The organism is Brevundimonas sp. GW822-FHT03E11 (assembly GCF_058801445.1).
Genome location: NZ_JBXANG010000014.1, coordinates 1 through 52,958 on the forward strand (window position 1 = coordinate 1; position 52,958 = coordinate 52,958).

54 protein-coding genes and 1 other RNA gene are annotated in these 52,958 nt (G+C 68.8%); 28 read left to right on the forward strand and 27 right to left on the reverse strand.

Going from position 1 to position 52,958, the window contains the following annotated elements:
• The 3 genes from AC1RKE_RS15550 to AC1RKE_RS15560 all read right to left on the reverse strand — a co-directional run.
• A partial coding sequence (locus tag AC1RKE_RS15550; RefSeq protein WP_492897421.1) for a nitrilase-related carbon-nitrogen hydrolase occupies positions 1-999 on the reverse strand: 999 nt, incomplete at its 3' end.
• A gap of 223 nt (positions 1,000-1,222) precedes the next feature.
• Complete coding sequence (gene map / locus AC1RKE_RS15555; protein WP_152948962.1) at positions 1,223-1,984, reverse strand: type I methionyl aminopeptidase; 762 nt, start codon at positions 1,982-1,984, stop codon at positions 1,223-1,225.
• Complete coding sequence (locus AC1RKE_RS15560) at positions 1,981-2,193, reverse strand: ParD-like family protein (protein WP_007443174.1); 213 nt, start codon at positions 2,191-2,193, stop codon at positions 1,981-1,983. Before AC1RKE_RS15560 ends, map begins: the two co-directional genes overlap by 4 nt.
• Before the next feature lie 475 nt (positions 2,194-2,668).
• Here AC1RKE_RS15560 and ftsY point away from each other — a divergent pair, with 475 nt between their 5' ends.
• The 3 genes from ftsY to AC1RKE_RS15575 all read left to right on the forward strand — a co-directional run bounded on the left by ftsY (position 2,669) and on the right by AC1RKE_RS15575 (position 4,994).
• A complete protein-coding gene (ftsY, locus tag AC1RKE_RS15565; RefSeq protein ID WP_333896336.1) occupies positions 2,669-3,604 on the forward strand; it encodes a signal recognition particle-docking protein FtsY in 936 nt (311 codons plus the stop codon).
• A 1-nt stretch (position 3,605) separates the two neighbouring features.
• Positions 3,606-4,262: an inner membrane-spanning protein YciB gene (locus AC1RKE_RS15570; RefSeq protein ID WP_333896337.1), complete on the forward strand. Its 657-nt coding sequence runs from the start codon at positions 3,606-3,608 to the stop codon at positions 4,260-4,262.
• A gap of 117 nt (positions 4,263-4,379) precedes the next feature.
• Positions 4,380-4,994 (forward strand): MarR family winged helix-turn-helix transcriptional regulator, encoded by a 615-nt coding sequence (locus AC1RKE_RS15575; protein ID WP_201463217.1) that lies wholly within the window; start codon positions 4,380-4,382, stop codon positions 4,992-4,994.
• 284 nt (positions 4,995-5,278) lie between these two features.
• Here the strand turns inward: AC1RKE_RS15575 and AC1RKE_RS15580 are convergent, their stop codons facing one another.
• The 5 genes from AC1RKE_RS15580 to AC1RKE_RS15600 are packed head-to-tail and all read right to left on the reverse strand — an operon-like array spanning position 5,279 to position 9,860.
• A complete protein-coding gene (locus AC1RKE_RS15580; RefSeq protein WP_224764409.1) occupies positions 5,279-5,710 on the reverse strand; it encodes a phasin in 432 nt (143 codons plus the stop codon).
• 38 nt (positions 5,711-5,748) lie between these two features.
• The gene (locus AC1RKE_RS15585; RefSeq protein ID WP_348684958.1) at positions 5,749-6,534 is read right to left on the reverse strand and encodes a creatininase family protein; all 786 of its coding nucleotides are present in this window, start codon (positions 6,532-6,534) and stop codon (positions 5,749-5,751) included.
• A gap of 25 nt (positions 6,535-6,559) precedes the next feature.
• Positions 6,560-7,174: a TetR/AcrR family transcriptional regulator gene (locus tag AC1RKE_RS15590; protein ID WP_054764025.1), complete on the reverse strand. Its 615-nt coding sequence runs from the start codon at positions 7,172-7,174 to the stop codon at positions 6,560-6,562.
• Positions 7,174-8,784: a DHA2 family efflux MFS transporter permease subunit gene (locus tag AC1RKE_RS15595; protein WP_054764024.1), complete on the reverse strand. Its 1,611-nt coding sequence runs from the start codon at positions 8,782-8,784 to the stop codon at positions 7,174-7,176. Before AC1RKE_RS15595 ends, AC1RKE_RS15590 begins: the two co-directional genes overlap by 1 nt.
• A complete protein-coding gene (locus AC1RKE_RS15600; RefSeq protein ID WP_182714687.1) occupies positions 8,781-9,860 on the reverse strand; it encodes an HlyD family secretion protein in 1,080 nt (359 codons plus the stop codon). The genes AC1RKE_RS15595 and AC1RKE_RS15600 overlap by 4 nt, the downstream gene beginning before the upstream one ends.
• A gap of 123 nt (positions 9,861-9,983) precedes the next feature.
• Here AC1RKE_RS15600 and AC1RKE_RS15605 point away from each other — a divergent pair, with 123 nt between their 5' ends.
• A complete protein-coding gene (locus AC1RKE_RS15605) occupies positions 9,984-11,285 on the forward strand; it encodes a flavin monoamine oxidase family protein (RefSeq protein WP_333896875.1) in 1,302 nt (433 codons plus the stop codon).
• The gene (gene nth / locus AC1RKE_RS15610) at positions 11,282-12,040 is read left to right on the forward strand and encodes an endonuclease III (protein ID WP_333896876.1); all 759 of its coding nucleotides are present in this window, start codon (positions 11,282-11,284) and stop codon (positions 12,038-12,040) included. Before AC1RKE_RS15605 ends, nth begins: the two co-directional genes overlap by 4 nt.
• Positions 12,041-12,046: 6 nt before the next feature.
• On the opposite strand, the gene AC1RKE_RS15615 is transcribed toward nth, so the two are convergent.
• The gene (locus tag AC1RKE_RS15615) at positions 12,047-12,526 is read right to left on the reverse strand and encodes a MarR family winged helix-turn-helix transcriptional regulator (protein ID WP_054764020.1); all 480 of its coding nucleotides are present in this window, start codon (positions 12,524-12,526) and stop codon (positions 12,047-12,049) included.
• A 154-nt stretch (positions 12,527-12,680) separates the two neighbouring features.
• On the opposite strand from AC1RKE_RS15615, the gene AC1RKE_RS15620 reads away from it, so the two are divergent.
• Entirely contained in the window at positions 12,681-14,159 is a 1,479-nt protein-coding gene (locus tag AC1RKE_RS15620) for a methyl-accepting chemotaxis protein (protein ID WP_333896878.1), read from the forward strand.
• On the opposite strand, the gene AC1RKE_RS15625 is transcribed toward AC1RKE_RS15620, so the two are convergent.
• Positions 14,156-15,022, reverse strand: coding sequence for an ATP-grasp domain-containing protein (locus tag AC1RKE_RS15625; RefSeq protein WP_333896879.1), 867 nt, complete (start codon positions 15,020-15,022; stop codon positions 14,156-14,158). The genes AC1RKE_RS15620 and AC1RKE_RS15625 overlap by 4 nt on opposite strands.
• 92 nt (positions 15,023-15,114) lie before the next feature.
• On the opposite strand from AC1RKE_RS15625, the gene AC1RKE_RS15630 reads away from it, so the two are divergent.
• On the forward strand, positions 15,115-16,131 hold the full coding sequence (locus AC1RKE_RS15630; RefSeq protein WP_348684781.1) for an adenosine kinase: 1,017 nt from the start codon (positions 15,115-15,117) through the stop codon (positions 16,129-16,131).
• A 168-nt stretch (positions 16,132-16,299) separates the two neighbouring features.
• Here the strand turns inward: AC1RKE_RS15630 and AC1RKE_RS15635 are convergent, their stop codons facing one another.
• Positions 16,300-17,430, reverse strand: coding sequence for a Rieske 2Fe-2S domain-containing protein (locus tag AC1RKE_RS15635; RefSeq protein ID WP_348684780.1), 1,131 nt, complete (start codon positions 17,428-17,430; stop codon positions 16,300-16,302).
• Positions 17,431-17,539: 109 nt separating this feature from the next.
• Between AC1RKE_RS15635 and AC1RKE_RS15640 the strand changes: the two genes are divergently transcribed.
• The 3 genes from AC1RKE_RS15640 (at position 17,540) to AC1RKE_RS15650 (ending at position 21,331) form a co-directional block, all read left to right on the forward strand.
• Positions 17,540-18,511 carry an alpha/beta fold hydrolase gene (locus tag AC1RKE_RS15640; protein WP_395942063.1) on the forward strand — a complete coding sequence of 324 codons (972 nt, stop codon included), beginning with the start codon at positions 17,540-17,542 and terminating at the stop codon, positions 18,509-18,511.
• Positions 18,508-19,131: a methyltransferase domain-containing protein gene (locus AC1RKE_RS15645; protein ID WP_348684523.1), complete on the forward strand. Its 624-nt coding sequence runs from the start codon at positions 18,508-18,510 to the stop codon at positions 19,129-19,131. The genes AC1RKE_RS15640 and AC1RKE_RS15645 overlap by 4 nt, the downstream gene beginning before the upstream one ends.
• A gap of 106 nt (positions 19,132-19,237) precedes the next feature.
• Positions 19,238-21,331, forward strand: coding sequence for a transglycosylase domain-containing protein (locus tag AC1RKE_RS15650; protein WP_348684524.1), 2,094 nt, complete (start codon positions 19,238-19,240; stop codon positions 21,329-21,331).
• A gap of 180 nt (positions 21,332-21,511) precedes the next feature.
• Here the strand turns inward: AC1RKE_RS15650 and AC1RKE_RS15655 are convergent, their stop codons facing one another.
• Positions 21,512-22,240 (reverse strand): M48 family metallopeptidase, encoded by a 729-nt coding sequence (locus AC1RKE_RS15655; protein WP_054764013.1) that lies wholly within the window; start codon positions 22,238-22,240, stop codon positions 21,512-21,514.
• Complete coding sequence (locus AC1RKE_RS15660; RefSeq protein WP_348684525.1) at positions 22,206-23,486, reverse strand: polyhydroxyalkanoate depolymerase; 1,281 nt, start codon at positions 23,484-23,486, stop codon at positions 22,206-22,208. The genes AC1RKE_RS15655 and AC1RKE_RS15660 overlap by 35 nt, the downstream gene beginning before the upstream one ends.
• Before the next feature lie 214 nt (positions 23,487-23,700).
• Here AC1RKE_RS15660 and AC1RKE_RS15665 point away from each other — a divergent pair, with 214 nt between their 5' ends.
• On the forward strand, positions 23,701-24,039 hold the full coding sequence (locus AC1RKE_RS15665; protein WP_054764012.1) for a hypothetical protein: 339 nt from the start codon (positions 23,701-23,703) through the stop codon (positions 24,037-24,039).
• A 116-nt stretch (positions 24,040-24,155) separates the two neighbouring features.
• Positions 24,156-25,379 (forward strand): hypothetical protein, encoded by a 1,224-nt coding sequence (locus AC1RKE_RS15670; protein ID WP_395942062.1) that lies wholly within the window; start codon positions 24,156-24,158, stop codon positions 25,377-25,379.
• Positions 25,380-25,383: 4 nt separating this feature from the next.
• Here the strand turns inward: AC1RKE_RS15670 and cysQ are convergent, their stop codons facing one another.
• Positions 25,384-26,226, reverse strand: coding sequence for a 3'(2'),5'-bisphosphate nucleotidase CysQ (gene cysQ, locus AC1RKE_RS15675; protein WP_287106384.1), 843 nt, complete (start codon positions 26,224-26,226; stop codon positions 25,384-25,386).
• A gap of 108 nt (positions 26,227-26,334) precedes the next feature.
• Here cysQ and chpT point away from each other — a divergent pair, with 108 nt between their 5' ends.
• From chpT to AC1RKE_RS15690, 3 genes are all read left to right on the forward strand, one after another.
• On the forward strand, positions 26,335-27,012 hold the full coding sequence (gene chpT / locus AC1RKE_RS15680) for a histidine phosphotransferase ChpT (protein ID WP_182714675.1): 678 nt from the start codon (positions 26,335-26,337) through the stop codon (positions 27,010-27,012).
• Positions 27,013-27,107: 95 nt separating this feature from the next.
• Positions 27,108-27,485 (forward strand): response regulator, encoded by a 378-nt coding sequence (locus AC1RKE_RS15685; protein WP_182714674.1) that lies wholly within the window; start codon positions 27,108-27,110, stop codon positions 27,483-27,485.
• Positions 27,482-28,297 carry a CheR family methyltransferase gene (locus AC1RKE_RS15690; RefSeq protein ID WP_305488156.1) on the forward strand — a complete coding sequence of 272 codons (816 nt, stop codon included), beginning with the start codon at positions 27,482-27,484 and terminating at the stop codon, positions 28,295-28,297. Before AC1RKE_RS15685 ends, AC1RKE_RS15690 begins: the two co-directional genes overlap by 4 nt.
• A gap of 33 nt (positions 28,298-28,330) precedes the next feature.
• On the opposite strand, the gene cckA is transcribed toward AC1RKE_RS15690, so the two are convergent.
• The 4 genes from cckA to fliQ form a co-directional block, all read right to left on the reverse strand.
• Positions 28,331-30,376, reverse strand: a complete 2,046-nt coding sequence (cckA, locus tag AC1RKE_RS15695) for a cell cycle histidine kinase CckA (RefSeq protein ID WP_287106387.1) — start codon at positions 30,374-30,376, stop codon at positions 28,331-28,333.
• Between the two features lie 63 nt (positions 30,377-30,439).
• Positions 30,440-31,516 carry a flagellar biosynthesis protein FlhB gene (gene flhB, locus AC1RKE_RS15700; protein ID WP_054764005.1) on the reverse strand — a complete coding sequence of 359 codons (1,077 nt, stop codon included), beginning with the start codon at positions 31,514-31,516 and terminating at the stop codon, positions 30,440-30,442.
• A complete protein-coding gene (fliR, locus tag AC1RKE_RS15705; RefSeq protein ID WP_054764004.1) occupies positions 31,509-32,291 on the reverse strand; it encodes a flagellar biosynthetic protein FliR in 783 nt (260 codons plus the stop codon). The genes flhB and fliR overlap by 8 nt, the downstream gene beginning before the upstream one ends.
• Before the next feature lie 30 nt (positions 32,292-32,321).
• On the reverse strand, positions 32,322-32,585 hold the full coding sequence (fliQ, locus tag AC1RKE_RS15710; protein WP_054764003.1) for a flagellar biosynthesis protein FliQ: 264 nt from the start codon (positions 32,583-32,585) through the stop codon (positions 32,322-32,324).
• A 152-nt stretch (positions 32,586-32,737) separates the two neighbouring features.
• Here fliQ and dinD point away from each other — a divergent pair, with 152 nt between their 5' ends.
• The 3 genes from dinD to AC1RKE_RS15725 all read left to right on the forward strand — a co-directional run bounded on the left by dinD (position 32,738) and on the right by AC1RKE_RS15725 (position 35,613).
• Positions 32,738-33,580 carry a DNA damage-inducible protein D gene (gene dinD, locus AC1RKE_RS15715; RefSeq protein WP_152948940.1) on the forward strand — a complete coding sequence of 281 codons (843 nt, stop codon included), beginning with the start codon at positions 32,738-32,740 and terminating at the stop codon, positions 33,578-33,580.
• A 229-nt stretch (positions 33,581-33,809) separates the two neighbouring features.
• The gene (folE, locus tag AC1RKE_RS15720; protein WP_152948939.1) at positions 33,810-34,409 is read left to right on the forward strand and encodes a GTP cyclohydrolase I FolE; all 600 of its coding nucleotides are present in this window, start codon (positions 33,810-33,812) and stop codon (positions 34,407-34,409) included.
• 46 nt (positions 34,410-34,455) lie between these two features.
• The gene (locus AC1RKE_RS15725) at positions 34,456-35,613 is read left to right on the forward strand and encodes an acyltransferase family protein (protein ID WP_348683768.1); all 1,158 of its coding nucleotides are present in this window, start codon (positions 34,456-34,458) and stop codon (positions 35,611-35,613) included.
• A gap of 8 nt (positions 35,614-35,621) precedes the next feature.
• Here AC1RKE_RS15725 and AC1RKE_RS15730 read toward each other — a convergent pair whose 3' ends face one another.
• Together AC1RKE_RS15730 and ffs are read right to left on the reverse strand one after the other, a co-directional pair.
• Positions 35,622-37,466 (reverse strand): DNA polymerase III subunit gamma/tau, encoded by a 1,845-nt coding sequence (locus tag AC1RKE_RS15730; protein WP_348683767.1) that lies wholly within the window; start codon positions 37,464-37,466, stop codon positions 35,622-35,624.
• 309 nt (positions 37,467-37,775) lie between these two features.
• Positions 37,776-37,871, reverse strand: an RNA gene (gene ffs / locus AC1RKE_RS15735) — signal recognition particle sRNA small type.
• Positions 37,872-37,918: 47 nt separating this feature from the next.
• On the opposite strand from ffs, the gene nudC reads away from it, so the two are divergent.
• Positions 37,919-38,839: an NAD(+) diphosphatase gene (nudC, locus tag AC1RKE_RS15740; protein ID WP_305488675.1), complete on the forward strand. Its 921-nt coding sequence runs from the start codon at positions 37,919-37,921 to the stop codon at positions 38,837-38,839.
• A gap of 20 nt (positions 38,840-38,859) precedes the next feature.
• Here the strand turns inward: nudC and AC1RKE_RS15745 are convergent, their stop codons facing one another.
• Positions 38,860-39,597: a 3-deoxy-manno-octulosonate cytidylyltransferase gene (locus AC1RKE_RS15745; RefSeq protein ID WP_194166988.1), complete on the reverse strand. Its 738-nt coding sequence runs from the start codon at positions 39,595-39,597 to the stop codon at positions 38,860-38,862.
• A 156-nt stretch (positions 39,598-39,753) separates the two neighbouring features.
• Here AC1RKE_RS15745 and AC1RKE_RS15750 point away from each other — a divergent pair, with 156 nt between their 5' ends.
• From AC1RKE_RS15750 to AC1RKE_RS15790, 9 genes are all read left to right on the forward strand, one after another.
• Entirely contained in the window at positions 39,754-40,473 is a 720-nt protein-coding gene (locus AC1RKE_RS15750) for a c-type cytochrome (RefSeq protein ID WP_395942076.1), read from the forward strand.
• A gap of 214 nt (positions 40,474-40,687) precedes the next feature.
• The gene (locus AC1RKE_RS15755) at positions 40,688-41,908 is read left to right on the forward strand and encodes an acyltransferase family protein (RefSeq protein ID WP_348684497.1); all 1,221 of its coding nucleotides are present in this window, start codon (positions 40,688-40,690) and stop codon (positions 41,906-41,908) included.
• A 60-nt stretch (positions 41,909-41,968) separates the two neighbouring features.
• Complete coding sequence (locus AC1RKE_RS15760) at positions 41,969-42,619, forward strand: hypothetical protein (RefSeq protein WP_228185234.1); 651 nt, start codon at positions 41,969-41,971, stop codon at positions 42,617-42,619.
• Positions 42,620-42,622: 3 nt separating this feature from the next.
• Positions 42,623-42,925, forward strand: a complete 303-nt coding sequence (locus tag AC1RKE_RS15765) for a winged helix-turn-helix domain-containing protein (protein WP_054763993.1) — start codon at positions 42,623-42,625, stop codon at positions 42,923-42,925.
• 11 nt (positions 42,926-42,936) lie between these two features.
• Positions 42,937-43,725, forward strand: coding sequence for a dihydropteroate synthase (gene folP / locus AC1RKE_RS15770; protein ID WP_348684499.1), 789 nt, complete (start codon positions 42,937-42,939; stop codon positions 43,723-43,725).
• A gap of 40 nt (positions 43,726-43,765) precedes the next feature.
• Positions 43,766-44,107: a DMT family transporter gene (locus AC1RKE_RS15775; protein ID WP_152948932.1), complete on the forward strand. Its 342-nt coding sequence runs from the start codon at positions 43,766-43,768 to the stop codon at positions 44,105-44,107.
• A gap of 53 nt (positions 44,108-44,160) precedes the next feature.
• On the forward strand, positions 44,161-44,946 hold the full coding sequence (gene thiD / locus AC1RKE_RS15780; RefSeq protein WP_348684496.1) for a bifunctional hydroxymethylpyrimidine kinase/phosphomethylpyrimidine kinase: 786 nt from the start codon (positions 44,161-44,163) through the stop codon (positions 44,944-44,946).
• 325 nt (positions 44,947-45,271) lie between these two features.
• Positions 45,272-45,853, forward strand: a complete 582-nt coding sequence (locus AC1RKE_RS15785) for a nucleotidyltransferase family protein (RefSeq protein WP_348684495.1) — start codon at positions 45,272-45,274, stop codon at positions 45,851-45,853.
• 39 nt (positions 45,854-45,892) lie between these two features.
• The gene (locus AC1RKE_RS15790) at positions 45,893-46,696 is read left to right on the forward strand and encodes a DUF1295 domain-containing protein (protein WP_395942074.1); all 804 of its coding nucleotides are present in this window, start codon (positions 45,893-45,895) and stop codon (positions 46,694-46,696) included.
• Positions 46,697-46,832: 136 nt separating this feature from the next.
• Here AC1RKE_RS15790 and AC1RKE_RS15795 read toward each other — a convergent pair whose 3' ends face one another.
• From AC1RKE_RS15795 to hisIE, 6 genes are all read right to left on the reverse strand, one after another.
• Complete coding sequence (locus AC1RKE_RS15795) at positions 46,833-47,138, reverse strand: hypothetical protein (RefSeq protein ID WP_191558977.1); 306 nt, start codon at positions 47,136-47,138, stop codon at positions 46,833-46,835.
• 77 nt (positions 47,139-47,215) lie between these two features.
• A complete protein-coding gene (gene glk, locus AC1RKE_RS15800; protein ID WP_395942073.1) occupies positions 47,216-48,187 on the reverse strand; it encodes a glucokinase in 972 nt (323 codons plus the stop codon).
• Between the two features lie 30 nt (positions 48,188-48,217).
• A complete protein-coding gene (gene edd / locus AC1RKE_RS15805) occupies positions 48,218-50,107 on the reverse strand; it encodes a phosphogluconate dehydratase (RefSeq protein WP_348684819.1) in 1,890 nt (629 codons plus the stop codon).
• 1 nt (position 50,108) lies between these two features.
• Entirely contained in the window at positions 50,109-50,825 is a 717-nt protein-coding gene (pgl, locus tag AC1RKE_RS15810) for a 6-phosphogluconolactonase (RefSeq protein WP_348684817.1), read from the reverse strand.
• Positions 50,818-52,275 (reverse strand): glucose-6-phosphate dehydrogenase, encoded by a 1,458-nt coding sequence (gene zwf / locus AC1RKE_RS15815; RefSeq protein ID WP_348684815.1) that lies wholly within the window; start codon positions 52,273-52,275, stop codon positions 50,818-50,820. The genes pgl and zwf overlap by 8 nt, the downstream gene beginning before the upstream one ends.
• A 41-nt stretch (positions 52,276-52,316) precedes the next feature.
• A complete protein-coding gene (gene hisIE, locus AC1RKE_RS15820) occupies positions 52,317-52,949 on the reverse strand; it encodes a bifunctional phosphoribosyl-AMP cyclohydrolase/phosphoribosyl-ATP diphosphatase HisIE (protein WP_395942072.1) in 633 nt (210 codons plus the stop codon).
• Positions 52,950-52,958: the final 9 nt, after the last annotated feature.

The following is a 52,958-nucleotide window of genomic DNA, read 5'->3' on the forward strand; positions in this document are numbered from 1 at the left end:
CCCCTCCACCGCTTCGCGGTCCCCCTCCCCCAAGGGGGGAGGAACGTCGCGCGCCATGAAGGGCACGACCGTCGCGGCCTCCCCCTCGTTGCGGGCGCAGTCGGCGAAGGTGCCGTTTCTCAGCCGGTCCAGACCGATCCGGTCCACGTCCACGTCGGCGATCGTCAGATGGTTCTCCAGGGCGAACCGTTCGCCCTCGGCCAGTTTGGACCCCAGCTCGTGGATGGTCGCCTGACCGTCCCAGGCCAGGTCGGTGGTCGATTCGCCCCAGCCCGAGGCGGCGAAGACATAGGCCGACAGGGTCCGGGCCGAATGGCTGGCGCTCAGCATGGCCCGCTCGTCCGCCTTGCCGATGACGATGTTGGAGGCTGACAGGTTCAGCAGGATGCGCGCCCCCGCCAGGGCCGCCCGGGTCGAGGGGGGCAGGGGCGCCCAATAGTCCTCGCAGATCTCGACCGCAAAGACGAAGCCCGGCCGGTTCGTCGCCTCGAAGATCAGGCCCGGCGCGAAATCCACCGTCTCGCCGTTCAGCCGGATCACATCCTCGGTCCGCGCCGTCGCCGGGGCGAACCAGCGCTTCTCATAATATTCGCGATAGTTGGGCAGATAGGTCTTGGGGACCACGGCCAGCACCTCGCCCCCGCCCATCACCACGGCGCAGTTGAACAGGGCGTCCCCGTGGCGCAGCGGCGCCCCGACCACGGCGATCAGCTCATGCTCGGCCGTCGCCCCCCCGGTCGCCTGGGCCAGGACCGCGACCTGCCGCTCCACCTCGTCCAGCAGGGCCGCCTGCATATGCAGATCGTCGTTCGCATAGGCCGACAGCGACAGCTCCGGAAACACCATCAGGTCCACACCCTGGTCCGCCGCCTGCCGGATCAGCGCCAGATGCTCCTGAGCGTTCGCGACCGGATCGCCCACATGGCTGACCGGCGTCGCCGCCGCCACCCGCACGAAGCCGTGGGTCTTGGGCGAGAAAAAGGGGTGGCTATCGGTCATCGCATCGTCCGCATCACCCGGCCCGCGCCGGCCGAACCTCTATAGCGGGTAATGAGCCGGGGCGGGAATGGTTTGGGGGCTCCATTCCTCCCCCTTGGGGGAGGGGGACCGCCGCAGGCGGTGGAGGGGGGGCGACGCCGCACCGCTGCCAGACGCTTCACGCCCCCTCCGTCTCGCCGCTTCGTCGATCCACCTGCCCCAGAGGGGAGGATTTCAGACGGCTTCACCGCGCCTCGTCCGGCCTCAGGGTCAGCACCCGCACCCCGTCCGCCGTCACCGCCACCGTATGTTCGAACTGGGCCGACAGCTTGCCGTCGGCCGTCGTCACCGTCCAGCCGTCGTCCTCGGTCCGAACGGTGCGCACGCCCTGGTTCAGCATCGGCTCTATGGTGAAGACCATGCCTTCCTTCAGGGTCAGGCCGGTCCCGGCCCGGCCGAAATGCAGCACCTGTGGCTCTTCATGCATCTCGCGCCCGATGCCGTGGCCGCAATAGTCGCGCACGACCGAATAGCCGGCCGCCTTGGCGTGGCGTTCGATGGCGAAGCCGATGTCGCCCAGCCGGGCGCCGGGCCGCACGGCCCTGATCCCCTTCCACAGGGCCTCATAGGTGGTGCGCACCAGCCTGCGCGCCTGGGGCCCGACCGAGCCGATCAGATAGGTCTTGGACGAATCGGCGATGAAGCCGTCCTTCTCAAGCGTTATGTCCAGATTGACGATGTCCCCGTCCTTCAGCACCTCGTCCGCCGAGGGCACGCCATGGCAGACCACGGCGTTTCGCGAACTGTTCAGCACGAAGCCGTAGCCGTACTGACCCTTGCTGGCCGGCCGCGCCTTCAGCTCATCGACGATGAAGGCCTCGACCCGGTCGTTGATCTCCAGGGTGCTCATCCCCTCCAGGGGCAGGCCGTCCAGATGGGTGAAGACCTGGGCCAGCCGCCGCCCCGCCTCGGCCATCAGGGCGATCTCGGCCGGGGTCTTGGTCATGCCGCCGCGCCCGACAGGTTCGGCGTCTCCACCCCTGCCGCCCGCAGCTCGCGCGCCATCAGTTCCTGAAAGCTCATCCCCGGATGGGTTTCGCACAACATGCCCAGCCTGATCCAGAAGGCGGCCTGGGCGTTGATCGACCGATAGGAGGCCTTGCTGGCCCGCCGCAGCTGTTCGTGCAGCTCATCCTCGATATTGACGATGCCCATGGGGTGGTCCTGATATGATTCGAATACGTTTCGTATATCTACTCCTCGCGGCGCGGCGCAAGCCGGCTGCGGGAGGTCCCCAGGTCCGAAGCGACGTCGCCTCTGCAATATCAATCGGTTGCAGCTGCTGGAGCCAATCGACCCTTCGCCCCGCCACACCGGCGCATAATGGGATTAGCGACGGAGGGGAGATGCAATCGGACACATCGGACACATCGGACACATCGGACACTGTTTTTCGCGCGCCGAGGCCGCGTCGCCGACCTTCCCGCGCCTGCCCTCTCCGACCCCGGTTCGGCTGCGCCGAACGCCGGCCTGCCTCTCCCGCCGACGGAAGAGGGGCGATCCGCCCGACCGGACACATCGGACAGTTCGGACACTGCTTTTCCGACGCCCGCCCCTGCCGCAAGGCGGCGGATCGTCCGACGTCGCGAATGCGGGTGACGCCGGGGCTTGCGGGAGCTAAAGCCCTGTCATGACCGATACGCCGAAAAAGGGCTGGTTCCAGCGCCTGTCGCAAGGGCTCTCCCGCTCCTCCAAACAGATGACCGACCAGGTCGTCTCCGCCTTCGTCAAGGAGCCCCTGTCCGAGGCTTCGCTGGAGCAGCTGGAAGAGCATCTGCTGGAAAGCGACCTTGGCCCAGCCGCCACCGCCCGCATCGTCGAGCGGTTCCGTTCCCTAAAGTTCGGCAAGGACGCCCCCGAACGCGAGGTCAAGGAGGCCCTGGCCGAGGCGGTCGCCGCCGAACTGGCGCCGCGTCAGGCGACCTTCGATCCCCTGTCCGGCCCCAAACCCTATGTGGTCCTGTTCGTCGGGGTGAACGGCTCGGGCAAGACGACGACCCTGGGCAAGATCGCCGCCGATCTGACGGCCAAGGGCGCCAAGGTGATGATCGTCGCCGGCGACACCTTCCGCGCCGCGGCCCGCGAACAGCTGAAGGTCTGGGCAGAACGGGCCGGCGCCCATTTCGAGAGCCGCCGCGACGGGGCCGATGCGGCGGGCCTGGCCTTTGACGCCTATACCCGGGCGCGGGCCGAGGGGTTCGACGTGGTCCTGATCGACACGGCCGGGCGGCTGCAGAACAAGTCGGCCCTGATGGACGAACTGCTGAAGATCGTGCGGGTGCTGAAGAAGGTCGATCCGGACGCCCCGCATGACACCCTTCTGGTGCTGGACGCCACCGTGGGCCGTAACGCCCTGGCCCAGGAACAGATCTTCGGCCGCACCGCCTTCGTCACCGGGGTGGTGATGACCAAGCTGGACGGAACGGCGCGGGGCGGGGTGCTGGTGCCCGTGGCCCAGGCGTCCGACGCCCCCCTGATGCTGATCGGCGTGGGGGAGGGGGTGGAGGATCTGCAACCCTTCGACGCCCGCGCCTTCGCCCGCTCCCTGGTGGGGCTGGAGGACTGAAATGACCGACGCCCCCGCCCCCGCCCCCGAGACGAAGAACCGCCAGTGGATTCGCCAGCTGGTCGATTTCGGGGCGCTCGCCGCCTTCATGATCAGCTATTTCGCCACGCGGGACATGATCTTCGCGACCTGGGTGCTGGTCGGCGCCTCGGCCCTGGCCCTGGGGGTCGGCTATGCGGTCGAGCGGCGCTTCGCGCCCCTGCCGCTGATCACCGGCCTGTTCGCCCTGGTGTTCGGCATGCTGACCCTGTTCACCCACGACGACCTCTATGTGAAGCTGAAGCTGACGGTTCAGAACGGGCTTCTGGCCGTGGTGCTGCTGGGCTCCATCCCGCTGAAGAAATATCCGTTCAAGGCCCTGCTGGGCTCGGCCCTCCGGGTCAATGACGCCGCCTGGCGCACCCTGACCCTGCGCTACGGCCTCTATTTCCTGGCCGTCGCCCTGTTGAACGAGGTGTTCCGCAGCCCTGAGGCCGTCACGGCCGTCTGGCATGCTCTGGGGCGTGAGACGCCCAATCCCAACGACGTCTGGACCAGTTTCCGGGGCGTTCTGTGGATCGCCGCCTCCCTGTTCGGCCTGTCCCAGGTGCCGCTGATCATGAAGAATATGATCAAGGACGAAGAGCCGGGTCCGATCTCGCCGGACACGGGCCTCTGATGGCGGAATGACGGGAGCTTACAGACAAAATGTCGTGCAACCGACATACTTCTCGCGTCAAATCGTAAAGCGGGGCTGATACGCATGCGGACGAAAGCGGTCCGGGGGAAGCTCGAAATGGTCAAGTCTGGCAAAGCCGTTCGGAAGGTCGGACCGCTGGGAACCTCGCCCAGCCATCTGATGCACCGGGCCTTGCAGTTGGCGCTGGACATCTATTCCGAGGAAATGGGCCCCGACGGCCTGACCCAGCGCCAGTTCGCCGTGCTTGAGGCCGCCTCGCTGAAGGCCGGCCTGACCCAGACCGAACTGGTGCGGATGACCGGCATCGACCGCTCCACCCTGGCGGATCTGGTCACGCGGATGACCGCCAAGGGCCTGCTGGAGCGCGAACGCTCGACCCTGGACGCCCGCGCCAAGGCGGTTCGCCTGTCGCCGGAGGGCGCCGCCCGACTGGAGGCCGCCCGTCCCCTGGTCGAGACCGCCGACAAACGGATCATGGCCCTGCTGCCCAAGGGCCAGCGCGACGCCTTCCTGACCCAGTTGGCCGAACTGGCCGCCGCCGCCGACGCCGCCCCCGACGCCGCCAAGGCTGAGGCCAAGGCCGCCAAGAAGGCCGCGAAACTGGCCGAGAAGGAAGCGAAGAAGGCCGAAAAGGCCGCCAAGAAGGCGGTCCGCCCGGCCAAGCCCGGCAAGGCCAAGAAGCCCAGGCTGAAGGTGGTCGAGGTCGCCTGATCGGCGGCCGCTCGTCATTCCTCTCGTCATCCGTCCGACCGACGCCCGGTCCTCGGGTCAGGCCGAGGGTGACGGGGGTGGGAGGTGGTCTTGGCGTCAGTGGGGCGGAGGGAGGTGGAGGCCGCCTCTGTCTCCTCCCCCTCTGGGGGAGGTGGCGCGGCGCGTCTTCCGCGCCGTGACGGAGGGGGCGTGTCCGCAGGGCCGGCGCCTCTGCGAGGTCAAGACCCCCTCCACCGCTTCGCGGTCCCCCTCCCCACGGCGTGGGGAGGAGACAGTCGCACCCCTCAGCGCTTCCTCAGCCGTTTGGCGTTGGCGACGGCGGTCTTGTGGATGGGGGTCAGGGCGGCGGTCTGGGCCTGGGTCAGTTCGGCGCTCAGGGTCAGGGTCTGGCCGGCGGCGCGGCTCCACCAGCCCAGGGCGTAGCGGAACTGGGCCTGGGCGGCCGCGGCGGGGGTCAGGGCGCAGGCGATCTCGGTCGCGGCCTGCATCGCCCGCGCCCCCTCGTCCAGGGCCGCCTGGCCCAGGCGTTCGCCGACGGCGCCCGCGCGAACCGACAGGGCGGCGGCGGCGGCGGCCAGGGCCTCGGTCTTCTCGGTCGTCATCAGCGACAGCTCGGCCAGATCCTGTCCGGCCGGATCGGTCAGCCCCTGAACCATTCGCCCGGTGCGGGCGGCGATCACCTGGGCCGAGGCGTTCAGCAGTTCGGCGCCCAGCACCGCCGGCGCGACGGCGGCGGGGACGCGGGCCCTGCGGCTCAGAACCCGGCTCCCGACACGGCTTGGGGCCGCGTCTCGGCGGCGAAGGCCGCGACGTCGGACAGCAGGGCGGGGACCGCCAGATCGATGATGCGGCGGCCCTTTTCGGGGCTGGCCTGGGCCGGGTCGGAGCCGATGCGGCCGTCGGGGAAGCGGGCGCGGTAATCCAGGGCGTCGCGGATCGGGCCGCTGGGCGCGATCTGAGGGCTGTAGTCGGCCGTCTTGATCCGATCGGGATAGGCGGCCTGGGTCACGGCGATCTCGGACGGGGTGGCGTGCATGCCGTGGCCGGTCGGGAAGATCTGGTTGCACAGGGCCGGGACGCCCGGCAGGTCCCACCAGTTCTTCAGCTTCAGAACAAACGGGGGTTCGTCCTCGACGAAGCTCCATTCGGCGTAGATTTCCGAGAAGGTCGCCTCGATGGTGGCGACGTTCCCGCCGTGGCCGTTCAGGAAATAGATCCGCTCGAACCCGTGCCGGCTCAGCGACGAGACCCAGTCGGTGATGGCGGCCATGAAGGTGGAAGGCCGCAGGGAGATGGTCCCGGCGAAGGCCAGGTGATGCTGGGCCATGCCGATGTTGAAGGTCGGAGCCACCGTCAGGGCGGCGTCGGCGCGCTCGGCCTCATGGGCGATGATCTCGGGACACAGCCAGTCGGTGCCGAGCAGACCCGTCGGGCCGTGTTGCTCATTGGAGCCGATGGGAACCACGATCGTCTTGGACAGGGGCTGGTCAGAGGCGATGCGGGCGTCGATCTCGGGCCAGGACGACAGGTGGATCAGCATGGGCGAACTCCTTTACGCGACCGTCTCACCTAGCTTGATCCAGCGTCGGCGCATAGGCCGTGACGAAGATCCTCGCGGCTTCTCGGGCGCGATGGGCGCGGCGCTCATCGTCGATCTGGGGCACGTTCAGCATAGACCGCAGATGGGCGTGACCCAGGACCAGGCCGGTGAACATCTCGGCCGCCTCGTCGGGGTTAGGCGTGTTCAGCCGACCGGCGCGGGTCTGTTCGGCCAGCCAGGCCGACAGCAGGCTCAGGCTGCGGCGCGGCCCGGCCTCATAGACCGTCTGGGCCAGTTCTGGCGCATCGGCCGACAGCAGCACCACGCCGCGCATCGAACTGACCTTGTCCGGGTGGCAGACCAGGGTCAGCAGGCCTTGGGCGAAGGCTTCGAGCACGACCAGGGGCGATCCGCTGGATCGCAGCGGGGCCACGATCGCCTCGGCCTTCTGGTTCGCCATGGCCCGGGCGATCTCCAGCTTGGAGGCGAAGCGGTTGTAGACCGTCTGTTTCGACACCCCGGCGAGACGGGCGATCTCCTCCATCGAAGCCGACAGGCCCTTCTCGGCGAACAGGGCGGCGGCCGCCTCCAGTATGGCCTCGCTCTTCTTCTCGTCGACCTGGCCCCGGCGGCGCGCCATCAGTGGGCGTCCGACGGGGGCGCGCCCGGCTGGGCCTTGACCGGCTGGGCCAGCAGGGTGACGAAGGCGGCGCCGGCGCACATGATGCCCAGCAAGGCGAAGGCGTCGCCGAAGGCCATGGTGGTGGCCTGTTTCTGCAGGATGCCATAGACGGCCTTCATCGCCGAGGCGGCCGGGTCGATGGTGCCGGCGAAGCGCTGGGCCATGCCGGCCATCATGTTGCGCATGGCCTGGTCGCCCTGGGTGATGCCGCTGGTCAGTTCGCCCATGTGGATGGCGGTATTTGTGGTCAGGCCGGTGTTCAGGATCGCCAGGCCGAAGGCGCCGCCGACATTGCGCGACAGGTTGACCAGGCCCGAGGCGTTCTTGACCATGTGCGGCGGCAGGGTGGCCATGGTCACCTGCTGCGAGGCGATCATGGCCAGCATGACGCCGACCCCGCGGAAGGCCTGGACCGAGGCGAATTCCCAAAAGCCCCAGTCGTCGGTGACGATCCGCGCCTCCCACATGCCCCAGGCGCACAGCATGAAGCCGCCGAACATCAGGATCCGCGCGTCCATCCGGCGCACCAGGCGCCCGGCGAAGGGGGCGGTGGCGAACATCGCAAGACCCGAGACGACCATGGTCGTGCCCACTTCCGACGACGAATACTCCCGCACCCGCCCCAGGAAGAGGGGCAACAGGAAGGTGCCGCCGAACAGGGCGAAGCCGACCGTGAAGGTCATGACGAAGCCGACCAGGAAGTTGCGGTTGCCGAAGGCGCGCAGCTCGACGATCGGCTGGCGATAGGTCAGGGAGCGCCAGACGAAGATCGGCCCGGCCACGGCGGCGACGACCGTCAGCATCAGGATATGGGTGTCGTCGAACCAGTCGTTCTTGGCCCCCTCCTCGAGCACATATTGCATCGACATCAGGAAGGCGGCCATCAGGCCCAGGCCCCACCAGTCGAACCCCTTGGCCAGGGACGGGTCGCCCTTGTCGAAGTTCCCGTACCGTCCGACCAGGAAGAGGACCAGCAGGCCCGGCCCCACATTGATGAAGAACAGCCAGCGCCAGCTGAGCCACTCGGTCAGGTGGCCGCCGAGCGTCGGGCCGACGGTGGGGGCCAGGGTGACGATCAGGCCCATGACCACGCTGGCCGTGACCCGCTTGTCCGGCGGAAAGGCGGTGAAGGCCACGGCGAAAACGGTCGGGATCATGGCCCCGCCGACGAAGCCCTGGATGGCCCGGAACAGGATCATCATGTCGATGGACGTCGACAGGCCGGTGGCCACGCTCATCAGGACGAAGCCGGCGCAGGAGGCGAGGAACAGCCGCTGGGTGCCCCACAGCCGCGACAGGAAGCCGGACAGGGGGATCATGACGACCTCGGGGATCAGATAGGCGGTCTGGATCCAGCTGATCTCGTCGGCCGAGGCGCCGACGCCCGCCTGGATCTGGGGCAGGGAGGCGGCGACGATCTGGATGTCGAGGATGGCCATGAACTGGCCCACCACCATGCCGGCGAAGCCCAGCAGCAGCATGGTCCAGTTGATCTCGGGATGGCCGGCGACGGGGGCCCTGGCGTCGGACGGGGCCCCGCCGGCGGCGGCGGGGGCGGCGGCGGTCACGGGCGGGGGGCCGTCAGAGAGGCCTCGGCGAAGCTCGCGCCGCCCTGGCTCTTCAGATCCACCTTGACGTCCACCGACAGACCGGGGCGCAGGGCCAGGTTCCGGTCGGCGCCGCTGACGACGATCCGAACAGGTACGCGCTGGGTGATCTTGGTGAAGTTGCCGGTGGCGTTCTCGACCGGGATCAGGGCGAATTCGGAACCGGTGGCGGGGGCGAAGCTGTCGATCCGGCCTTCGATCTTGCGGCCGGGGAAGGCGTCGGCGGAAATCTCGACGGTTTGGCCCAGCCGCATCCGGTCCAGCTGGGTCTCCTTGAAGTTGGCGACGATATAGGTCCGGGTCAGGGGCACGATCGACAGCAGCTGGGTTCCGGCGTTGACGAACTGGCCGGGGCGGACGCTGCGGGCCCCGACGACGCCGGCGATGGGGGCGCGGATCACCGTGCGGTCCAGGGCGATGCGGGCCTTTTCGACCTGGGCGCGGGCCTGTTCGACGGCGGCGACGCTCTGTTCGCGGGTTGAGCCCAGCACCCCGGCGGTGCGCTGTTCGGCGACCAGGGCGGCCTGGGCCTGGGCCACGGCGGCGTCAGCGGTGACGGCGGTGGCGCGTTCGGTCTGGATCCGCTGCTGCGAGACCCAGCCCTGCTGGGCCAGCTTGCCGTAGCGGTCGACCTCGGCGCGGGCCAGGCCGGCCTGGGCGCGGGCCTGGGCCACGGCGGCGGCGCGGGCGGCGACGGTCGCCTTCTCCTGCTCGGCCTGGGCGTCGACATTGCCGACGGCGGCGATGGCCGCCTGAAGGTTGGCTTCGGCGCGGATCAGTTCGGCGCGCTGGTCGCTGTCGTCCAGCTTGACCAGGACCTGACCGGCCTCGACCCGCTGGTTGTCGCCGACCAGGACCTCGGTCACCCGGCCGGCCAGCTGGGGGCTGACCAGGGTGGTGTCGGCCTGGACGAAGGCGTTGTCGGTGCTCTCCCACCTCTGGCCGTTCAGCCACCAGACGATCCCGCCCGCGATCAGGGCGAGACCGACGAGGATCGCGGCGAACAGCGGCAGGCGTTTCTTCAGTTCAGGGGACATGGGGACATCCGGGGGAGGGTGCGGCGTTTTGAAGCGGCGCTAAAATGGACGTCGCCGTCCAAAAATCAATCTCCAATCGCCAGAAGCCCGATCACGCCTGGTTTTCGTGTATGTCCTCGCCTCATGACCGACCGCGCCCGAGCTTCGAATCCCCTGCCGTCCGAAGTCGATGTGGCGGTCGTCGGGGCAGGGGCGGCGGGGATCGCCGCCGCGCGGCGGCTGGTGCGGCCCGGCCTGTCGGTTCTGGTGCTGGAGGCGCGCGACCGGATCGGCGGGCGCGCCTGGACGGCCCAGGTCGAAGGCGAGGGCCTGGACATGGGCTGCGGCTGGCTGCACTCGGCCGACGACAATGTCCTGGCCCGGCGGGTGGAGGCCGAGGGCCTGACCCTGGACCGGACCCCGCCGCCGTGGCGGACCCAGGCCTTCGATCACGAGATTACGCGCGCCGACCTGGCCGAGTTCGGCGAGGCCTTCGCGGCCTTCGATCAGCGCGTAAGCGAAGCGGCGGCGCGGGGTGAAGACCGGCCCGCCTCCGACTTCTTCGACCCCGACTGCCGTTGGAACGCCCGGATGGACGCCATCTCGGGCGCCCTGAACGGGGCGCGGTTCGCCGAGGTGTCCAGCCTGGACTACGACGCCTATGGCGACACCGGGGTGAACTGGCGAGTGCGCGAGGGCTATGGCCGGCTGGTCGCCCGGCTGGGCGAGGCGGTGTCGGACGCCGTGGTGCGCGACTGCGCCGTGCGGCGCATCGACCGCTCCGGCCCCCTTTTGCGGCTGGAGACCAGCCGGGGCGAGCTGACGGCGCGGGCCGTGATCCTGACGGTCCCCAACAGCCTGATCGCCAGCGAGGCTGTGCGGATCGATCCGCCGGTTCCCGCCTGGCTGGAGGCGACGGCGGGCGTGCCCCTGGGCCTGGCGTCCAAGGTGCATATGACGGTGCGGGGTGCGGGCGACTTCCAGCCCGACACCCAGCTGTGGACGCGGACCGACACGGCCGAGACCGGCGGCTATCATCTGCGACCGTTCGGACGGCCGATGATAGAAGCCTATTTCGGCGCCGACCTGGCCTGGGGGCTGGAGGCGCAGGGGCCCGCCGCCCTGGTCGACTTCGCCGTGTCCGAACTGGTCGCGGCCCTGGGGTCCAACATGAGGCGGCGGCTGGAGGCTGCGGCGGTGTCGAACTGGGGCGTCGATCCTTGGTCGCGCGGCGCCTATTCCCATGCCCTGCCGGGCCATGCGGGGGACCGGGCGAAGCTGCGGATCGCGGTCGAGGACCGGATCTTCCTGGCGGGCGAGGCGACGGCGCCGGTCTATTACGGCACGGCCCACGGCGCCTGGATGGAGGGTGAGCGGGCGGCGGACGCCGCCCTGACGATCCTGGGTCTTGACCCGCGCCGCGACGACGGCGACAGCGAGGCATGAAGCCGACCAAGGCCCGAAAACCCGCCGCCAAGGCCAAGACGCCCGGTCCCAAACGCCCGGCGGTTATGACCGGCGCCTCGGTTCCCGTGCTGCGCTGGCCGCCTGACGAGGACCGGGTCGAGACCATTTTCGAGCGGCTGTCCGGCGTCATGCCCGAGCCGAAGACCGAGCTGAACTTCTCCAACCCCTTCACCCTGGTCGTCGCCGTCGCCCTGTCGGCCCAGACCACGGACGTCGCGGTCAACAAGGCCACCGACCGGCTGTTCCAGGTCGCGGACACGCCGGAAAAGATGCTGGCTCTCGGGGAGGAGGGACTGGTTCCCTACATCGCCTCCATCGGCCTCTATCGCGGCAAGGCGCGGAACGTCATCGCCCTAAGCCGGATCGTGCTGGAGAAACATGGCGGCGAGGTTCCGCTGAACCGAACCGATCTCCAGGCCCTGCCGGGCGTGGGGCGAAAGACCGCCTCGGTGGTGCTGAACGAACTGGGGATCGAGGCCGCCATCGCCGTGGACACCCATGTCTTCCGCGTCTCGCACCGGCTGGGGCTGGCCAACGCCAATACGCCGGACAAGGTGGAGGCCCAGCTGTTCCAGGTCGTGCCGGAGCCGTGGCTGCCCAAGGCCCACCACTGGCTGATCCTGCACGGCCGCTACACCTGCACGGCGCGCAAGCCCAAATGCCTGGCCTGCGTCATCGCCGACCTGTGTCCGTCGCGGGCGGGGCTGGCGGCTCTGGGCGAGGCGGCGCCCTGAGGGGCTTCAGGCGGCGTTCGCCGCCTCTGCGGCTTCCATATCCGCATTCATCGTCTGCAGGATGGCGCGCAGTTCGGCGATCTGGGCGCCGGACAAGGGGAGGCGCTCCACCACCTGGCAACGCACGCCCAGCACCTTCTCACGCAGGGACCAGCCCGCTTCGGTGGGCTCGACCCAGACCCGACGCTCGTCCTCGGCGTCGCGTCGCCGGGTCAGAAGGCCGGACGCCTCCATCCGCTTGACCTGAGGCGTCAGGGCGCCTGTCTCCATGTGCGTGCGCCGACCAATCTCGCCCATGGTCAGGGGACGCCCGCTCTCCCACAGGGCCAGCAGGATCAGATATTGGGGGTGGGTCAGACCCAGGGGGTCGAGCAGACGTCGATAGATGCGCGTCACCAGACTGGCTCCGGTCTGAAGCGCCAGGCACAGCTGGGCGTCGATCTCCAGATCGCGGAACCCGTCGGAACCAATCTGCGCCTTCGCCATTTCGCCCTCCTCGAGCCGCCAGGGGGCGCGAGTTTGCACCCAAACACAGGTTGTTAAGCACAAAACCTGAAAAAATCAAAAATATCAAACGTGATATAATCAATCATTAGGCAATCTCGCCGATAACCCTCCGACGAAGACACAGGAGTGTGGAATGTTCGGCACAGCGCAGAAGCGTCGCCAGCAACAAGAGCTTCAGGAACTGACCGGCATGGTCGCGGCGCTGAAGCGGTCGCAGGCGGTCATCGAATTCGCCCTGGACGGGACGATCCTGGAGGCGAACGAGAACTTCTTATCCGTGATGGGCTACCGCCTGGATGAGGTGCAGGGCGCCCACCACCGCATCTTCGTCGATCCGCAAGACGCCAATACGCCCGCCTATGCCGACCTGTGGCGCCGGCTGAATGCGGGCGAATTCATCGCCGACAAGTTCGTCCGCTACGCCAAGAACGGCGCGCGCGTGGTCATCGAGGCCAGCTACAATCCGATCTTCGACATCGACGGAAAGCCGTGCAAGGTGGTCAAGTTCGCCACCGACATCACCGCCGTCGAGGCCGAGCGCGAGCGGCGTCTGGAGGCGGACCGTCTCGCCGCCCAGGTTCAGGCCTCGGTGGTCCAATCGACCGGGCGCGCCCTGTCCGCCCTGGCGGCCGGCGATCTGTCCTACAGGATCACCGACGCCTTCCCCGGCGACTATGCGGTTCTGCGCGAAGACTTCAATCGAGCGATCGCCGCCCTGGATCAGGCGGTGGCGGTCATTCGCGTCAATGCGGCCTCCATGCAGTCCGGCGCCAATGAGATCAGCAGCGCCGCCGAAGACCTGTCGCGCCGCACCGAGCGTCAGGCCGCCGGACTGGAAGAGACCGCCGCCGCCCTGGACCAGATCACCGCCACCGTGCGCCGGACAGCCGAGAACGCCCAGTCCGCCGATGCGGTCGTGGGCCAGACCCGCACCCAGGCCGAGACCGGCGGCGCGGTGGTTCAGCGCGCCGTCTCCGCCATGGAGCAGATCGAGTCCTCCTCCACCCAGATCGGCCAGATCATCGGGGTGATCGACGAAATCGCCTTCCAGACCAACCTCCTGGCCCTGAACGCCGGGGTTGAGGCCGCTCGAGCGGGCGAGGCCGGTCGCGGCTTTGCGGTCGTGGCCTCCGAGGTCCGCGCCCTGGCCCAGCGGTCCGCCGACTCGGCCCGCGAGATCAAGGCCTTGATCTCCACCTCCAGCGCTCAGGTCGAGTCCGGCGTCAAACTGGTGCGGGAATCGGGCGCGGCGCTTTCGGGCATCGCCACGCGCATCCACGACGTCACGCACCTGATGGCCGAAATCCGCGCCTCGACCCAGGAACAGGCCGTTGCCCTGGCCGAGGTCAACAACGCCGTCAACGACATGGACCAGGTCACTCAGCAAAATGCTGCGATGGTCGAGGAATCGACGGCCGCCAGCCTGAGCCTCAATCGCGAGGCGACCGACCTGGCCGAACTGGTCGGCCGGTTCCGACTGTCCGAGGGGCAAGGCGAGGCGGCTCCCGCGCCGATCCGCCAAGCCCAGGCCCGGATCGAAGCCTTCGCCGCCGAGACCCTGCGCCCTCGCCCGCGTCTGGTCGCTGCGGCAGGCGAGTGGCAAGCCTTCTAAAGGCGGTTTCGAACCGCTTCGGCGAATCCGGCGCCGTTCGCCGAGTCATGGTCCAGATAGAAGTCGGGCTCGATCAGCTCGGCCTCCATCAGCACCCAGGCGCCGGCGTCGTCGCGCGCCAGGTCGATGCGGGCGTAGAGCAGGGGCTCCTCGACCGCCGCCAGCACCTGTTCGGCCAGGGCGAATGCAGCCGCGTCGGGCGTCACGGTCGTGTAGAGGCCGCCGAACTGGATCTGGATGCGGAAGTCGCCGGGGACCGGCCGCTTGTTGACTGCATGGCTGAACCGGCCGCCGAAGAAGAGCAGGGAGGTCTCTCCCTCGGTCTCGATCGACTTCAGATAGGGCTGGATCATGGCCGGACCTTCCGGCGCCTCGGTCAGGGGCTGTCCCGGCGTCAGGCGCAGGGTGCGGAAGGCGCCAGCGGACACCGTCGGCTTTATGATGAGGGTCGGGGCGCCGGTTTCGGCGAAGGCGGCGTCCACCTGGTCCTGGGTGATCGCCTCGCTCCAGCGGGTCGGGGGAATGGGCACGCCCTTGTCCGCCAACCGGGCCAGATAGGTCTTGTCCGAATTCCAACCCAGGACCGAGGCCGCATTGGCGATCGGCAGGCCGGCCGTCGCCCAGGTCGCGCAGGCCTTCAGCCAGCGGGCGTGGTCGCGGTGATAGCCCCAGGCGATGACCGGCAGGATCAGGTCATGGCCCTCCAGCCCCGAGGCGTCCTCGACATGGTCGGTCCAGGGCGTGGGCGTGATCTCTGCGCCGGTCGTCTCCAGCGTGGCCTTCAGACGCGCCAACACCTCGGGCCAGCGGCCGATGTAGGATTTGTCGGCGGGGTCGGGGGTCAGGACGGCGATCCGGGTCATGCGCCCTGCCTATCGCAACCGGCCGATACATATAAGGGCTTCCTTATAGGTTTTCGGGTGACGTGCCGGTCTTCAACCGCTAAGGCGCGCCCATGACCCAGAACACCGCCCAATATGACGTCTGCGCCGTCGGCAACGCCATCGTCGACGTGCTCAGCCCCTGCGACGCCGCCTTTCTGACGGCCCAGGACCTGGCCCCCAACTCCATGCAGCTGGTCGACGCCGAACGCAGCGCCGCCCTGTATGACGCCATGGCGCCCGGCGTCGAGGCTTCGGGCGGATCGGCCGGCAACACGGTCGCCGGCGTCGGCTCCTTCGGCGGCCGCGCGGCCTATATAGGCAAGGTGGCCGACGACGTCCTGGGTCAGGTCTTCACCCACGACATCCGCGCCGCCGGCGTCCATTTCGACACCCCGGTCCTGACCGGCGGGGCCGACCAGGGTTTCGGCACCGGCCGCTGCCTGATCAACGTCCTGCCCGACGGGGCGCGCACCATGGCGACCTTCCTGGGCGCCGCCAATCAGCTGTTCGCCGACGACATCGACGAGGCCCTGATCGGCGCCAGCCGGATCGTCTATCTGGAAGGCTATCTGTTCGACCCGGCCCCGGCGCGCGCCGCCTTCGAACGCGCCGCCGCCGCCGCGCACAAGGCCGGCCGCAAGGTGGCCATCACCCTGTCGGACACCTTCGTCGTCGCCCGCTGGCGCGCCGAACTGCTGAGCTTCATCGAACAGTCGGCCGACATCGTCCTGGCCAATGAGGCCGAACTGGGCGCCCTGTTCGAAACCGATGATTTCGACGCCGCTGCGGCGAAACTGGCCGCCATTGTCGAGATCGCCGCCGTGACGCGCGGGGAGCAGGGCTCGGTGGTGATCAAGGGTGCTGAGCGCGTCGCGGTCGCCGCCTATCCGGTCGCCAAGGTGATCGACACCACGGGCGCCGGCGACCAGTACGCCGCCGGCTTTCTCTTGGGTCTGGCGCGCGGTCTGTCGCTGGAGGAGGCCGGGAAACTGGGCTCCCTGGCCGCGTCCGAAGTCATCGCCCACTGGGGCCCGCGCCCGATGGTGAAACTGGCCGACCTGGCCGGGGAGCATGGGCTGAGGGTGTAATCCGGACCTTCCCCCGCTCGCGGGGGAAGTGTCAGCTCGTCGAGCAGAGCGAGACGGCTGACGATGGGGGAAGTCTTCTTGCTTTAAGCAAGACTTCCCTCTCCGACCCTGGTCCGCTGCGCGGACGCCGGGCCACCTCTCCCGCAAGCGGGAGAGGGTCGTTTTGTGTCAGCTCTTCCACCTCAGGGTCGTGGACTGGATCGGGTTGGCGAAAGGCCGCCCTTCGGCGCGGCTCCTGGCCCATTCGCGCTTGAGCTGCTGGTACCATTTGGCCTGTTTGTCGGCGTCGTCGATCCAGATCAGGGCGGGGTCGTAGCGCAGCCCCTCGTTCTGCAGGTTCACCATGCCGCCGTCCTGTTTCAGGAAGGCGACCACCCCCAGGCGCAGGAAGGGTTTGGCGATGTCGAAGACCCAGTGGTCGGACCAGAAGATCTGGGTGATGCGGGTCTTGGTGTCGCTGATCGGGGTCAGGCAGGTCAGGGCCAGGACCTGTTTTTCGCCGACCTGGATATGTTCCCAGCGATAGCCGGGCAGGCGGAAGGTGATCTCGGTCGCCGGGGCGCCGCCCAGGATCTTGTAGAGGCGGCTGTTCGACGAGGGGGCGTGGCGCACCATGGCCCAGCCGAAATCGACGGGTGCGAAGGCCTTGGCCTTTTCGTGCATCGAATGTTCGGACCGCCACCACCATTGCTGGTGGACATAGGGGCCGTGGGCCGGGTCCATCAGGCCGACGACGGCGTGGTCGATATGGCTGTCGAACTCCATCCCTTCGACCAGTTTCGGGCCGGATCCGACGACGCCGGGGAAGACGGGGGGCTCATGGTCCGGTTCTGACGGATTGCGGGCGTCCGAGGCCATCCAGACGAAGACCATGCCTTGGCTCTCGCGCACCGGATAGGACCGCACCTTGATGCGGTTCGCCTCGAACGCCTGATCCTCGACCAGGGACGGAATGGCGGCGCAGACCCCGTCGGGCCGGAAGCGCCAGCCGTGATAGGGGCATTCGATCGTCTCGCCCTCGCCGGGCTTCTCCACCAGCTTCCCGGCCGACAGGGGGGCGGCGCGGTGGGGGCAGATGTCGCGCATCCCATAGACGGCCCCCGCGCGGGTGCGGCCGATCAGGACGGGTTCGCCCATGATCTCATAGCGTTTCAGCCCGGCCGGGGCGACGTCGCGCGACAGGGCGACGAAATACCAGGCGTCGGCGACGAATCCCTTGCCGAACGGCTGGGCGCCGCTCTTGGACGGGGCGGTTTCGGCTTGAGGGGGCTGGACGGGAGCGGCGTCTGCGGGCTTCATGCGCGCCTCATAACAGAGGGACGCGGGGTCTGTCCTCACGAAGTCCTCAGAGAACTTTACAATGCAAAGTGAAGACGTCATAAGGATGGCTTCACAGGGGAGTTTCGCCATGTTTCGCGCCTTGAGTTTCGCTGCGGCCCTTTTCGCCGCCACCACGGTTCAGGCCCAGGCCGAAGCCCAGAACAGCCACGGGACCCATTCCGAGCACGGCTCGGCGCACGGCCACCACCATGCGGACTTCGCCTCCGACCGCATCCACGTCCGCATCGACGGCGACATGGACGGGCGCGACATCATCCTGATCCCCGGCCTCAGCTCTTCGCCGGAAATCTGGCAGGGGACGGTGGATCATCTGACGGCCCAGGACGGGGTCGGCTGGCGCGTTCACCGCATCCATGTCCAGGGCTTCGCCGGCGCCCCGGCCGAAGGCAACGCCCAGACCGGGGACGCCCCGACCCCCGTCGCCTCACCGGTCGCCGACGAAATCGCCCGCTATATCCGCGAGAACAATCTGCCCAAGCCCGCCGTCGTCGGCCATTCGATGGGCGGAACCATCGGCCTGATGCTGGCCGCGCGCCATCCCGACAGCGTCGGCCGTCTTATGGTGGTGGACATGATCCCCTTCATGGGCGCCATGTTCGGCCCGCCCGGAACCACGGCCGACAGCGTCAAACCGGTCGCGGACCAGATCTGGGCCGCCCAGGCCAACAGCCCGCGCGAGGCCTATGTCACCCAGGCGACCGCCTCCATCAACGGCATGATCAATACCGAAAGCCGCCGCGAAGAGGCGCTGGAAGACATGCGGACCAGCGATCAGAAGGTCTCGGCCGCCGCCTTCCGCGAACTGGTGGCGACCGATCTGCGGCCCGAACTGGCGAAGATCACCGCCCCGACCGAGGTGCTGTACGTCAAGTTCAACGACCCGCGCATGACGCCCCAGATCACCGACGCCGTCTACCAGATGTCCTACGCCGGCCTGCCGGGCGTGACCCTGAAGCGGATCGACGACAGCGCCCACTTCATCATGTTCGACCAGCCCCAGGCCTTCTACGGCGAACTGGACGCCTTCCTGGCGCGATGAGCCATCCGGCGGCGGACCGAGTGGTCGGTCTCTATCAGGATGGGGCCGAGGGCTGGATCGCCGACCGCGGCCCGTCCCTCTATGCGGGACCGAACGGTCCGAACGAGCCCGAATGGCTGGACCGGTTCGTCGCCGGCCTGCCGCCCGGCGCCTCCATTCTCGACGTCGGATGCGGCTCGGGCTGGCCGATGGGCGCGGCCCTGCTGGAGCGGGGGTTCAGGGTCGTGGGGCGGGATTCCTCGCCGGCTCTGATCGCCCATGCGCGCGAGACCCTGCCGGCCGGCGTCTGGGAGACCGCCGACATGCGGAATCCGCCGCCTGTCGGGATGTTCGACGGCGTCCTGGCCTGGCACAGCCTGTTTCACCTGACGCCCGAGGCTCAGATGCGCGTCCTGCCCGGCCTGGCGGACCAGGTTGGGCCTGGCGGGCGGCTGATGTTCACCAGCGGTCCCGCCCATGGCGAGACCATCGGCGAATGGCGCGGCGAACCCCTGTATCACGGCAGTCTGGACCCCGCCGCCTATCGCGCCCTGCTGGCGGAGGCCGGTCTCTCAATGGAAGCCGACGGGGCCGAGACCGGCGTCTGGCTGGCCCGCCGCGCCATTCTTTCGGCGAAATAGCCGCTCACGCTGGCGTGAAGTGAGCGGGGCCGTTTCGGCGGCGGTTCATACGCGGTACACGTCGGTATGAGCTAATCCGCCTCAGCGCGGCATCTGAAGGAAAGTCATGGCGGGTCCAGGGTTCGGGGGCGGACAACAGGGCGGCGACAGGCCGGCCCGAACGCCGTTGCAGAAGGCGCTCTACTGGGGCGCGGTGCTGGCCGTCTGGGGGCTGATCTTCCTGGTGGTCTTCTTCGCGGTGTTTGCGCGCGGCCTGCCCGACACCTCGACCCTGTACAATGTCGATCGCCAGCCCTCGATTACCTATCTGGACCGCAACGGCGCTCTGATCGCGACGCGCGGCACCCAGATGGCGCCGCCTGCGGATCTGGACGCCCTGCCCGACTATGTGCCGGCCGCCTTCATCGCCATCGAGGACCGGCGCTTCTATCACCACCCCGGCTTCGACCCCATCGGCATGATGCGGGCCATGGCCACCAATATGCGCGCCGGCCGGGTGGTCCAGGGCGGCTCCACCCTGACCCAGCAGCTGGCCAAGAACCTGTTCCTGACGCCGGACCAGAACCTGCGCCGCAAGGTGCAGGAACTGATGCTGGCGGTCTGGCTGGAGATGAAATTCTCCAAGAAGGAGATCCTGGCCCTCTATCTGAACCGGGTCTATTTCGGCGCCGGCGCCTATGGGATCGAGGCGGCGTCGCAACGCTATTTCGACAAGTCGGCCAAGGATCTGACGGTCGGCGAGGCCGCGCTTCTGGCCGGCCTGCTGAAGGCGCCCTCGCGCTATTCGCCGGTGTCAGAGAGCGAGCGGGCCGCCAACCGCGCCACCGTCGTGCTGAACGAGATGGAGGAGGCCGGGGTCATCACCGCCGCCCAGCGCGAACAGGCCGTGACCCAGCCCATCATCGTGTCGCGCACCCTGGCCACCCAGCACGCCCAGTATTTCATCGACTGGCTGGACCAGTCGATCCGGGGTCTGGTCGGCGAACCGACCGAGGATCTGGTGGTCGAAACCACCCTGGACCTGACCCTGCAGACGGCGGCCGAACGCTCTGTGCGCCGCATTCTGGACCGCGACGAGGGCAAGGGGGTGCAGCAGGCGGCCCTGGTGGCCCTGGACGGCGACGGCCGGGTGCGGGCCATGATCGGCGGCGGCTCCTATGCCGACAGCCAGTTCAACCGCGCCGTCGAGGCGCGTCGTCAGGCGGGGTCGGCCTTCAAGCCCTTCGTCTATCTGGCGGCGGTCGAGGCCGGCTATACGCCCCAGACTCCGGTGGTCGATCAGCCGGTCACCATCGGCAACTGGTCGCCGAAGAACTATTCCAACACCTTCGCCGGCCCCATGCCCCTGTCCCAGGCGGTGGCCCAATCGATCAATACGGTGGCGGCCTCCGTCGCCGACCAGATCGGCCGCGACAGCGTCGCCCGGGCCGCGCGGCGCCTGGGCATCGAAAGCCGGATCGGTCTGGAGCCGGCCATGGCTCTGGGCGCCGTCGAGGTCTCGCCGCTGGAGATGGCCACCGCCTATGACGCCTTCGCCAACGGCGGCCGCCGGGTCGAGGCCTATGGCATCAGCCGCATCCGCACGCCCCAGGGCCGCGTCATCTATCAGCGCGCAAGCGGCCAGAGCGGTCAGGCCATCAACAATCCGCCCCTCTATTACATGAACCAGATGCTGCGCGGGGTCATGACCTCGGGCACCGGGCGCAGCGCGGCCATCGCCGGGCGCGACCTGGCGGGCAAGACCGGCACCACCTCCGACTATAAGGACGCTTGGTTCGTCGGCTACACCGGCGGCTTCGTCACCGCCGTCTGGGTGGGCAAGGACGACAACACCGCCATGCGCGGCGTGACCGGCGGCTCCTCGCCCGCCGCCATCTGGAAGGGCTTCATGGAGGCGGCCCTGCCGCGCCTGAATGCGCCCCGCATCCCCGACGGCCCCGCCATGCCCGAGGGCTGGGTCGCGCCGGACCCGATCGGCGACCTGATGTCGGGCATCGGCGAGGACGGTCTGCCGATCCAGCCGACCGACCCGGCGGCCGAGGGCGACCCCTATGCCGAACCGCCGGAGGCCGCCGCGCCGTCGGACCCGAAACAGCCGCTGGACCGGCCCAAGGCCCAGCCGACGCCGCGCGATCCGCCGGACCAGCAGCCGGAAGGCCGCCAACCGGCCGAAAAACGCAGCGACCCGCTGTTCTTCTGATTGGAGCAGGATGATGTTTCCTCCCCGCTTCGCGGGGAGGTGGCTCGAAGCGTAGCGGAGAGACGGAGGGGCTCTTGAAAGCGCTCTGACGTCGCCGCTGCGGAAAGAACCCCTCCGTCACGGCGCTGAAGGAGCGCCGCGCCACCTCCCCATTTCATGGGGAGGAGACGAGCAGCGGGGTCATCGCCCCACCGCATGAAGCGCCGCGCCATGGTCCTTCAGCCATTTGCGCCAGGGCCGGTGGTCTCCCACCAGCCGCTCGACCACCGACCAATAGGCCGGGCTGTGGTCGGCGTGGACCAGGTGGGCGACCTCGTGGGCGGCGAGATAGTCGATGACCGGGGGCGGGGCCATGATGACCCGCCAGGAATAGCGGATGGTGCGGTTGTGCGGGCTGCATGAGCCCCAGCGCGAGCGGGTGTCGGCGATCGACACCTGGACCGGCTTCTGACCCAGGGTCCGCAGATGGTGTTCGGTGCGTTCGACCAGGGTGGCGCGCGCCTCGCGCTTCAGCAGATTCTCGACCCGGCGGGCATAGGCCTCGCCCTCGCCGCCCGAGCGGATGACGGTTCCCTCCTCGACCAGCCGCGCCGCGCCGGCGCCGGGCGTCGCCTCCAGCCGCACGGGCCGGCCGCGCAGGGCGATGACCTGGCCCGGCTGCAACGGCCGGCTCCGGGGGCGCACGGCCAGGCGTTCGGCGATCCAGACGCTTTTCGAACGGGCGAAGGCCACGGCCTGGACCAGGCCGCGCTCGGTCGGGGCGATCACCACCGCCTCGCCGGCCCGGGCGTCGATCCGTACCGACAGGCGCCGCGCGCGCGGATTGACCGACAGTCTCAGCGTCGGACCCGAACCGGGTTCGGGCCGGTCTTCGTCAAGCGGCAGCCGCTGACCGTTGCGATACGCCAAGTCGGGCCTCGTTCCGGGCGATGAAGTCGCGGACGCGGGGATAGATCTCCTCGCGGAAACGACGACCGTTGAAGACCCCGTAATGGCCCACGCCGGGCTGGACGTACAGCACCCTCTGATCCTCGGGGATGTTCGGGCACAGGCCGTGCGCCGCCTGGGTCTGGCCGACGCCGGAAATGTCGTCCTTCTCCCCCTCGACCGTCATCAGGCCGATGTCGGCGATCTTGCTCAGATCGACCTTGCGGCCGCGATGCTCCAACAGGCCGCGCGCCAGCAGATGCTGCTGGAAGACGATGTCGATGGTCTGGAGGTAGAACTCCTCGGTCAGGTCCAGGACCGACAGATATTCGTCGTAGAATTCCTCGTGCTTCTCCACCCCGTCGCCGTCGCCGGCGATCAGGCTGGTGAAATAGTCCCAGTGGGCGTCGCGGTGACGCTCCTGGTTCATCGACATGAAGCTGTAGAGCTGGACAAAGCCCGGATAGACCCGCCGTCCGAACCCCGGATAGGGCAGGGGCACGGTGTGGATCATGTTCGACTTGAACCAGGTGAAGGGCTTCTCCTCCGCCAGCTGGTTGGTCACGGTCGGCGACAGGCGGGCGTCGATGGGCGAACCCATGAAGGTCATGGAGGCGGGGCGGTTCTCGTCGCCGTCCTCGGCCATGATCGCACAGGCCGCCAGGACGGGCGGGCCGGGCTGGCAGACCCCGACGACGTGGGGCCGGCCGCCGATCTCGGCCAGCATCCGCCGGACATGGTCGATATAGTCGAAGAAGTCGAACCGCCCCTCCAGCACCGGAACCTGGCGGGCGTTGATCCAGTCGGTCACATAGACATCGTGGTCCTGTAGAAAGGCCTCGACCGTGCCGCGCAGCAGGGTGGCGTAATGGCCGGACAGGGGGGCGACGATCAGGACGGCGGGACCGGACGCGGGTTTTTTGGCGCGCTTCAGATCGCCGATGTTGCGGGCGAAGCGGACCAGGCGGCACCAGGGGCTCTGCCAGATGACCTGTTCGACCGTTCGGACCGGCTTGCCGCCGATCTCGATGGCCTCCAGCCGCCAGTCGGGCTTGCCGTAGCGGCGGGTGACGCTCTCGAACAGTTCGGCCGAGGCATAGGCGGTGCGGGCCAGGGCCGTGTCCGCCGCCGGATTCAACGGCGAGCTCCAGAACCGGCGCGCCATCTGGGCGCCGAAGCGCCAGGGCAGGGCCGACTGATAGGCGAGTTCATGAAGGGCGTAGAGCATGACCATCCGTTGGGCCGCGCCGCGACCGGCGTCGGCGGGCCTCTTGCTGCACGGCAACATACAGGGTTTCGGCCTTCGCGTCAGTTAATCGCAAAGGGGTGTGAATGGGGCGCAGTTCGACCTTCTCGCCGCCGCATGAACATGATCTGATAGGGCCGACGTTCGGGGTCGTCCCTTCGGAACCGTCTCTATCGGAAAGGTCTTGGAGCATTCGATGTGGGTCTCGCTGACCATCGCCGGCCTGATGCTGCAACAGGCGCCCGCTGCGGGTCTGGTCTCCTATGAGGAATCGGTGCGTTGCGCCGGCCTGACCCAGGCGGCGTCCGAGCTGGAGGGCGGAGAAAGCGCCGAGGGCCGCAGCCTCTATGACGCGGCCCTTTTCTGGTCGCTGGCGGCCATGCAGGCGGCGACGGCGGCCGGCAAGCCCGCCCGCGCCGCCGAGGCGGATCAGACCCGCGCCCGTATCGAGGCGGTGCGCCAGCTCAGCGCCGACGCCCCCGCCGCCCGCGCCGCCCTGCAGCGGTGTCGGCGCAAGACGCCGAACCTGAACTGAGGCCGAAATGTCGGCTTGGGGCGCGGCTGAACGTTCGTGGCGGCGCTGCGTTTGCAGGAGACCGACGGCAAGGGACGTCTTTCGTCCCGATCCGGGATTTTAAGGCGTTCAACCCTATGTTCGAGTTCGGTCGTGATCTTCGCAAACTCTTCGCCCAGGCTCGTGAGAGCGAGGATCTGGGCTGGGTCGAACTGATCGGGGTCGATCTCCTGGCCGCCGAGGCCCGGCGCGAGGCCACCGACGCGGGCCGCGTCTCCTGCGCCCGCCCCTTCGACACCGAAGTCCGCGCCGCCGCCCTGTGGCGCGAGCACGCCCGCCGCAGCGGGGCGGCCGACAGCCTGACCCGCGCCGACCGTTGCGCCGACAGTCTGGTCCGCAACGCCCAGGGCGACGACCAGGCCGCCCGCGCCGCCGGCGCCAAGGCGCAAGGGTTGATGCTGCGCTTCGACCTGTGCGGCGATCCGGCTCATCTGGACCGCGCCCTGGCCCTTGTGGCGGGGGCGGGGCGTCCGCGCCGATCCAAGACCGCCGCCGACCTGGCGGCGACCCACGCCCGGCTGAAGGCCCGCAAGGCCCGCCTGTCCGGCGATGCGAAGGCGCTGATGGACGCCGCCGCCCTGATGGATGCGGCCCAGCACGACCTGTCCGGCGAGGATGTGGACCTTCGTCTGGATCAGGCCGCCTTCGCGCTCGAGGCCGGGGTGATTCAGCGCGACCCCCGCCTGCTGGACCACGCCGGGCGCGACCTGGGCATATTGGTCGAAGGCGCCTCGCCCGATCACCGTCCCCTGACCCGGGCCCGCGCCCTGGCCATGTGCGGCGCCGGCCTGTCCGCCCTGGCGACCCTGGCCGACCACGCCGAGGCCCAGGACCAGGGCCGCTCCATGTTTGAAGCCGCCGCCGACCAGTTCACCCCCGATCACAGCCCTCTGGACTGGGCGGCGATCCAGGTTCTGCGCTCCGGCGGCGACGCCCTGCCGCTGATGGTGCTGAACCAGGCCGAAATCCTCACCCAGGGCCAGGGGCTGATCATCGGCGCCCTGGTCCGCGAGCGGCGGCTGGCGCGCGAGATCGCCCTGGTCGAAGCCATGGAAGACCGCGCCGGCCTGGACGTGCTGGAGGATCGGCTGCGTCATCGCCTGGCCGCCGCCGCCCCGCTCGATTGGGCGGCCGACCAGATCAGCCTGGCCGGTGTGGCCCTGGCGCGTCGGCGCCTTGGCGGCCCAGAACCGCGCCGCCTGAACCTGATCCTGAACGAGGCCGTCCTGACGGCCCGCGAAATGGGCGTCCCCGCCCTGGCCGAACGCGCGGGCCTGCTGCTGTTGCAGTCGGGCCTTTGAAGCCTCAGCCGCCCATGGCCACGAAGGGGCCGTTCAGGAAGCGGGGCTTGCCGTAGGACAGAGGCTGGCCGTCGTCGGCCAGGACGCGCCCTCCGGCGGCCTCCAGCACGGCCTGACCCGCCGCCGTATCCCATTCCGAGGTCGGACCCGAGCGCGGATAGGCGTCGAACCGGCCCTCGGCGATCAGGCAGAACTTCAGCGAGGAGTCCGTGCCCTGCCAGCGGGTGCAGCCGTGCCGGGCGGCCAAACGCGCGGCCTCCTCGTCGGTGACGCTGTGGCTCAGCAGGGCCATCCCCTCGGCCGGCCGATCGCGCACCTTGATCGGCCGCCATTCGGCGCCGGAATGGGCCTCCCCCTCCTGCTGTTCGCCGAACTGGCGGCGGAAGGCGCCCTGGCCGGGGGCGTCGGTGCGCCAGGTGGTCGCCGTCGCCGGCGCCGTGACCACCCCCGCGACCGGACGGCCGGCGTGGATCAGGGCGATGTTGACGGTGAAGGCTTCGCCGCCGCGCACGAACCCCTTGGTGCCGTCCAGCGGATCGATCAGCCAGAACCAGTCCTCGGCTTGGTCCGGGGCGCCGCTTTCGGCGACGGCCTCTTCCGCCACCGTCTGGACGCCGGGATAGAGGGCGGCCAGCCGTTCCAGGATCAGGGCCTCGGCCGCGCGGTCGGCCTGGGTCACGGGGCTGTCGTCGGACTTGGTCTCGACGGCGGTGTCGCTGCGCCAATAGGGCAGGATCAGGCGGGCGGCGTCTTCGGCGATCTCGGCGATCGCCAGGGCCAGGGCGCCGGAGGCCAGATCGCGCGAAAGGGTCTTGTCGGGTGTCGCGGGGGAGGGGGAGGTCGTCATTGCGGGCTCGATAGACCATTGAGCCGGTTCCATGAACCGGCAAATCACGTCAGCTTCTCTTGCGCCTCCTGACTGTGACCTGAACGCCGACGAGAGTATGCAGGCTCAATGATCCCGACCGACGCCGAAAACGACGCCCCGCCCGCCCTGGACCTGCCGTTCGAGGGGACGGAGCTGGCGACCTATGTGGCCGCCAAACTGTGCCACGACTTCATCAGCCCCTCGGGCGCGATCGTCTCGGGCCTGGATCTGATGAAGGACCCTTCGGCCCAGGACATGCGCGACGACGCCCTGGCCCTCATCGAACAGAGCGCCAACAAGATGGTGGCCCTGGTCCATTTCGCGCGGGTGGCCTTCGGCGCGGCGACCAGCAGCGAGCGGTTCACCGCGCGCGAGCTGCGCGATCTGGTGGTCGGCATGACGGCGGGCGGTCGCGCCTCTCTGGACTGGCGGATCGAGGAGCAGGAGTTCTCCAAGCCCCAGGCGCGGGCTCTCACCAACCTGGCCTATCTGACGGTCGGGGCTCTGCCCCTGGGCGGCAATGCGGTGATCCAGTCGCGGGTCGCACAGGGCGCCCTCTTCCTTGAAGGGTTCGCCGAGGGCGCCCGGGCCCGGCTGAAGCCCGAGGCCGTCGTCGGCCTGACCGGCCGGCGCCTGACCGAGGGTCTGGCGGGCCAATGGATTCAGCCCTATTGGCTGTGGCTGACGGTCAAGGAGGCGGGCGGAACCCTGCGCGTGGCGGTGCAGGAAGAGCGGATCGCCCTGGTCGCGCGCATGCCCCATTAGGTCGCCCTGGAGGCGTTTCCCAACGACTCGTTAACTGGCGATCTGCCATATTAAGCGACGCACATCGGCCGACCGTCTCCGCCTGGGAGCCCGCCTTGAACTTCAAAACCTGCCTGATCGTCGACGACAGCCGCATCATCCGCAAGGTGGCGCGTCGGATCGTCGAAGGCTTCGGCTATGAGGTGGATGAGGCGGCGGACGGGGCCGAGGCCCTGTCCTACTGCACCGGCGTCATGCCCGACATGATCCTGGTCGATTGGAACATGCCGGTGATGGACGGGCTGACCTTTCTGCGGCGTCTGCGCGCCCTGCCCGAGGGCGGACGGCCCAAGGTGCTGTTCTGCACCATCGAAACCCGGCCCGAACGCATCGCGGAGGCTCTTGCGGCCGGCGCCGACGACTATGTGATGAAGCCGTTCGACGGCGAGATCCTTCAATCCAAGCTGACGGAGGTCGGCGCGATCGCGGCATGACTCCCCAGGACTTCGACAAGCTCCAGGGACTCTTGGCCACCCGCGCCGGCTACAGGCTGACGCGGGATCGCATGAATTTGGCCGAGCATCGGCTGGGGCCGATCGCGCGGCGCGAAGGCTACGCCAATGTCGAGGCCCTGCTGGCCAATCTGTGGGCCCATCCGGTCGCCTCCCTGGGCTGGGCGGTGATCGAGTCCCTGCTGAACCCCGAAACCTGGTTCCGCCGCGACCGCGCCCCCTTCGACGTCCTGGAACAGGAGCTTCTGCCCGCCCTGGCCAAGGCGCGGCCCGGCGGGCGGGTCAGCCTCTGGTCGGCGGGCTGCTCCACCGGGCAGGAGGCCTGGTCCATCGCCATGGCGGCCAAGGCGGCCGGCGCTGCGGCCGAGATCGTCGCCACCGACCTGTCGCAGCGTGCGATCGATAAGGCCCGCGCGGGCCTCTACACCGGTTTCGAGATTCAGCGCGGCCTTAACGCGCGAGCCATGCTGCGCTGGTTCGAACCGGACGAGGAGAACTGGCGGGTGCGTCCCGAACTGGCGGAGATCGTCCGGTTCGGCCGGGCCAATCTGCTGGACGAGCCGACGGACGAGATGCGGTTCGACGTCATCTTCTGCCGCAACGTCCTGACCCATATGGAGCCGTCGCGCCGCGCCCGGCTGCTGGACGGGCTGGAGCGCCGCCTCGTCGACGACGGCTGTCTGTTTCTGGGCCTGGATGAGCGGCTGGAAGGCGAGACGGTCGCCTTCCGCCCCGTCAGCGGCCGTCAGGGTCTCTATGTGAAGACCCCCGCCGCCGTCCGCCGCGCCGCCTGATCGGATCGCCCCCGGATTGCCGCCCAGGCGGTCTCAGCCCGCGTGCAGCTCCTGCTTGACCCGCTCCGCCAGGGTCTTGATGTCCAGCGGCTTGGGCAGGAAGGAGACCCCCGCCTCGTCCTGCAACAGGTCCGAAAAATCGCTCTCGGCATAGCCCGAGATGAACATGACCGGGGCGTCGCCCAGATATTTGCGCGCCTTCTTCAGCAGGGACGGGCCGTCCAGGCCGGGCATGATGACGTCCGAGATCATCATGTCGATCTGTCCGGCGTGCTCCTCGGCCAGCATCAGGGCCTCCTCGCCGTCGGCGGCCTCGATGACCTCATAGCCGCGCTGGCGCAGCAGGCGGGCGGCGATGCCGCGCACCGCGTCCTCGTCCTCGACGAACAGGATGCGCCCGGCGCCCGACAGGTCACGCGGCGCCTTGACCTTGACCTCGACCGGCTGGACCTCGGCCAGTTCCGCCTCGCCCGCGGCGGGCAGGAAGATGCGGAAGGCCGCGCCCATGCTCATGCCGTGGGGGCCTTCGATATTGCTGACCGAAATATGGCCCCCGGCCTGCTGGGCGATGCCGTAGACGGTGGCCAGGCCCATGCCGGTGCCCTCGTTCACCGCCTTGGTGGTGAAGAAGGGCTCGAAGATCTTGTCCACCAGTTCGGGCGGCACGCCGGGGCCGGTGTCGGACACCTCGATCAGGGCCACCTCGTCGGTCGGGGCGGCGGCCCAGCCCATCTCGCGCGCCTGCTGGGCGGTCAGGCGGCGGGTGGTGATGGTCACGACGGCGTCGCCGGGTTCGACCACGCCGCGCATGGCGTCGCGGGCGTTGACCGCCAGGTTCATCACCGCCGTCTCCAGCTGGCTCTTGTCGGCCAGAACGATCGGCAGGTCCCGGCCGTAGTCGGTCTCCAGCCGCACGTCCTCGCGCAGCAGCCGGCGCAGCAGTATGGCGAACTCGCCCACCAGCTCGCCCAGGTCCAGCCGCTCGCGCCGCACCGTCGACTTGCGCGAAAAGGCCAGCAGCTTCCTCACCAGGTCCGCCGCCCGGATGGCCGTCTGGCGGATCTCGTTCAGCCCCTCATAGGAGGGATCGCCGACCGGGTGCCGTTCCAGCAGGCCCGACAGCTGCAGCTGGATGGCCGTCAGCAGATTGTTGAAGTCGTGCGCCACCCCGCCCGCCAGCTGGCCCACGGCCTGCATCTTCTGGGCCTGGCTGAGCTGCAGCTCCATCGACTTCTGGGCCGAGACGTCGAACAGCCAGATGCGTTGGCGCTCGCCCTCGGGCGCCACATACAGATGCAGCATCTTGTCGGGATAGGCCCGCGCCACCAGTTCGATCGGGCCGGACGACCCGGCCGCCAGCTTGGCCCGCGCCTCGACCACGCCCGTCGGATCGAACAGATGGCCGAAGGCGGCGTCGCGCGCGGCGTTGGGTCCGGTCAGGATCGCCAGGGCCGCATTGGCCTCTTCCGCCCGGCCGGCGAACAGGTCCGAACCCGCGACGACGGCCGAGCCGAACGGGGCGCCGGCGGCCATGGCGCGGGCCTCGCCGTTCGTCCCCTGGGCCTGGGCCGGAACGGCGGCCAGCGGCAGGACCGCCTCGGGCGCGGCCCGCATCAGGAACCGGTCGGGGCCGGCCCGGCCGATCACCACCTCGAACTCGCGCGCCCCGATCTGGACGATGGCGTGGCCCGGCTCGCCCCGCCGCGCCTGGGCGAAGGCCATATAGAGGGCCTGGGCCGACTTGCCGCGGGGCAGGGCGGTGGTGGCGCCGTTGGCCTCGGCCCAGGCGCCGTTGAAGGCCAGGACCTGGCCCGTCTCCCACACCAGGGCGGCCGGCTCGGCCATGGCGTCCAGCAGTTCAACCGCCACGTCGCTGGACGGCTGGACCGTCTCGGCCCGGCGGAAACCGAACAGGGCGATCAGGGCGATCAGCCCCACGGTGACGATCAGGATCAGGCCCGGGGCCGAGGTCGGATTGGCCCGAAAGGCCGGATAGGCCAGGGCGGCGACCGTCGCCACCGCCCCGAAAGCCATCACGGCCGAGAGCAGGTCGAACGGAAGACGGCGTTTGGGCGTCATGCGGCCTCGCGAATCAGTAGGCTGATCATACGCTGAAATCGGGCGGCAAGCCTTACGGCGGCGTTACCGGCGTTTTCGCGATTGGAAGACGAAGCCGATGATCTTGGCGGCGGCCTCGAAATGCTCCTTCGGGATCACCTCGTCCACCTCGACCGTGGCGTAGAGCGCGCGCGCCAGAGGCACGTTCTCGACGATGGGCACGTCGTGTTCCTTGGCCACCTCGCGGATGCGCAGGGCCAGGGCGTCCACCCCCTTGGCGACGCAGACCGGCGCCCCGTCCCCCTGATCCGGCTCATAGCGCAGGGCCACCGAATAGTGGGTCGGGTTGGTCACGATCACCGTGGCCTTGGGCACATTGGCCATCATCCGCTGGCGGCTGCGCTGCATGCGGATCTGCTTCAGCTTGGCCTTGACGTGCGGGTCGCCCTCGGTCTGCTTATAGTCTTCCTTCAGCTCTTCCTTGGTCATCCGCATCCGTTTGGCGAAGCGCATCTTCTGCCAGATGAAGTCGGCGCCGGCGGTGGCTCCCAACAGGATGATGGCCGCCACGAACAGGGCCAGGGCCATGTCCCGCGCCAGGGGCAACAGGGCCAGGGGGCTCACCGTCACGAGGTTCTCGAACTCGCGCGTGTGGGGCTTCAGCACCATCCAGCACACCACGCATACGGCGATCAGCTTGATCAGGGTCTTGACGAACTGCATCAGGCCGTCAGGCCCGAAGATGCGTTTGAACCCCGACAGGGGGTTCACCGCCGACCACTGCGGCTTCAGCTTCTCGCCGGTGAAGATCAGGCCGGACTGGGCCAGATGCCCGCCCGCCCCGCCGATGATGGTGGCCAGCATGACGGCCCCCAGAAACGGGGTCATGGCCCACAGGGCGCGGGCCAACACTTGCGTCCCCGCTCCGGAATCCAGCATGCCCAGCATCTGGTGCGGGGCGGCGATGAAGGGCAGGAGCTGTTCGGCCATGGACCCGGCGAACCAGCCCCCGGCCCCCAGGATCACCGAGGCCGCCCCGGCGAGCGCCAGCACCTGACCCACGTCCTGGGACTTGGCGACGTCGCCCTTCTTGCGGGCCTCCTCAAGTTTTCGGGGTGTCGCCTCTTCGGTTTTCGACTCGGGATCGGCGCCTTCAGCCACCGGCGCCTCCCATCACCCCGGCCGCGAACAGCTCGCCCAGGCGTCGATAGCGGTCGATGAAGACGGTCCCCAGCGCCCCCAGGCTGAGGGCGAAGATCGAAAGACCCAGGATCACGCTCAGGGGCGCGGCGGCGAAATAGACCTGGAACGACGGCATGACCCGCGCCACCAGGCCCGAGGCCAGGTTGAAGATCAGGGCGAAGACCAGAACCGGCGCCGACAGCTGCACCCCCAACAGGAAGCTGTCCCCCACGGTCCGCACCGCCATGGCGGTGAAGTCGTTCATCATCAGCGGCTGGGCCGGGGCGATCAGCTTGTAGGAGCCGACCATGCCGGCGATGAACAGATGGTGGGTATCGGTGGCGAAGATCAGCGTCACCCCGAACAGCATCAGAAATGAGGCGATGGTCGATCCCGGCTGGGCTTGAAGCGGATTGGCCGTCTGGGCGAAGCTGAGGGTGGTCTGCAGGGAGACGATTTCGCCCGCCGTGGTCAGGGCCGTCATCAACAGCCGCAGCAAAAGGCCGATCATCAGCCCGGTCACGACCTCGCGGATGATCCAGCCCACCATGCCGCCCAGGCCGTCGGGCAGACCGGGCAGGTCGGCCCGCACCACGGGCCACAGCACCAGGCTGATCAGCAGGGCCAGGGACAGGCGGATGCGCGGCGGCACATAGGCCTCGCCGAAGCCGGGCATGACCATCAGGATCGCCCCGATCCGGGCGAAGATCAGCCCGCCGGCCCAGACTTGGTCGGCGGTGGCCCAGCTGTCCATCAGACGCCCCGCGTCTCGGACCCGCCCACCCTACATGCCCGCGATGCGGGCGGCGATCTGGCGCATGAAGCCGCCCAACAGGGCGCCCATCAGCGGCAGGAACAGCAGCAGGGAGACGAAGATGGCGATGATCTTGGGCGCATAGATCAGGGTCTGTTCCTGAATCTGCGTCAGGGCCTGAAACAGACCGATCACCACGCCCACCACCAGGCCCACGATCAGCACCGGCAGGCACAGCTGGATCGTCAGCCAGATGGCGTCACGCCCCACATCCAGAACTTCCGCGCCGTTCATCGGCCGAGACTCCCGCAAAACACTGGGCAGAAAATGCCGGGAGGATGGTTAACGGGGAGATAACGGTGGCGGATCTCCTGAACCCCAGCCTCTCTTGTCTGTTCTATCATGGGTTGCGATATTGGGGCGCGCTGTCATCGAGGAGGGGCGATATGAAGAGGGAGGTGATCGCTCATCTGACCGAGACCTTCGAAGGTCACGCACAACAGACGGACGCGGGCGTGGACTATTGGCTTGGGCGAGACGTTCAACATCTGCTCGGATACGCCGAGTGGCGGAATTTCCAGAACGTCCTGTCAAAGGCCAAGACGGCCTGTGAGCTCTCGGGACACGAGATCGGGCACCATTTTGTTGACGTCAACAAAATGGTCGACCTGGGGTCGGGCGGGCGACGCCAGATCGATGACGTGATGCTCACACGGTTCGCATGTTATCTGGTGGCTCAGAACGGCGATTCTGCGAAACCTGAGATCGCTTTTGCGCAAAGCTACTTCGCCATTCAAACTCGTCGAGCCGAGTTGGTGGAACAGCGCATGCTCGAAGTGGAGCGTTTGCTTGCTCGCCGCAAGTTGACGCAGACGGAGAAAGAGCTGTCCGGAATTATCTATGAACAAACCGGCGAGAACCAGAACTTCGCTCTAATCCGTAGCAAGGGCGACGGCGCGTTGTTCGGCCGATCAACGCAGGCGATGAAGGCGACATGGAAGGTGCCGGACAGCCGTCCCCTCGCGGATTTTGCGCCCACCATCATCTTGAAGGCCAAGGATTTCGCGACAGAAATCACCATCTTCAACGCCCGCGCCCACGCCATGAGAACGGAAGGCGCCATTTCTTCCGAACATGTCACCAACAACAAGGCAGTCCGAAAAACCCTTTTGGACCGCGGCATTCGGCCGGAAGCCCTGCCTGCTGCGGAAGACATAAAGAAGGTTGAGCGCAGAGTGGCGTCGCACGATCGCAAGTCGCTCCAGAATCCAGATCGAATCGACGAGTAGATGGACGGCTGTTCCTGACCTTCTGCGGAAGGCGCTCCTATGGACCAGATGCGGCGCGCAACTTGGATACATCGGACAGATCGGACACATTTTTTCGCGCCCGCCGCCGATTTCCGGACACATCGGACACATCGGACACTGTTTTTCCCGGTCCGGCGTCTGACCGCGTCGCCGCAGCGTAAGGGGTAGGATTTTTGCTTTTCGTGTTCGGCTCGCTATAGGCCCTGTCATGACCGACGTCCCCCCCAAGACCGCCCGCGCCTCCCGTCTGACCCAGGCCGACGCCGAGGCGGCGGTGCGCACCCTGATCGAATGGGCGGGGGACGATCCCGACCGCGAGGGTCTCCTGGAGACCCCGGCGCGGGTGGCGCGCAGCTATCGCGAGCTGTTCTCGGGCTATGAGACCGACCCGTTGTCCTATCTGGAGAAGACCTTCGAGGAGACGGGCGGCTATGATCAGCTGGTGGTGCTGAAGGACATCCGCTTCGTCAGCTTCTGCGAACACCATATGCTGCCGGTCGTGGGCCGGGCCCATGTGGCCTATCTGCCGACCGACCGGGTGGTGGGCATCTCCAAACTGGCGCGGGTGGTGCGCGGCTTCGCCCGGCGCCTGCAGATCCAGGAGAAGATGACCGCCGAGATCGCCGAGGCCATCAATACGGTGCTGAAGCCGCACGGCGTCGGGGTGGTGATCGAGGCCGAGCACAGCTGCATGACCCTGCGCGGGGTCAATGCGCCGGGCGCCAGCCTGTCGACAAGCCATCTGATCGGCGTGGTCCGCGACGATCCGCGCACCCGCGAAGAGTTCCTGAGGCTGGTCCGGGGCTGAACCCGGCCCGTCTCTTGCGGGGGAGGGGGCCAAGGAGGCCTTCCCCGTGCCCTGGACCCTGATTTCGACCCGGAATGAAACAACCCCGATCGCTCGGGGCGGCTGGCTGGACGCCCTGCGTTTCATTGTGGCCTTCCTGATCATTCTGCACCACTTCCAGGCGGCCGGCCCGGTCCCGCTGGCTGAGGCGGTTCATCCGGTGTTCGAACGCGGCGGCTTCCTGCTGACCAACTTCTTCCTGATCGATTCCGGCTATGTGCTGATGCGGGTCTATGGGGCGGCGGTCGGCCAGGGGCGGATGTCGCACGGCGACTTCGTCCTGAAGCGGGTGTTGCGGGTCGTCCCGGCCCATCTGATCATGGGCCTGTCTCTGGTCGCCCTGGTGCTGCTCAGCGCCTCGGTCGGGATCGCGCCCCGCAATCCCGAATGGTTCCGCTGGGACCAGCTGCCGGCCCAACTGCTGCTGGTCCAGTCTTACGGGGTGCACGGCGGCCTGGGCTGGAATGCGCCGACCTGGTCGATCTCGGCCCTGATCGGCTGCTATCTGTGCTTCCCCTGGATCCTGCGCGGCCTGACGCGGCTGGGGCCGTGGAGCGCCCTGGCCCTGGGGATCGGCGGCTATCTGGTCGCCAATCAGCTGTGCTGGAGCCTTCTGGCCTATCCCGTCTATCAGATGCCCATGGGCTACGGCTTCATCCGGGCCCTGCCCCTGTTCGTCCTGGGCATGAGCCTGGCCTGGTTCGCCCAGTCGGTGTGGATCCATCCGCGCTTCGCCGGCTGGATCGGCATCGCCGCCTTCTGTGGCCTGGTCGTGGCCCAGGCCTTCGGCAAGACCGCCCTGGTCTCGCTGGCGATGATCTCGCTGATCATCCTGGCCGCCGGCGCCGTGCCGGTGCGCCGCCCGTCCAGGCTGGTGGAGACCGCAGCCCTGGTCTCCTTCTCCATGTTCATCTCCAACGAAGTGGTCCGCATCGCCTGGTTCGGCGTGGTCAATGCGGCGAACACGCGCTTCGCCCTGTCTGAGCCGGTCCAGTGGGTTCTGTGGGGCTGCGGCGTCCTGGCGGCCGTGGCCTTCGCCTTCGCCTTCCACTTCGCCGTCGACGACCGGATCCAGTCGCGCGTCCGCGCCTGGCTGAAGCGCCGCCGCGGCGGACGCCGGTCCGCCCCGGTCGAGGCCGGGCCGGTCATCTCCCTGGAAGGCTGAACCCTCGGTCAGTCCTCGTCGTCATCCTCGGCGACGTCGGGGATTTCGGGCGTGACGACGGTTGGGGCGATCGTCTTGATCTCGCCCAGCTGGGCGCCGGGGAAGGCCAGCAGCACGGCCTTGATGAAGGGATCGGCCTCGATCTTCTGGCGCTCGGCGGCCCGTTCCTTCCTCTGGCGTTCGATCAGGGTGTCGCCGCCGCCCTGGCCGTTGGCGGCGATCAGCCAGGTGCGGCCGGTCCATTCCTTCAGCCGGCCGGCCAGGCGCCGGGCCAGTTCGACCGGCGCGCCCTCGACGCTCTCATAGACGATGGCGCCCGGCTTGAACGAGACGGGTTTGACGAACCGTTCGACGTCCATCTGCAGACCGACCTCGCGCTTCTCGCCGATCAGGGCGACCACCTGTTCGAAGGTCTGCGGGTCCGGCAGGGCCGGGGCCATGACAGGTCGGGCGGCCAGCTGGGCCGAGGCTCCGCCCCCGCCGCCGGAGCCGCCTCCACGCGGGGCCGAGCCGCCGCCCAGGGGCTCGCCCGACTGCAGTCGCTTCAAGGCTTCCTCCGGACCCGGAAGATCGGCCGCATAGGCCAGGCGAACGATAGCCATTTCCACGGCGTCGGCCGGATTGGGCGCGCGGCGCACCTCGTCCAGGGCCTTCAGCAGCATCTGCCAGGTGCGCGACAGGGTGGCGGCCGGGATGGCGGCGCCCAGGGCGGCCAGCTTCTGCGCCTGGTCATTGGGCAGTCGGGTCGCGTTCGGGCCCAGCATCTTGGCCACCGAGGCGGCGTGGCAGTGTTCCAAGAGGTCGTTGGTCACCTGCACCGGGTCGGCGCCGAAGCCGTAAAGGGTGCGGAAGCTCTCCAGGGCCTCGGGCGTGCGGCCGGCCATGACGCTCTCGAACAGGGCGATGGTCTGGCTGCGGTCGGCCAGACCCAGCATGTCGCGCACGGTCTCGGTCTTGACCGTCTGGCCGCGCTCGGCCTGGACCAGGGCCTGGTCCAGCAGGGACAGGCCGTCGCGCACCGACCCTTCGGCTGCGCGCGCGATCAGGGCCAGGGCGTCCTGCTCGATCTTCATCCCCTCGCGTTCGGCGATCCGGCCCAGGTGATCGACCAGGATCTCGGGCTCGACCCGGCGCAGGTCGAAGCGCTGGCAGCGGCTCAGAATGGTCACCGGCACCTTGCGGATCTCGGTGGTGGCGAAGATGAATTTGGCGTGGGGCGGCGGCTCTTCCAGCGTCTTCAGCAGGGCGTTGAACGCCTGCGTCGACAGCATGTGGACCTCGTCCAGCACATAGACCTTGTAGCGCGCCTCGACGGGGGCGTAGCGGACGCTCTCCAGGATGTCGCGGATGTCGTTGACCCCGGTGTGGGAGGCGGCGTCCATCTCCATCACGTCCATATGCTGGCCGGCCATGATGGCGGCGTCGTGCCGGCCGTGGGCGGTCAGGGTCAGGGACGGACGGTCGATCGTCTCCGTCTCATTGTTGAGGGCGCGGGCCAAGAGACGGGCGGTGGTCGTCTTGCCGACGCCCCGCACCCCGGTCAGCATGAAGGCGTGGGCGATCCGCCCGGTGGCGAAGGCGTTGGTGAGCGTCCTCACCATCGCCTCCTGACCGATCAGATCCTCGAAGGTGCGCGGCCGGTATTTGCGCGCCAGCACCTGATAGGCGGCGCCGTCGTCGGCCTGATCCTCGCTGACGGCGGCGACAGGCGGCGGCGCGGGCGGCGCAGGCGCGACGACGGGCCCGGCCGCCGGGGCGGGGGCGCCGAACATGTCGTCGGTGTTCTCGTCGCGCTCGACGACGTCGTCCTCTTCCCAGGGCGGGCCGTCGAGATTCGGGTCGTTGTCGCTCATGGGCGAAGTCTTACAGCGGGTGAGCGGCGGGGCGAAGGGCTTCCTTCGGACCTTCCCCCGCTTGCGCGGGAAGTGTCAGGTCGTGGCGCGCAGCGACACGCCTGACGATGGGGGAAGTCACGTGTCCTGAAGGAAAACTTCCCTCTCCGACCCTGGTCCGCTCTGCGGACGCCCGGCCACCTCTCCCGCAAGCGGGAGAGGGACGCGAACACACGCGCTCAAGCCGCGAGCGACCGCGTCGCAAGCGTTAGCGCACCAAACGCGCTCAAGCAGCGAGCCGCCGCGCGGCGAGTGTTAGCGCACAAACAAAGGAAGTAGAGACCGCGACCCGAAGGGGAATTCGTTGTGGCTGCTGCCTTCCGGCCCTGACCAGGTTGGCGAAGCCTTCGCCCGCGATCTCCGAGGGGAGATATGACGGGTGCGGCGGAGGGAATCAAGGGTTACAAGGCCGTATGGCTCATCAGAACGTCTTCTCCGGCAATCCGCTCGACCGCGCGGGCGACCTGCGCAACGACCCCGACTGGCTGGCCGAGCAGGAGGCGAACCCGGAGGCCCTGTCCATGGTGCTGTGGGAGGGGCGGCCCCTGGTCGAGGAGACGGCGGAGGGGCCGCGCCTGGCCTGGCTGTCGCTGAAACACGCCCGCGACATGGTTCCGGATCGCGACGTCTTTCTCGGCCTCTGGAAGGAAGCGCCGGTCTTCGCCGTCGAGTTCGAAGGCTCGATTGATCCGGCCGAGGGGCCGGTGAAGGGCTTGGGGGCCTTTCATGAGATGCGCGCCGCCGCGGCCATCCTGCCGGCCCAGGATGCGGCTATGGCCGGCGGGGCCAAGAGCCTGTTCGACTGGCGCCGCAAACACGGCTTCTGCGCCAACTGCGGCACACTGAGCGAGACGGCTTCGGGCGGGTGGAAGCGGCGCTGCCCGGCCTGCGGGACCGAGCATTTCCCGCGCGTCGATCCGGTCACCATCATGCTGCCGGTCTATAAGGGCGGGGCCGAGCCGGTCTGTCTGCTGGGCCGCCAGGCGGCCTGGCCGGCGGGGCGGATGTCGGCCCTGGCGGGCTTCCTGGAGCCCGGCGAGTCGATCGAGGAGGCCTGCGCCCGCGAGGTCAAGGAAGAGGCGGGCCTGACGGTGATCGACGCCGTCTATCACTCCAGTCAGCCCTGGCCCTTCCCGTCACAGCTGATGATCGGCCTGATCGCCGAGGTCTCGGACGACCAGGCCCGGCCGGATCAGACCGAGCTGGAGAGCGTGGCCTGGCTGACGCGGGCCGAGGCGAGGGCGGTTCTGGCCGGCGCCCACCCGACCATTCAGGCCCCGCCGCCCTTCGCCATCGCCCACAGCCTGATCAAGGCCTGGGCGGAGGAGGCGTAGGGTAGAGACGTTATCTGCCCTCAGACCAGCGCCCGCGCCGCCTCCAGGTCGGCGGGATTGTCGACCGACAGGGGCGCCTCGTCGATCACGGCGGCCCAGATCTGCATCCCCATCTCCAGGGCCCGCAGCTGTTCCAGCTTCTCGCGCTTCTCCAGCGGCGACTGGGGCGCGGCGCAGAAGCGGTTCAGGGCCGCGCGGCGATAGCCGTAGACGCCGATGTGACGCCAGATCGGCGCATCGCCATACAGGGTCGAACGGGTGAAATAGAGGGCGCGGCCCTGACGCTCGGCCTCGCCCCATTCGTTGCTTTTCAGGGCCAGGACCGCCTTGACCACATCGGGATTGGCCCGGTCCGACGGATCGGCCTCTGCGGCGACCAAGGTGGCGATGTCGCAGGCCGGCTCGCCGTGCAGCACGGCCGCGCAGGCGGTCGCCAGGCCCGGATCGGCGAAGGGCATGTCGCCCTGGACGTTGATCACGGCGTCGAAATCGCCCTCGGGGTCTATGGCGTCCACGGCGGCCCGGATGCGGTCAGAGCCGGACGGCAGGTCGGGGTCGGTCAGGATCGCCCGGCCGCCCGCCGCCTCGACCACGGCCACGATCTCGGGATCGCCGGCGGCGACCACGACGGGCAGGCCCGAGGCGGCGGCCTGTTCATAGGCCCGCACGATCATCGGCCGGCCGCCGATGTCGGCCAGGGGCTTGTTCGGCAGGCGGGTGGCGGCCATGCGAGCCGGTATCATTATCAGAGGATTCATGGGTCTGGCGGGGCCTGTCCTGGTCGAGCGGCGCCGTCGCGTTCGTCGCGCCGGTTGCGAACCCTGCGCTACCGTGCAAGACGTGATCCGGCAAGGAAGGCTTCTCTGCGCAAGACGGGGAAGTTGGGAAACCTAGGGACGGGTGAGACGACGCGCATGAGCGGCGATCTAAAGTGGAACAAGATTTTCGGCGCGGCTCTGGGGACGGCCTTCGTCATCCTGGTCGTTCAACAGGCGTCGGGCCTGATCTATCATTCCGAACCGCCGGAAAAGATGGGCTATTTCGTCGATGCGCCGGATGAGGTCGCCGGCGCCGAACAGGCCGAGCTGCCGCCGGACTGGGGCACGGTCCTGCCGACCGCCGACCTGGCCGCCGGCGAGGCCGCCTTCGCCCGTTGCCAGGCCTGCCATAACGCGACGCAGGGCGGGGCGGACGGCATCGGCCCGAATCTGTACGGGGTGGTGGGCGGCCCGGTCATGCACCGCGCGGGCTTCGCCTATTCGGACGCCATGGCCAAGCACAAGGCCGAGGTGCCGACCTGGGGCTATGACCAGCTGAACAGCTTCATCACCGCCCCCGCCCGCTATGTGCCCGGCACCAAGATGTCCTTCGCCGGCATCCGCGACACCCAGACCCGGATCAATCTGATCGCCTGGCTGCGCAGCCAGGGCTCGAGCGGCTTCGCCATCCCCGCGCCCGATCCGGCCCGCCAGCCCGGCGCCGCCGCCCCCGCCGAGGGTGAAGCCGCCCCGGCCGAGGGCGCCCCCGCCACCGAGGCGACGGGCGAGGCCCCCGCCGTCGGCGAACCGGCGACCACCCAGGCGACCCCGGCCGCGCCACCCGCCGCCACCAGCCCGGCGCCGCCGAACAGCTGATCGCGCGCCCGACGGGCCGCCCTCATCGATCTTCGCCCGGCGTCTTCGGATCCCGGGCGTTTTTCGTTTCTAACGAAGCGGTCGATCTTAAGGGCGCCGGTCGGGCCGTCGCCCCGAACGCCCAGTCGAAACGCCATGATGTGGCCTTTGGCGAACAAGTTTGAAAAACAAACAAGTCTGTGCAATACGTCTCTCGAACAGGGAGACGAGGATCATGACCGCAGACGACATCAAGACGGGCGAGCGCCTTCACGGCCTGGACGCCCTACGGGGCGCCGCCCTGCTCCTGGGTTTGGTGCTCCACGGCGCCATGACCTTCTTTCCGACGCCGATCTGGGTGGTGGTCGACGATCAGCGGTCGGTCTGGGCCAGCGGCCTTTTCTTCGCCATTCACCTGTTTCGGATGGCGACCTTCTTTCTGATTGCGGGTCTGTTCGCCCATATGATGCTGGCGCGGCGGGGGCTGGTGCGGTTCGGGATCAACCGGCTGGCGCGGATTGCGGGACCGCTGGCGGTCTTCTGGGGGCCGTCGCTGGCGGCCATTGTCGCGGTCCTGATCTGGAATGCGGGCCTACATGGCCTGACGGCGGCCGATGCGCCGCCGCCTCCGACCTATGACTGGACCAATCTGCCGTTGACCCATCTGTGGTTCCTGTGGGTCCTGCTGATCTTCTATGTCGGCCTAGTCGTCGTGCGGGCGCCGTTCGCGGCCCTGGACCGGCAGGGCGGCTGGGGGCGGGCGGTGGTGGATCGCGCGACGGCGTTGCTGGTTCAGCCGGGCGGCGCCGTCGTCCTGGGCGCGCCCCTGGCCCTGGCCCTGTGGCTGCATCCGAACTGGGTCGCCTTCTTCGGCGTGCCGACGCCCGACGCGGGCCTGATCCCCAACACCCCGGCCCTGGTCGGGTTCGGACTGGCCTTCGGCCTGGGCGCCCTGCTGGACCGGCGCCGCGACCTGCTCGAGCGGATCGCGGCGCGGTGGCCGCTTCATCTCGGCCTCGCCCTGGCGGCAGGCGCGACGGCCCTGGCTCTGGCGGGCGGTCCCAATCCCAGGTTGGAGCCTATCACCGATCCGGCGATCAAGGCGGCGGCGGCGGGCGCCTTCGGGGTCGCCGTCTACGCCTCCAGCCTGGCGGCGGTCGCCGTGGCCGTTCGGTTCTGCTCGGGCCACAGCGCGGTGCGGCGCTATCTCGCCGATGCGGCCTATTGGATCTACATCGTCCATCTGCCGCTGGTGATGGTCGGTCAGGTGCTGGTGCAGGACTGGAGCCTAGCCTGGCCGGTCAAACTGGCCTTGATCGTCGGCGGAGCGCTGGCGGCGTCGATCACCGGCTATGAGCTGCTGATCCGCCACAGCTTCATGGGGCGCTGGCTGAACGGCCGCCGGGTTCCGTGGCGGCGTCGCCCGGTCGCCTCAGCCCCGTCGCCCGCCGAATAGCTTGCCAACCCCCGTCGCCGCGTCCATCCGAAGGACGCGCAAGCCGCAGAGGAATCATCGATGAACGACACGTCCCGCAGCTCGCCCGAAGCCGACCTGGCCTTCCTTCGATCGATCGTCCAGGGCGGGGGCGATCCGAGAGCCACCTTGACCATGGGCGTCCTCTATCTGGCCGGCGGCCTGCTGTACGGGCTGCAGTGCCTGGTTCACCTCGGACAGGCGGCGGGGGTGATCCGCTGGTCCGGGCCGATCAGCCTGGCCTTCGTCACAGGCGTGACCGTCGCCTTCCTGCTGGTGATGGCCTGGGCCATCCGGGAGGACCGCAAGCGGCCCAAGGCCAGCCCCGTCGTCACCCGCACCCTGAACGCCGCCTTCAGCGGGGCGGGCATGGCCAATCTGGCCATCGTCATCGTCTTCGGCTTCGGCTCGGCGCGAGACCAGGACTTCGCCGTCTGGCTCTATTATCCGGCGATGATCTTCGCGCTCCAGTCGGCCGCCTGGTATGTGGCCTGGACGCTGAAGAAGAAGGGCTGGATGCTGGCGGCGTCGATCGGGGGATGGGCGACGGCGGTGGCCCTGGGGCTGTTGGTCCGCGAGCCCCTGGCCTATCTGCTCGTCGCGACGGCGGCTCTGTTCCTGCTGTTCGCCGGGCCAGGCTGGATCATCACCCGCGAAGCCTTGAAGGCCCGCCCGGCTGCGGACGCCGCCTGACCCATGGGGCTGAACGACCTGGGGCGAATCGACGAGGTCATCCACGGCCGGATGCGGCTGGGGATCATGGTCTATCTGGCCGACGTCGAGGCCGCCGACTTCACCGAGCTGAAGACGGTGCTGGAAGCGACCCAGGGCAATCTGTCGGTGCATCTGAAGAAGCTGGAGGAGGCGGGCTATGTCGCCATCTCCAAGAGCTTCGTGAACAACAAGCCCCTGACGCGGGCGGCGATCACGCTTGAAGGGCGCAAGGCCTTCGACGCCTATCTGGAGGCTCTGGGCGGACTGATCGGGAGGAAGGCGTGACGGTCAAGGTCATGGGCATCGTCAACGTCACGCCCGACAGCTTCTCGGACGGGGGGCGATGGGCGTCGACCGAGGCGGCGGCGGACCAGGCGATGCGGCTGGTCGAGCAGGGGGCCGAGGTGCTGGACGTCGGGGGCGAGAGCACCCGGCCGGGCGCCGAGCCGGTCAGCGAGGCCGAGGAGATCGACCGGGTCGTTCCGGTGATCGAGGCCGTTCGCGCCCGCTGGGGCGGCCCGATCAGCGTCGATACGATGAAGCCGGCCGTGGCTCGGGCCGCCGTCGCCGCCGGGGCGACGATGTGGAACGACGTGACCGCCCTGGGCCATGCGCCGGACAGCGCAGCCGTCGCGGCCGAGCTGGGGTGCGAGGTGGTGCTGATGCACATGAGGGGCGAACCCCGGACCATGCAGGCCGATCCCCACTATGAGGACGTGGTCGCCGAGGTGCGGGCCTATCTGCTGGGCCGGGCCGAGGCGGCGACGGCGGCGGGGGTGGCGCGCGCGCGGATCTGGCTGGACCCGGGCATCGGCTTCGGCAAGACCCCGGCGCACAATATGGCCCTGACGGCGCGGCTGGGCGAACTGGTCGCCATGGGCTTTCCGGTGCTTTACGCCGCCAGCCGCAAGCGGACGATCCAGGCCGTCGATCCGACGGCGGTGGAGGCGACCGACCGGCTGGGCGGCTCGCTGGCCCTGGCCCTGGAGGGGGCGCGGCGCGGGGCGCGGATGGTGCGGGTCCATGACGTGCGCGAGACGGTTCAGGCGCTGAAGCTTCAGGCGGCGGTGGCGGCGGCGGAGTGACACGCTTGCCCCCGGCGACGGCCTGGGCCATCTGGTCCCCATGTCCTGGGTGATGTCGATCAATCCGTGGGCGACGCTGGTCGTCGCCGGTCTGCTGGAAGTGCTGTGGGCGTCCGGCCTGAAGTCCGTCAGCCTGCAAAGGCCGCTGACCTCGCTGGGGGTGCTGATCGCCCTGGCGGCCAGCATGATCCTGCTGTGGGTGGCGACCCAGAGGCTGCCGATCGGCACGGCCTATGCGGTCTGGACCGGGATCGGGGCGGTGGGCGCGGCCCTGGTGGGGATCGTCGTATACGGCGAGCCGGCGACGGCGGTGCGGGCGGTGTGCATCCTGCTGATCGTGGCCGGGATCGTGGGCTTAAAGCTGTTCTCGGGGGCGCACTGATGAGCCTCGCTCAAGCAGACGCCGGCCGCGCGGGCGGCGGTAGCGAAAGAAAAATGGGACGGGTCCTGATCCTGGCGGGGTCGGACAGCGGCGGGGGCGCGGGGGTCCAGGCCGACATCAAGGCGGTGACGATGATGGGCGGGTTCGCCGCCACGGCGATCACGGCCATCACGGTGCAGAACACCCTGGGGGTTCACGGCGTCCATCCCCTGCCGCTGGAGCTGATCGCGGCCCAGGCGCGGGCGGTGCTGGAGGACATCGGGACCGATGCGGTCAAGACCGGCATGCTGGGCTCGGTCGAGGTGGTCGAGACGGTGGCGGCCCTGCTGGACGAGGCCAAGGCGCCGGCCGTGGTCGATCCGGTCATGGTGGCCAAGGGCGGCCATCCCCTGCTGCCCAATGCGGCGGTGGAGGCGGTTCGGAGCCTGATGATCCCGCGCGCGGCCCTTCTGACCCCCAATGCGCCCGAGGCCGAGGCCCTGACCGGGCTTGAGGTGCGCGACATCGACGGCCAGAGGCGGGCGGGCGAGGCCCTGCTGAACCTGGGCGCCAAGGCCGTGCTGATGAAGGGCGGCCATGTGGACGGGCCGACGGTGATCGACCTGTTGATGACGACCGACGGAGAGACGGTGCTGGAGGCCGAACGGATCGACACCCGCCACACCCACGGCACCGGCTGCACCCTGGCCAGTGCGTGCGCGACCGGCCTGGCCCTGGGGCGGCCGCTGGAGGTCGCGGCCGCCGAAGCCTGGGCCTATGTCGGCGAGGCGATCCGGCGGGCGCCGGGTCTCGGCGGCGGACACGGGCCGCTGGATCACGGCTGGCCCGTGCGGGGCTGAGGCGGCGGTCCGTCGGACACCGAAAAAAGGTGTCCGATGTGTCCGATCTGTCCGACGGCCATTGTTTTCACAGAGAAAACGGTCGAACTCCGATCGGACTGTCCGGCGGGGGCGCGCTCTGCGCGCGTTGCGATGTCAAAGACCGGGGGCGCCAGTATAGGGCCGTCGGGACGGGCGCCGGGTATTTCGCAGGCGGGCGCTCCAAGCCCTTGATGGGGCGAGAACTCCTTTCGGACGATGCGGGCGTAACGGCGACCGGCGCGCATCTGGGGATGAAGGCGGACGGCGTCTCCCCTTGATCGGATGGGAAGGGTAAGGGAGGCGGATGAACGCCACCCTGAGCCAGAAGCTGATCGACATCGTCCGCGCCGATCCCGGCCTGATGCACGTCTTGCGGACGGTGCGCGAGTTGGACCTGCCCGATTGGCGGCTGGTGTCGGGCGCCGTCTATCAGGCGGTGTGGAATGCGAAGACGGGGCGGCCGGCGGGATACGGGATCAAAGACTATGACGTGGCCTATTTCGACGGGTCGGACCTGTCCTATGAGGCCGAGGACGGGGTGATCAAACGGGTCGCCGCCGCCTTTGACGAGCCCTTCCGCAGCCAGGTGGAGGTGCGCAACCAGGCGCGGGTGCATCTGTGGTTCGAAAACCGGTTCGGCGAACCCTATGAACCGCTCGGCTCGACCGACGAAGCCCTGGGCCGGTTCGTGGCCCCGACCTTCGCCGTCGGAGTGCGGTTGGAGGCGGACGACGCGATCACCGTGGCGGCGCCGTTCGGGCTGGAGGATGTGTTCGCCATGGTCGTGCGGCCGAATCCGAACCGGCCGGTCGCCAAGGGCTGGGCCAGGACTGTCGAGAATGCGCGTGGACGTTGGCCGGAGTTGACGGTGGTTGAATCCGTCTAGGGCGCGCATCCAGGGCGCGCGGCGACACGTATCGGCCGTATGACCCTGATCGACGTCCTCATCCTCCTGGCCCAGAACCTGGTCCTGATCGTCGCCGTGATGCTGGGGCTGTGGGGCGTGGCGCTGAGGCTGAAGGACGTCAGTTTCGTCGATGCGGTCTGGCCCTTGGGCATGTTGCTGCTGGCCCTGGCCACCCTGCCGCGGACCCACGGCGATCCGACGCGCAAGACCCTGCTGGTCGTGATCTGCGCAGTCTGGGCGCTGCGGCTGGGGCTGCATCTGTTCGGGCGGTGGCGGGCCAGCGGGGCGGACGGCCGCTATGTGCAGATCGTCGAGGATCAGGAACGGAACAAGGGATGGTCCTTCGCCAAGACGGCCCTGCTGTTCGTCTTCCTGCCCCAGGCCGTTCTGGCCTGGCTGACGGCCCTGCCGGTGCAGCTGGGCCAGGTCGCCGATGCGCCGGCGGCGGGGGGGCTCGCCCTGATCGGGGCGGGGCTGGCCCTGGCGGGGATCGTCATCGAAAGCACGGGCGACGCCCAGCTGGCGGCCTTCAGAAGCGACCCGGCCAACAAGGGCAGGGTGCTGGACACCGGCCTGTGGCGCTATACGCGCCATCCGAACTATTTCGGCGACGCCTGCGTCTGGTGGGGGCTGTGGCTGATCGCGGCGGAGACGGGCGTGGGCCTGTGGTCCATCGCCGGGCCGATCTTCCTGACCTTCACCCTGACGCGCTGGTCGGGGATCGGGATTACCGAAAAGGCGATCAACCGGTCGCGGCCGGGCTATGCGGACTATGTGAAGCGGACGAGTGCGTTTGTGCCGTGGCCGCCGAAGAAGGGGTGAGGTCCGCTTCTCCCCGTCATCCTCGGGTCAAGCCCGAGGATGACGACAAGGCATGGATGACGGACGTGTCGGGACGAGGCGCGAAAAAGCCCCCGCCGCGAACGACGGGGGCTTTGAACCGAGGCGCGACGGCGTCTTAGTTGGTGGTCGGGGTGTTGTGGGTGGTCATGCCGCCGTCGGCGTTGCCGCCCTGTTGCTCGATCTGGTCGGCGCGGCGGTCGGCGTTGTCCTCGACCTGGTCGGCCTGACGGTTCAGGGCGTCCTTCTGAGCGTCGGTCGGGGCGGCGTCGGCCTGGGCCTCCAGCTGGTCGGCGCGGGCTTCGCCCTGGGCCTCGACGGCGTCGGCGCGGTTTTCGGCGGCCTTGTCGGCGGCGCTTTCACCGCAGGCGGCGACGCCCGACAGGACGAACAGGGAGGCGGCGGCGACAGCGATCTTTTTCATGACGTTTCCTTCCATTGTGGAGGCAGGGAAACGTCACGGCGGCGGTTCAGTTCACGCCGCCGTGAGATTTGCGGGTTTCAGCCCTCGGCTTCGGCGAAGGCGACGCGGGCGGCGCCCAGGAGGGCGGCGTGTTTGTGCATGATCACCTTGGTCGGGATCTCCTGCATGTATTCCTTGAACCGGCCCTTGCGCTCGAACCGCTGGCGGAAGGGGCTGGCCTTGATGAAGGGCAGGATGCGCGGGACGATGCCGCCGGCGATATAGACGCCGCCGCGCGCGCCCGTGGTCAGGGCGATGTCGCCGGCGACCGCGCCCAGTATGGCGCAGAAGCGGGCCAGGGTGGCGCCGCAGGGGCTGTTCGGATCGGCCAGGGCGGTCTGGGTGATCTGGGCGGGGTCGTCGATATGGGTCTCGCGCCCGTCGATCTCGGCCAGGGCCCGGTGCATGTTCAACAGGCCGGGGCCGCAGATCAGACGCTCGATCGAGACGCGGTCATAGCGGCGGCGCAGGATGCGCAGGATCTCGTCCTCGACCGGATCGCCGGGGGGGAAACAGGCGTGGCCGCCTTCGGACGGCATGGCCATCTCCTTGCCGTGCGCGTCGCGCACCAGGGCCGAGACGCCGAAGCCGGTGCCGGGGCCCAGGACGGCGACGGTCGAATGGGGATCGCCGTCGACGGGGCCGCCCAGGCTTTCCAGCTGGTCTTCCGGCACGATGGGGGCGCCCCAGGCCAGGGCCTCGAAGTCGTTGATCAGCTTGACCGGCGAAAGACCCAGGGTGGACAGCTCGCTTTCCGACACCTGCCAGGGGGAGTTGGTCAGGTCGATGGCGCCGTCGGTGACGGGGCCGGCCACGGCGATGACGCCGCCGGTCGGCTTGACCTCGCAGCCCTCGATGAAGGCGGCGACCCCTTCCAGGAAGGTCGGATAGGTTTCGGCCGGGAAGCTCTCGTGGTGGTCCAGCACGGGCTTGCCGTCGATCATGCGAGCGACGGCGAAACGGGCGTTGGTGCCGCCGACGTCTCCGACGAGGAGGGTCTTGTCAGTCATAGGGTCGTTTCCTGCAGTCGGTGCGTCGGATCAGGCGTCCACGGTCCGGTCGACGAGATTGGGATCGGGCGGGGTGTCCGTATGCGATTGGGCGCCGCTGGGGAAGGCGAAGCAGACGGTCGCCCCCTCTTCCGCCGTGGTGACCACATGGCGGAAGGCGCCGAACAGTTCGCGGCCATAGCCCCAGGCCGAACCCTCGGCGTGGACGGCGGAGCGGGCGGCGGCGGGCCGGTCGGTCAGGCCGTCGACGCCGACCGTGGTCAGAACCCCGGCCTCGGCGTCCAGACGGATGACGTCGCCGTCCTTCACATGGGCCAGGGGGCCGCCGGCCAGGGCCTCAGGCGAGACGTGGATGGCGGCCGGGGTCTTGCCGCTGGCGCCCGACATGCGGCCGTCGGTGACGAAGGCGACCTTGAACCCCTTGTCTTGGATGACCGACAGGGCCGGCGACAGGCTGTGCAGTTCGGGCATGCCGTTGGCCCTCGGGCCCTGGAAGCGCAGGACCACGACGACGTCGCGGAACAGCTTGCCGTCCTTGAAGGCTTGCAGCGCGTCTTCCTGGGTTTCGAAGACGGCGGCGGGGGCCTCGACGATGCGGTTCTCGGGCTTGACCGCCGAAACCTTGATGACCGCGCGGCCCAGGTCGCCCTTGACCAGACGCAAGCCCCCCTCCTTGTCGAACGGGTCGGAGGCGGGGCGCAGGATGTCGAGATCCAGGCTCTGCTTGACCCCGTCGCGCCAGACTAGCTGGCCGTCCACCATCGACGGTTCCTGGAAATAGGGCTCGATCCCCTTGCCCATGATGGTGACGACATCGGTGTGGATATGGCCGTGCTCGGCCAGTTCGCGCGCCACGAAGGCGACGCCCCCGGCGGCCTGGAAGGCGTTCACATCGGCCGAGCCGTTGGGATAGACCCGCGCCAGCAGGGGGGTGACGGACGACAGCTCGTCCATGTCGGTCCAGTCGATCAGAACCCCCGCCGCCCGCGCCATGGCGACCAAGTGGATGGCGTGATTGGTCGAGCCGCCGGTGGCCAAGAGGGCCACGATCATGTTGACGATGGACTTTTCGTCGATCACGTCGGCCATGCGGCCCTCGCCGCTGCGGGCCAGTTCGACGGCGCGCTGGGCGGCGGCGGCGGTCAGGGCGTCGCGCAGGCCGGTGTCGGGATGGACGAAGGCGGTGGAGGGCATGTGCAAGCCCCCCAGCTCCATCATCATCTGGTTGGAGTTGGCGGTGCCGTAGAAGGTGCAGGTGCCGGGCGAGTGGTAGGAGCCGATCTCGCTTTCCAGCAGGGTCTGGCGATCGACCTTGTTCTGGGCGTATTCGGCGCGGACGCGGGCTTTCTCCGCGTTCGGAATGCCCGAGGGCATGGGGCCGGCCGGGGCGAAGACGACGGGCAGATGGCCGAAGGCCAGGGCCCCCATGAAAAGGCCGGGCACGATCTTGTCGCAGACCCCCAGCATCAGGGCCGCGTCGAAGGCGTCGTGCGTCAGGGCCACGCCCGCCGACATGGCGATGACGTCGCGGCTGAACAGGGACAGCTCCATGCCGGGGCGACCCTGGGTGACGCCGTCGCACATGGCGGGGGTGCCGCCGGCGACCTGGGCCGTGGCGCCGACCTGACGCACCGCTTCGCGGACCACGCCGGGGAAGCGCTCGAACGGCTGGTGGGCCGACAGCATGTCGTTATAGGCGGTGACGATGCCCAGGTTGGGCTTGGACCCGTCCATGGCGGTCAGTTTGTCGGCTATGGTCTGGCCGGCGAAGGCGTGGGCCCAGTTGGCGCAGGAGAGCTTGGCGCGGCCGGCGCCGGAATCGCGGGCGGCGTCCATGCGGCGCAGATAGTCGGCGCGGGTCGCGCGGCTCTTCTCGATGATGCGGTCGGTGACCGCGGCGACAGTGGGATGAAGCGCCATATCAGCCTTCCTCCGTCCACAGAACTTCAAGGGGAACGTTCGCCGCGATCAGGGCGGCGATGGCCTGGATCTTGGGATCGCCCTTGGCCTGCTCTTCAAAGACCCGGCGTTTGGCGGCGCCCTTCAGGCCCAGGATCACCCGGCCGGCGGACATCAGATAGGGCAGGTTGATCGACAGGCGCTCGATCGTCGGCGCGGCGCCGTCGCGGCCGTGGGGCACGCCCAGCACCGTCGGCTTCAGCGTCGGGGTCAGAAGCGTCTTCAGGGTGGGGCTGTCAGGGAACATGGAGCAGATATGGCCGTCCTCCCCCATGCCGAGAAGGACCGCGTCGAAACGCCCGCCCGCATCGGCCAGGGCGTGGGCGGCGACGATGGCGGCCCGGTCCACTGTGACCTCGGGCGTATAGAGGGGGATGAAGCGGGCGGCGGCCGCCTTGTCCTGCAACAGGACGTCGCGGATCAGCCGGGCGTTGGACTCGGGCGAGGTCTCGGGGACGTAGCGTTCGTCCACTAGGGTCACGGCGATCCTGGCCCAGTCCAGGTCGGTCGCAGCCAGGCGGCGATAGACGGGGGCGGGGGTGGTTCCGCCGGGGCCGGCGAAGACAGCGGAGCCCTTGTCGCGGACGGCGGCGCCCAGGGTCTCGGACAGGCGGGCGGCGATGGCCTCGGCCCAGGCGTCGACGGTGGGGAAGGTTTCGATCACAGGCGTCTCAGACATCGGTCGTGTTCCAGTCGCGGCCGGTGCGGATCATCAGCATGTCGGCGCTGTCGGGGCCCCAGGTTCCGGCGACGTATTCGTCGGGCTTGTGGCCGGATTCAGCCCAGGCCTCGGCGACCTCATCGACCCATTTCCACGCCTGTTCCGCCTCGTCGCGGCGTACGAACAGGGTGGAGTCGCCCGCCATGGCGTCCAGCAGCAGCCGCTCATAGGCGATGCGGCGGCGCGGGGGGGCGGCGGACTTGCCGTCCACGCCCCAGGACAGGCTCATGGTGATGGGCTGGAGCTGCATCCGCTTGTCCAGGCCGGGCCGCTTGTTCATCACCGTCAGGGAGATGTCCTCCTCGGGCTGAAGCTCGATGATCATGCGGTTGGCCAGCGCCTCACCCTCTTCATCGTCGAAGATGGAGTGGGGCACGGGCTTGAACTGGATGACGATTTCGGTGCGCTTCTCGGGCAGGCGCTTGCCGGTGCGCATGAAGAAGGGCACGCCCGCCCAGCGCCAGTTGTCGATGTCGGCGCGGATGGCGACGAAGGTCTCGGTGTCGGACGGTGCGCCGCGCTCCTCGATATAGCCCTTGGCCGGCCTGCCCTCGGACACGCCCGCCACATACTGGCCGCGCACGGTGACGCGTTCGGCCTCCTCGTAGGTGATGGGGCGCAGGCTGCGCAGCACCTTGACCTTTTCGTTGCGCAGGGACTCCGGATCCAGATCGCTGGGCGGTTCCATGGCGACCAGGCACAGCAGCTGGAGCATGTGGTTCTGGAGCATGTCGCGCAATGCACCGTACTCGTCATAGTAGGGCCAGCGGTCGCCGACCCCCACCGTTTCACCGATGGTGATCTGGACGTGGTCGATCGTCAGATTGTTCCAAAGCGGCTCGAAGATGGTGTTGCCGAACCGCAGGGCCGTCAGATTCTGGACCGTCTCCTTGCCCAGATAGTGGTCGATGCGGAACACCTGGTCCTCGCGGAAGGCGTGGGCCACGGCGTCGTCGATCTCGAGGAAGGACTTCAGGTCGCGGCCGACCGGCTTCTCCAGCACGATGCGGCAGTTGCGCTCGGCCAGACCCGCCGCCTTCATCGCCGTGACGATGCGGCCGTACAGCGAGGGGGAAACGGCCAGGAAGGAGGTGACCTCGCCGTCGCCGACCTTGTCCTTCAGCGGCTTCAGGCTGTCGGCCGAGGTGGCGTCCACCGCCAGATAGTCGAGCCGGGCCTTCATCTTGGCCCAGGAGTGGTCGTCCCAGGCCTTGTCGGCCTCGGCCCGGGCCTTCACGGCGTCATGGACCTTGGCGACATAGTCCTCGGCGGTTTCGTCGGAACGGGCGGCGCCGATGATCTTCAGCCCGTCGGGCAGGAGGCCGTCGTGCTCCAGGAAATAGAGCGAAGGCAACAGCATCCGCATCGCCAGATCGCCGCCGCCGCCGAACAGAATGAGAGCCGCCATCGAAATTCCCTCGAATATCCCATTTGTCGGGACGAACGCCTTTACGGCCTAGTCTTTGGGCCTTTGCCCGCTTCCGCCCGCGAGGCCAACACGTCCAGCACGTCCTGAAACACCATGTTACGGACATGGAGAAGCACCAAGAGGTGATAGATCAAATCCGCCGCCTCGCTGGCGAGTTCCTCATCCGGGCCGGCGACGCCCGCCAGGGCGGTCTCGACGCCTTCTTCGCCGACCTTCTGGGCGACGCGTTTGGCGCCCTGGGCGACCAGTTTGGCGGTCCAGCTTTCAGACGGATCGGCGGCGGCCCGTTCGGCGATGGTCCGTTCCAGCCGGGCGATGCGGCCGAGACCCGGCGCGTCGGCCGCGCCGAAACAGCTGGTGCGGTGCAGGTGGCAGGCGTTTCCGACCGGATTCACCGCCAGGACCAGGGCGTCGCCGTCGCAGTCGGGGGTGATCGAGACGACGTGCAGACGGTCGCCCGAGGTCTCGCCCTTTCTCCAGCGCCCGCCGCGCGAACGCGAGAAGAAGGTGGCCTCGCCCGACTGGATCGTCTCGTCCAGGGCGGCGCGGTCCATATAGGCCAGGGTCAGGACCTGGAGCGTGGCGGCGTCCTGGACCACCACGGGGACCAGGCCGTTTCCTTTTTCGAAGTCGATGGTGGTGGGGTCGATCATGGGATGATC

Coding starts and splice junctions, on each gene's coding strand:
- AC1RKE_RS15730 (WP_348683767.1), bottom strand. CDS start 37,466: ATGAGCGACAACGACCCGAATCTCGACGGCCCGCCCTGGGAAGAGGAC.
- AC1RKE_RS15575 (WP_201463217.1), top strand. CDS start 4,380: ATGGTCAAGTCTGGCAAAGCCGTTCGGAAGGTCGGACCGCTGGGAACC.
- folE (WP_152948939.1), top strand. CDS start 33,810: ATGACCGACGTCCCCCCCAAGACCGCCCGCGCCTCCCGTCTGACCCAG.
- cysQ (WP_287106384.1), bottom strand. CDS start 26,226: ATGACGACCTCCCCCTCCCCCGCGACACCCGACAAGACCCTTTCGCGC.
- AC1RKE_RS15605 (WP_333896875.1), top strand. CDS start 9,984: ATGACCGACCGCGCCCGAGCTTCGAATCCCCTGCCGTCCGAAGTCGAT.
- AC1RKE_RS15560 (WP_007443174.1), bottom strand. CDS start 2,193: ATGGGCATCGTCAATATCGAGGATGAGCTGCACGAACAGCTGCGGCGG.
- dinD (WP_152948940.1), top strand. CDS start 32,738: ATGAAGAGGGAGGTGATCGCTCATCTGACCGAGACCTTCGAAGGTCAC.
- AC1RKE_RS15620 (WP_333896878.1), top strand. CDS start 12,681: ATGTTCGGCACAGCGCAGAAGCGTCGCCAGCAACAAGAGCTTCAGGAA.
- chpT (WP_182714675.1), top strand. CDS start 26,335: ATGATCCCGACCGACGCCGAAAACGACGCCCCGCCCGCCCTGGACCTG.
- pgl (WP_348684817.1), bottom strand. CDS start 50,825: ATGTCTGAGACGCCTGTGATCGAAACCTTCCCCACCGTCGACGCCTGG.
- AC1RKE_RS15690 (WP_305488156.1), top strand. CDS start 27,482: ATGACTCCCCAGGACTTCGACAAGCTCCAGGGACTCTTGGCCACCCGC.
- AC1RKE_RS15670 (WP_395942062.1), top strand. CDS start 24,156: ATGTTCGAGTTCGGTCGTGATCTTCGCAAACTCTTCGCCCAGGCTCGT.
- thiD (WP_348684496.1), top strand. CDS start 44,161: ATGGGACGGGTCCTGATCCTGGCGGGGTCGGACAGCGGCGGGGGCGCG.
- AC1RKE_RS15585 (WP_348684958.1), bottom strand. CDS start 6,534: ATGCTGATCCACCTGTCGTCCTGGCCCGAGATCGACGCCCGCATCGCC.
- folP (WP_348684499.1), top strand. CDS start 42,937: ATGGGCATCGTCAACGTCACGCCCGACAGCTTCTCGGACGGGGGGCGA.
- nth (WP_333896876.1), top strand. CDS start 11,282: ATGAAGCCGACCAAGGCCCGAAAACCCGCCGCCAAGGCCAAGACGCCC.
- AC1RKE_RS15765 (WP_054763993.1), top strand. CDS start 42,623: ATGGGGCTGAACGACCTGGGGCGAATCGACGAGGTCATCCACGGCCGG.
- hisIE (WP_395942072.1), bottom strand. CDS start 52,949: ATGATCGACCCCACCACCATCGACTTCGAAAAAGGAAACGGCCTGGTC.
- AC1RKE_RS15600 (WP_182714687.1), bottom strand. CDS start 9,860: ATGTCCCCTGAACTGAAGAAACGCCTGCCGCTGTTCGCCGCGATCCTC.
- AC1RKE_RS15745 (WP_194166988.1), bottom strand. CDS start 39,597: ATGAATCCTCTGATAATGATACCGGCTCGCATGGCCGCCACCCGCCTG.
- AC1RKE_RS15785 (WP_348684495.1), top strand. CDS start 45,272: ATGAACGCCACCCTGAGCCAGAAGCTGATCGACATCGTCCGCGCCGAT.
- AC1RKE_RS15760 (WP_228185234.1), top strand. CDS start 41,969: ATGAACGACACGTCCCGCAGCTCGCCCGAAGCCGACCTGGCCTTCCTT.
- AC1RKE_RS15590 (WP_054764025.1), bottom strand. CDS start 7,174: ATGGCGCGCCGCCGGGGCCAGGTCGACGAGAAGAAGAGCGAGGCCATA.
- cckA (WP_287106387.1), bottom strand. CDS start 30,376: ATGACGCCCAAACGCCGTCTTCCGTTCGACCTGCTCTCGGCCGTGATG.
- AC1RKE_RS15650 (WP_348684524.1), top strand. CDS start 19,238: ATGGCGGGTCCAGGGTTCGGGGGCGGACAACAGGGCGGCGACAGGCCG.
- ftsY (WP_333896336.1), top strand. CDS start 2,669: ATGACCGATACGCCGAAAAAGGGCTGGTTCCAGCGCCTGTCGCAAGGG.
- fliR (WP_054764004.1), bottom strand. CDS start 32,291: ATGGACAGCTGGGCCACCGCCGACCAAGTCTGGGCCGGCGGGCTGATC.
- AC1RKE_RS15660 (WP_348684525.1), bottom strand. CDS start 23,486: ATGCTCTACGCCCTTCATGAACTCGCCTATCAGTCGGCCCTGCCCTGG.
- zwf (WP_348684815.1), bottom strand. CDS start 52,275: ATGGCGGCTCTCATTCTGTTCGGCGGCGGCGGCGATCTGGCGATGCGG.
- AC1RKE_RS15750 (WP_395942076.1), top strand. CDS start 39,754: ATGAGCGGCGATCTAAAGTGGAACAAGATTTTCGGCGCGGCTCTGGGG.
- nudC (WP_305488675.1), top strand. CDS start 37,919: ATGGCTCATCAGAACGTCTTCTCCGGCAATCCGCTCGACCGCGCGGGC.
- AC1RKE_RS15625 (WP_333896879.1), bottom strand. CDS start 15,022: ATGACCCGGATCGCCGTCCTGACCCCCGACCCCGCCGACAAATCCTAC.
- AC1RKE_RS15775 (WP_152948932.1), top strand. CDS start 43,766: ATGTCCTGGGTGATGTCGATCAATCCGTGGGCGACGCTGGTCGTCGCC.
- AC1RKE_RS15635 (WP_348684780.1), bottom strand. CDS start 17,430: ATGAAGCCCGCAGACGCCGCTCCCGTCCAGCCCCCTCAAGCCGAAACC.
- AC1RKE_RS15665 (WP_054764012.1), top strand. CDS start 23,701: ATGTGGGTCTCGCTGACCATCGCCGGCCTGATGCTGCAACAGGCGCCC.
- AC1RKE_RS15790 (WP_395942074.1), top strand. CDS start 45,893: ATGACCCTGATCGACGTCCTCATCCTCCTGGCCCAGAACCTGGTCCTG.
- map (WP_152948962.1), bottom strand. CDS start 1,984: ATGACCAAGACCCCGGCCGAGATCGCCCTGATGGCCGAGGCGGGGCGG.
- AC1RKE_RS15755 (WP_348684497.1), top strand. CDS start 40,688: ATGACCGCAGACGACATCAAGACGGGCGAGCGCCTTCACGGCCTGGAC.
- AC1RKE_RS15630 (WP_348684781.1), top strand. CDS start 15,115: ATGACCCAGAACACCGCCCAATATGACGTCTGCGCCGTCGGCAACGCC.
- fliQ (WP_054764003.1), bottom strand. CDS start 32,585: ATGAACGGCGCGGAAGTTCTGGATGTGGGGCGTGACGCCATCTGGCTG.
- AC1RKE_RS15615 (WP_054764020.1), bottom strand. CDS start 12,526: ATGGCGAAGGCGCAGATTGGTTCCGACGGGTTCCGCGATCTGGAGATC.
- edd (WP_348684819.1), bottom strand. CDS start 50,107: ATGGCGCTTCATCCCACTGTCGCCGCGGTCACCGACCGCATCATCGAG.
- glk (WP_395942073.1), bottom strand. CDS start 48,187: ATGACTGACAAGACCCTCCTCGTCGGAGACGTCGGCGGCACCAACGCC.
- AC1RKE_RS15570 (WP_333896337.1), top strand. CDS start 3,606: ATGACCGACGCCCCCGCCCCCGCCCCCGAGACGAAGAACCGCCAGTGG.
- AC1RKE_RS15645 (WP_348684523.1), top strand. CDS start 18,508: ATGAGCCATCCGGCGGCGGACCGAGTGGTCGGTCTCTATCAGGATGGG.
- AC1RKE_RS15640 (WP_395942063.1), top strand. CDS start 17,540: ATGTTTCGCGCCTTGAGTTTCGCTGCGGCCCTTTTCGCCGCCACCACG.
- AC1RKE_RS15795 (WP_191558977.1), bottom strand. CDS start 47,138: ATGAAAAAGATCGCTGTCGCCGCCGCCTCCCTGTTCGTCCTGTCGGGC.